Origin of the sequence: Burkholderia sp. Ax-1719, assembly GCF_011753055.1 — a bacterium.
Taxonomy (GTDB): Bacteria; Pseudomonadota; Gammaproteobacteria; order Burkholderiales; family Burkholderiaceae; genus Paraburkholderia.
Genome location: NZ_VWWJ01000006.1, coordinates 229,136 through 285,310 on the forward strand (window position 1 = coordinate 229,136; position 56,175 = coordinate 285,310).

At 65.2% G+C, this 56,175-nt stretch carries 53 protein-coding genes and 1 riboswitch (2 of these 54 only partly in view); of the genes, 38 read left to right on the forward strand and 15 right to left on the reverse strand.

Going from position 1 to position 56,175, the window contains the following annotated elements; translation table 11 throughout:
• The 5 genes from hpnI to F3J17_RS14445 form a co-directional block, all read left to right on the forward strand.
• A protein-coding gene (hpnI, locus tag F3J17_RS14425) for a bacteriohopanetetrol glucosamine biosynthesis glycosyltransferase HpnI (protein WP_167059398.1) crosses the window boundary here: on the forward strand, positions 1-798 show its 3' portion. It extends 519 nt beyond the left edge of the window; 798 of the gene's 1,317 nt are visible here — the last part of the coding sequence; the start codon falls outside the window, past its left edge; it ends in the stop codon at positions 796-798.
• Positions 799-932: 134 nt separating this feature from the next.
• Entirely contained in the window at positions 933-2,354 is a 1,422-nt protein-coding gene (gene hpnJ, locus F3J17_RS14430) for a hopanoid biosynthesis associated radical SAM protein HpnJ (RefSeq protein ID WP_167059401.1), read from the forward strand.
• On the forward strand, positions 2,354-3,235 hold the full coding sequence (gene hpnK, locus F3J17_RS14435; protein ID WP_167059404.1) for a hopanoid biosynthesis-associated protein HpnK: 882 nt from the start codon (positions 2,354-2,356) through the stop codon (positions 3,233-3,235). Before hpnJ ends, hpnK begins: the two co-directional genes overlap by 1 nt.
• A complete protein-coding gene (locus F3J17_RS14440) occupies positions 3,229-4,317 on the forward strand; it encodes a lysylphosphatidylglycerol synthase domain-containing protein (RefSeq protein WP_167059739.1) in 1,089 nt (362 codons plus the stop codon). The genes hpnK and F3J17_RS14440 overlap by 7 nt, the downstream gene beginning before the upstream one ends.
• Positions 4,318-4,606: 289 nt before the next feature.
• Positions 4,607-5,629 (forward strand): patatin-like phospholipase family protein, encoded by a 1,023-nt coding sequence (locus F3J17_RS14445; RefSeq protein ID WP_167059741.1) that lies wholly within the window; start codon positions 4,607-4,609, stop codon positions 5,627-5,629.
• A gap of 3 nt (positions 5,630-5,632) precedes the next feature.
• On the opposite strand, the gene F3J17_RS14450 is transcribed toward F3J17_RS14445, so the two are convergent.
• From F3J17_RS14450 to F3J17_RS14460, 3 genes are all read right to left on the reverse strand, one after another.
• On the reverse strand, positions 5,633-5,971 hold the full coding sequence (locus F3J17_RS14450) for a type II toxin-antitoxin system PemK/MazF family toxin (RefSeq protein ID WP_167059407.1): 339 nt from the start codon (positions 5,969-5,971) through the stop codon (positions 5,633-5,635).
• Between the two features lie 6 nt (positions 5,972-5,977).
• Positions 5,978-6,280, reverse strand: a complete 303-nt coding sequence (locus F3J17_RS14455) for an AbrB/MazE/SpoVT family DNA-binding domain-containing protein (RefSeq protein WP_240160977.1) — start codon at positions 6,278-6,280, stop codon at positions 5,978-5,980.
• Between the two features lie 129 nt (positions 6,281-6,409).
• Positions 6,410-7,030 (reverse strand): histidine phosphatase family protein, encoded by a 621-nt coding sequence (locus tag F3J17_RS14460; RefSeq protein WP_167059410.1) that lies wholly within the window; start codon positions 7,028-7,030, stop codon positions 6,410-6,412.
• A gap of 45 nt (positions 7,031-7,075) precedes the next feature.
• Positions 7,076-7,232, forward strand: a riboswitch (cobalamin riboswitch).
• A gap of 60 nt (positions 7,233-7,292) precedes the next feature.
• On the opposite strand from F3J17_RS14460, the gene F3J17_RS14465 reads away from it, so the two are divergent.
• The 14 genes from F3J17_RS14465 to F3J17_RS14530 all read left to right on the forward strand — a co-directional run bounded on the left by F3J17_RS14465 (position 7,293) and on the right by F3J17_RS14530 (position 22,197).
• Positions 7,293-7,514, forward strand: a complete 222-nt coding sequence (locus F3J17_RS14465; RefSeq protein ID WP_167059413.1) for a CbtB-domain containing protein — start codon at positions 7,293-7,295, stop codon at positions 7,512-7,514.
• A gap of 12 nt (positions 7,515-7,526) precedes the next feature.
• On the forward strand, positions 7,527-8,270 hold the full coding sequence (locus F3J17_RS14470) for a CbtA family protein (RefSeq protein ID WP_167059416.1): 744 nt from the start codon (positions 7,527-7,529) through the stop codon (positions 8,268-8,270).
• 354 nt (positions 8,271-8,624) lie between these two features.
• Positions 8,625-9,314, forward strand: a complete 690-nt coding sequence (gene hisQ / locus F3J17_RS14475) for a histidine ABC transporter permease HisQ (RefSeq protein ID WP_345891191.1) — start codon at positions 8,625-8,627, stop codon at positions 9,312-9,314.
• Positions 9,315-9,324: 10 nt separating this feature from the next.
• Positions 9,325-10,038 (forward strand): ABC transporter permease, encoded by a 714-nt coding sequence (locus F3J17_RS14480; RefSeq protein WP_167059419.1) that lies wholly within the window; start codon positions 9,325-9,327, stop codon positions 10,036-10,038.
• A 48-nt stretch (positions 10,039-10,086) separates the two neighbouring features.
• Complete coding sequence (locus F3J17_RS14485) at positions 10,087-10,887, forward strand: ABC transporter ATP-binding protein (protein WP_167059749.1); 801 nt, start codon at positions 10,087-10,089, stop codon at positions 10,885-10,887.
• Positions 10,888-11,071: 184 nt separating this feature from the next.
• Complete coding sequence (locus F3J17_RS14490; protein ID WP_233178495.1) at positions 11,072-12,052, forward strand: GlxA family transcriptional regulator; 981 nt, start codon at positions 11,072-11,074, stop codon at positions 12,050-12,052.
• A 147-nt stretch (positions 12,053-12,199) separates the two neighbouring features.
• Positions 12,200-13,417: an aspartate aminotransferase family protein gene (locus F3J17_RS14495; RefSeq protein ID WP_167059424.1), complete on the forward strand. Its 1,218-nt coding sequence runs from the start codon at positions 12,200-12,202 to the stop codon at positions 13,415-13,417.
• Between the two features lie 33 nt (positions 13,418-13,450).
• Positions 13,451-14,566, forward strand: coding sequence for an arginine/ornithine succinyltransferase subunit alpha (gene aruF, locus F3J17_RS14500; RefSeq protein WP_167059427.1), 1,116 nt, complete (start codon positions 13,451-13,453; stop codon positions 14,564-14,566).
• Positions 14,563-15,591, forward strand: coding sequence for an arginine N-succinyltransferase (astA, locus tag F3J17_RS14505; RefSeq protein WP_167059430.1), 1,029 nt, complete (start codon positions 14,563-14,565; stop codon positions 15,589-15,591). The genes aruF and astA overlap by 4 nt, the downstream gene beginning before the upstream one ends.
• Positions 15,592-15,607: 16 nt before the next feature.
• Entirely contained in the window at positions 15,608-17,071 is a 1,464-nt protein-coding gene (astD, locus tag F3J17_RS14510; protein ID WP_167059433.1) for a succinylglutamate-semialdehyde dehydrogenase, read from the forward strand.
• 9 nt (positions 17,072-17,080) lie between these two features.
• Positions 17,081-18,445: an N-succinylarginine dihydrolase gene (gene astB / locus F3J17_RS14515; RefSeq protein ID WP_167059435.1), complete on the forward strand. Its 1,365-nt coding sequence runs from the start codon at positions 17,081-17,083 to the stop codon at positions 18,443-18,445.
• Positions 18,429-19,466: a succinylglutamate desuccinylase gene (gene astE / locus F3J17_RS14520; protein ID WP_167059438.1), complete on the forward strand. Its 1,038-nt coding sequence runs from the start codon at positions 18,429-18,431 to the stop codon at positions 19,464-19,466. Before astB ends, astE begins: the two co-directional genes overlap by 17 nt.
• A gap of 230 nt (positions 19,467-19,696) precedes the next feature.
• Positions 19,697-20,497, forward strand: a complete 801-nt coding sequence (locus F3J17_RS14525) for an ABC transporter substrate-binding protein (RefSeq protein ID WP_167059441.1) — start codon at positions 19,697-19,699, stop codon at positions 20,495-20,497.
• A 362-nt stretch (positions 20,498-20,859) separates the two neighbouring features.
• Complete coding sequence (locus F3J17_RS14530; protein ID WP_167059443.1) at positions 20,860-22,197, forward strand: EAL domain-containing protein; 1,338 nt, start codon at positions 20,860-20,862, stop codon at positions 22,195-22,197.
• A gap of 55 nt (positions 22,198-22,252) precedes the next feature.
• Here F3J17_RS14530 and F3J17_RS14535 read toward each other — a convergent pair whose 3' ends face one another.
• Positions 22,253-23,695, reverse strand: coding sequence for an HDOD domain-containing protein (locus tag F3J17_RS14535; RefSeq protein WP_167059751.1), 1,443 nt, complete (start codon positions 23,693-23,695; stop codon positions 22,253-22,255).
• A 54-nt stretch (positions 23,696-23,749) separates the two neighbouring features.
• Entirely contained in the window at positions 23,750-25,759 is a 2,010-nt protein-coding gene (locus tag F3J17_RS14540) for a sensor domain-containing phosphodiesterase (protein WP_167059446.1), read from the reverse strand.
• Between the two features lie 422 nt (positions 25,760-26,181).
• Here F3J17_RS14540 and F3J17_RS14545 point away from each other — a divergent pair, with 422 nt between their 5' ends.
• The 7 genes from F3J17_RS14545 (at position 26,182) to F3J17_RS14575 (ending at position 31,117) form a co-directional block, all read left to right on the forward strand.
• A complete protein-coding gene (locus tag F3J17_RS14545) occupies positions 26,182-27,555 on the forward strand; it encodes an EAL domain-containing protein (RefSeq protein ID WP_167059449.1) in 1,374 nt (457 codons plus the stop codon).
• A 153-nt stretch (positions 27,556-27,708) separates the two neighbouring features.
• Complete coding sequence (locus F3J17_RS14550) at positions 27,709-28,272, forward strand: peroxiredoxin (protein ID WP_167059452.1); 564 nt, start codon at positions 27,709-27,711, stop codon at positions 28,270-28,272.
• A 212-nt stretch (positions 28,273-28,484) separates the two neighbouring features.
• Positions 28,485-28,952, forward strand: a complete 468-nt coding sequence (locus F3J17_RS14555; RefSeq protein WP_167059455.1) for a hypothetical protein — start codon at positions 28,485-28,487, stop codon at positions 28,950-28,952.
• 30 nt (positions 28,953-28,982) lie between these two features.
• Complete coding sequence (gene bamE / locus F3J17_RS14560) at positions 28,983-29,558, forward strand: outer membrane protein assembly factor BamE (RefSeq protein WP_345891192.1); 576 nt, start codon at positions 28,983-28,985, stop codon at positions 29,556-29,558.
• Between the two features lie 50 nt (positions 29,559-29,608).
• On the forward strand, positions 29,609-29,875 hold the full coding sequence (locus tag F3J17_RS14565; protein WP_167059458.1) for a hypothetical protein: 267 nt from the start codon (positions 29,609-29,611) through the stop codon (positions 29,873-29,875).
• A gap of 82 nt (positions 29,876-29,957) precedes the next feature.
• Positions 29,958-30,437 carry a helix-turn-helix domain-containing protein gene (locus F3J17_RS14570; RefSeq protein WP_167059461.1) on the forward strand — a complete coding sequence of 160 codons (480 nt, stop codon included), beginning with the start codon at positions 29,958-29,960 and terminating at the stop codon, positions 30,435-30,437.
• Positions 30,434-31,117, forward strand: a complete 684-nt coding sequence (locus F3J17_RS14575; protein WP_167059464.1) for a nucleotidyl transferase AbiEii/AbiGii toxin family protein — start codon at positions 30,434-30,436, stop codon at positions 31,115-31,117. Before F3J17_RS14570 ends, F3J17_RS14575 begins: the two co-directional genes overlap by 4 nt.
• Positions 31,118-31,129: 12 nt before the next feature.
• Here the strand turns inward: F3J17_RS14575 and F3J17_RS14580 are convergent, their stop codons facing one another.
• Complete coding sequence (locus tag F3J17_RS14580) at positions 31,130-31,765, reverse strand: LysE family translocator (protein WP_167059467.1); 636 nt, start codon at positions 31,763-31,765, stop codon at positions 31,130-31,132.
• 159 nt (positions 31,766-31,924) lie between these two features.
• Here F3J17_RS14580 and F3J17_RS14585 point away from each other — a divergent pair, with 159 nt between their 5' ends.
• On the forward strand, positions 31,925-32,377 hold the full coding sequence (locus tag F3J17_RS14585; protein WP_167059470.1) for an Lrp/AsnC family transcriptional regulator: 453 nt from the start codon (positions 31,925-31,927) through the stop codon (positions 32,375-32,377).
• 67 nt (positions 32,378-32,444) lie between these two features.
• Here F3J17_RS14585 and F3J17_RS14590 read toward each other — a convergent pair whose 3' ends face one another.
• From F3J17_RS14590 to F3J17_RS14605, 4 genes are all read right to left on the reverse strand, one after another.
• On the reverse strand, positions 32,445-35,759 hold the full coding sequence (locus F3J17_RS14590) for an efflux RND transporter permease subunit (RefSeq protein WP_167059473.1): 3,315 nt from the start codon (positions 35,757-35,759) through the stop codon (positions 32,445-32,447).
• A gap of 7 nt (positions 35,760-35,766) precedes the next feature.
• On the reverse strand, positions 35,767-38,895 hold the full coding sequence (locus F3J17_RS14595) for an MdtB/MuxB family multidrug efflux RND transporter permease subunit (RefSeq protein WP_167059476.1): 3,129 nt from the start codon (positions 38,893-38,895) through the stop codon (positions 35,767-35,769).
• A gap of 5 nt (positions 38,896-38,900) precedes the next feature.
• Complete coding sequence (locus F3J17_RS14600; protein WP_167059478.1) at positions 38,901-40,271, reverse strand: MdtA/MuxA family multidrug efflux RND transporter periplasmic adaptor subunit; 1,371 nt, start codon at positions 40,269-40,271, stop codon at positions 38,901-38,903.
• A gap of 530 nt (positions 40,272-40,801) precedes the next feature.
• On the reverse strand, positions 40,802-41,656 hold the full coding sequence (locus F3J17_RS14605) for an IclR family transcriptional regulator (RefSeq protein ID WP_167059481.1): 855 nt from the start codon (positions 41,654-41,656) through the stop codon (positions 40,802-40,804).
• Between the two features lie 744 nt (positions 41,657-42,400).
• Between F3J17_RS14605 and F3J17_RS14610 the strand changes: the two genes are divergently transcribed.
• Both F3J17_RS14610 and F3J17_RS14615 read left to right on the forward strand, forming a co-directional pair.
• Positions 42,401-43,318, forward strand: a complete 918-nt coding sequence (locus tag F3J17_RS14610) for a LysR substrate-binding domain-containing protein (protein ID WP_167059484.1) — start codon at positions 42,401-42,403, stop codon at positions 43,316-43,318.
• Positions 43,319-43,449: 131 nt separating this feature from the next.
• A complete protein-coding gene (locus F3J17_RS14615) occupies positions 43,450-44,187 on the forward strand; it encodes an SDR family oxidoreductase (protein ID WP_167059487.1) in 738 nt (245 codons plus the stop codon).
• 110 nt (positions 44,188-44,297) lie between these two features.
• Here F3J17_RS14615 and F3J17_RS14620 read toward each other — a convergent pair whose 3' ends face one another.
• On the reverse strand, positions 44,298-45,500 hold the full coding sequence (locus tag F3J17_RS14620) for an ammonium transporter (RefSeq protein ID WP_167059490.1): 1,203 nt from the start codon (positions 45,498-45,500) through the stop codon (positions 44,298-44,300).
• A 35-nt stretch (positions 45,501-45,535) separates the two neighbouring features.
• On the opposite strand from F3J17_RS14620, the gene F3J17_RS14625 reads away from it, so the two are divergent.
• Positions 45,536-45,811 carry a hypothetical protein gene (locus tag F3J17_RS14625; protein ID WP_167059493.1) on the forward strand — a complete coding sequence of 92 codons (276 nt, stop codon included), beginning with the start codon at positions 45,536-45,538 and terminating at the stop codon, positions 45,809-45,811.
• A 190-nt stretch (positions 45,812-46,001) separates the two neighbouring features.
• On the forward strand, positions 46,002-47,744 hold the full coding sequence (locus F3J17_RS14630) for an ATP-binding protein (protein ID WP_167059496.1): 1,743 nt from the start codon (positions 46,002-46,004) through the stop codon (positions 47,742-47,744).
• Between the two features lie 49 nt (positions 47,745-47,793).
• Here the strand turns inward: F3J17_RS14630 and F3J17_RS14635 are convergent, their stop codons facing one another.
• Both F3J17_RS14635 and F3J17_RS14640 read right to left on the reverse strand, forming a co-directional pair.
• Entirely contained in the window at positions 47,794-48,078 is a 285-nt protein-coding gene (locus tag F3J17_RS14635; RefSeq protein ID WP_240160978.1) for a hypothetical protein, read from the reverse strand.
• Between the two features lie 214 nt (positions 48,079-48,292).
• Entirely contained in the window at positions 48,293-48,874 is a 582-nt protein-coding gene (locus F3J17_RS14640) for a DJ-1/PfpI family protein (protein ID WP_167059502.1), read from the reverse strand.
• Positions 48,875-48,933: 59 nt separating this feature from the next.
• Between F3J17_RS14640 and F3J17_RS14645 the strand changes: the two genes are divergently transcribed.
• From F3J17_RS14645 to F3J17_RS14665, 5 genes are all read left to right on the forward strand, one after another.
• Positions 48,934-49,485: a GNAT family N-acetyltransferase gene (locus tag F3J17_RS14645; RefSeq protein WP_167059504.1), complete on the forward strand. Its 552-nt coding sequence runs from the start codon at positions 48,934-48,936 to the stop codon at positions 49,483-49,485.
• 2 nt (positions 49,486-49,487) lie between these two features.
• The gene (locus F3J17_RS14650) at positions 49,488-50,006 is read left to right on the forward strand and encodes a hypothetical protein (protein WP_167059507.1); all 519 of its coding nucleotides are present in this window, start codon (positions 49,488-49,490) and stop codon (positions 50,004-50,006) included.
• A 115-nt stretch (positions 50,007-50,121) separates the two neighbouring features.
• Positions 50,122-50,595: an Rrf2 family transcriptional regulator gene (locus F3J17_RS14655; protein WP_167059510.1), complete on the forward strand. Its 474-nt coding sequence runs from the start codon at positions 50,122-50,124 to the stop codon at positions 50,593-50,595.
• Between the two features lie 94 nt (positions 50,596-50,689).
• Positions 50,690-51,334 (forward strand): NAD(P)-dependent oxidoreductase, encoded by a 645-nt coding sequence (locus F3J17_RS14660; protein WP_167059513.1) that lies wholly within the window; start codon positions 50,690-50,692, stop codon positions 51,332-51,334.
• A gap of 345 nt (positions 51,335-51,679) precedes the next feature.
• Positions 51,680-54,085 (forward strand): mechanosensitive ion channel family protein, encoded by a 2,406-nt coding sequence (locus F3J17_RS14665; RefSeq protein ID WP_240160986.1) that lies wholly within the window; start codon positions 51,680-51,682, stop codon positions 54,083-54,085.
• Positions 54,086-54,126: 41 nt separating this feature from the next.
• On the opposite strand, the gene F3J17_RS14670 is transcribed toward F3J17_RS14665, so the two are convergent.
• A complete protein-coding gene (locus F3J17_RS14670; protein WP_167059518.1) occupies positions 54,127-54,750 on the reverse strand; it encodes a cysteine dioxygenase family protein in 624 nt (207 codons plus the stop codon).
• 125 nt (positions 54,751-54,875) lie between these two features.
• Here F3J17_RS14670 and F3J17_RS14675 point away from each other — a divergent pair, with 125 nt between their 5' ends.
• Both F3J17_RS14675 and F3J17_RS14680 read left to right on the forward strand, forming a co-directional pair.
• Positions 54,876-55,334 carry an Lrp/AsnC family transcriptional regulator gene (locus F3J17_RS14675; protein WP_027818230.1) on the forward strand — a complete coding sequence of 153 codons (459 nt, stop codon included), beginning with the start codon at positions 54,876-54,878 and terminating at the stop codon, positions 55,332-55,334.
• A 116-nt stretch (positions 55,335-55,450) separates the two neighbouring features.
• On the forward strand, positions 55,451-55,645 hold the full coding sequence (locus F3J17_RS14680; RefSeq protein ID WP_167059521.1) for a hypothetical protein: 195 nt from the start codon (positions 55,451-55,453) through the stop codon (positions 55,643-55,645).
• A gap of 10 nt (positions 55,646-55,655) precedes the next feature.
• On the opposite strand, the gene F3J17_RS14685 is transcribed toward F3J17_RS14680, so the two are convergent.
• On the reverse strand, positions 55,656-56,175 hold the 3' portion of the coding sequence (locus tag F3J17_RS14685; protein WP_167059523.1) for an FUSC family membrane protein. It continues 1,973 nt past the right edge of the window; 520 of the gene's 2,493 nt are visible here — the last part of the coding sequence; the start codon falls outside the window, past its right edge — the gene reads right to left on this strand; it ends in the stop codon at positions 55,656-55,658.

A 56,175-nucleotide genomic window follows, 5' to 3' on the forward strand; every position in this document is an offset into this window, starting at 1 on the left:
GTGACCTGTCTCTACAGCGCGCGCAGTATCGGCGGTTTCTGGCCGCGTGTGGGTGCGCTCTTCATCAACGAATGGTTCGCGCCCTCGGTGCGCGTCGCGCATTCGACGGGTTCGCGCGCGTTCGGTTTCGGCGCGACGCTGGCGCTGTCGCGCGCCACGCTGGAGCGCATCGGCGGCTTTGCTGCGCTCAAGGACGGTCTCGCCGACGACTACCTGCTCGCCCGCTTTGCGCGCGATCATGGCCTTGCCACGGTGCTCGCGCCGGTGCTGGTCGCCACCGACGTGATCGAGCCGACTTTCCGCACGTTGTGGCTGCGCGAAACGCGCTGGCTGCGCACTATCCGCTCGGTCAATCCGGCGGGCTTCGCCTCGCTCTTCATCACCTTCACCACGCCGTGGCTGCTGATTGGCGCGCTTGCGTACGCGCTGTTGCTTGCGGGCAGTGGCGGCGTGCCGGCGTGCGCCTCGACGCGCGCCGTGCTGGCCGCGCTGGGCACCAGCACGGCTGGCGGTATCATCGCCAGATTGGCGCTGCACGCGCGCAGCAGTGGGGGCCTCGGCGCTTTTCTGCGCGACCTGCCGCTGGTGCCGCTGCGCGATGTCCTGCTGCTGCTGCAATGGCTCGCTGCCGCGTTCGGCTCGCACGTGATCTGGCGCGGCGTGCGCGTGCCGGTGGCCAATCCCGACGGCCAGCCGGTCGTCGAGCAGCGCAGCGAGCGCCCGCTCAAGCCCACGCCCGGCGCCGCGCCACGGCGCGCCCGTGCCCGCGCCGCCGTCGAGATGACGGATGGCCGTTGAAGGACGGCCACAACGGTCGCGAAAACAGAACATTTTGTCGCGCGCCATGCCGGCATCTGCCGCAGCGCGCTATTACATTCGCATTGATTGGCAGTGATTGCCCCCTATTCAAGGTTAGCCGGAGCACCCATCTCATGAAAACGCTGTTTTTGCAGGCCCCGTCCTATGACGGTTTCGACGGTGGCGCGGGTTCGCGCTATCAGGCGAAGCGCGAGATCCGCTCGTTCTGGTATCCGACCTGGCTTGCACAGCCTGCCGCACTGGTGCCCGAAAGCCGCGTGCTCGATGCGCCCGCCGATGGCATTGGCGTCGAAGAAACGCTGAAGATCGCGCAGGACTATGACCTCGTCATCATTCACACCAGCACGCCGTCGTTCCCCACCGATGCGCTGTTCGCCGAAGACCTGAAAAAGCGCAAGCCGTCGCTGCTGGTCGGCATGGTGGGCGCGAAGGTGATGGTCGATCCGCACAATTCGCTGACCGCGACCGAAGCCATCGATTTCGTCTGCCGCGAGGAATTCGATTACACCTGCAAGGAAATTGCCGAAGGCAAGCCGTTCCCGGAAATCAAGGGTCTGTCGTGGCGCGCAAAGGATGGCTCGATCGAGCACAACGAAGCACGCCCGATCCTCGAAAACATGGACGAACTACCGTTCGTCGCGCCGATCTACAAGCGCGATCTGAAGATCGACAATTACTTTATCGGCTATCTGAACTACCCGTACGTGTCGATCTACACGGGGCGCGGCTGCAAGTCGCGCTGCACGTTCTGCTTGTGGCCGCAGACGGTGAGCGGCCATCGCTATCGCACGCGTTCGGTCGAAAACGTGATCGCCGAAGCGAAGTGGATTCGCGACAACATGCCCGAAGTGAAGGAGTTGATGTTCGACGACGACACCTTCACCGACGATCTGCCGCGCGCCGAAGCGATCGCGCTTGGACTCGGCAAGCTCGGCATGACGTGGTCGTGCAATGCCAAGGCGAACGTGCCGTACAAGACGCTCAAGGTGATGAAGGAAAACGGCCTGCGTCTGCTGCTGGTGGGCTTTGAATCCGGCGACGACCAGATTCTCGTGAACATCAAGAAGGGCGTGCGTACCGATTTTGCGCGTCGCTTCAGCGCGGACTGCAAGAAACTCGGTATCAAGATTCACGGCACCTTTATTCTGGGCCTGCCGGGCGAGACGCAGGAAACCATCGCGAAGACCATCGAGTACGCGAAGGAAATCAATCCGCACACGATCCAGGTGTCGCTGGCTGCGCCGTATCCGGGCACCACGCTCTACAAGCAGGCCGTGGAAAACGGCTGGATGGAAGAGAACAAGGTCATCAATCTGGTGAGCAAGGAGGGCGTGCAACTGGCCGCGATTGGTTATCCGCATCTGTCGCGCGAGGAGATTTATCACCACCTCGAACAGTTTTATCGCCAGTTCTATTTCCGCCCGTCGAAGATCTGGGAAATCGTGCGCGAAATGCTCACGAGCTGGGACATGATGAAACGCCGTCTGCGCGAAGGCGTGGAGTTCTTCCGCTTCCTGCGCGCGCACGAGGCATGATGGCGTCTGCGCTGCCCGGCGCTGATGTAGCCGCCGCACGCGCGCTCATCTTCACCGCCGACGATTTCGGTCTGCATGAGCGCGTGAACGCGGCCGTCGAGCATGCGCATCGCGACGGCGTGCTCAACGCCGCGAGTCTGATGGTGGCCGCACCCGCGGCCGCCGATGCCGTGGCGCGCGCGCGGCGTCTGCCAAAGCTGCGCGTGGGTCTGCATCTCGTGCTCGCCGACGGCCCGGCGATGCTGCCGCGCGAGCGCATTCCCGCGCTTGTCGATCAGCATGGCCGTTTCGGCGACAACATGGTGCGCGACGGCTTTCGCTTCTTTTTTCTGCCGCAGGTGCGCGCCCAGCTCGCGCTGGAAATTCGCGCGCAGTTCGAGGCGTTTGCGGCGACCGGTCTCGCGCTCGATCACGTTAATACGCACAAGCATTTTCATCTGCATCCCACGGTGCTCTCGCTGATCCTCACGATTGGCCGCGAGTACGGTTTGCGTGCCATGCGCCTGCCGCTGGAGGCGGGCGCGCCATTCGCCCTGCGGCCGTGGCTCGCGCTGGTGCGCGCGCGTCTCGCGCGGGCCGGGGTGGCGCATAACGACTACGTGGTCGGTATCGCCGATACCGGTGCGATGGACGAAGCGGTGCTGCTCGACGCGATCGCAAAGCTGCCTGAGCGGGGCGTTGGCGAGATCTACTGCCATCCCGCGATTGCACCGGCGGCGGGCGAAGGGCCGATCACCGCGTCGATGCAGACCTATCGTCACGCCGACGAACTCGACGCGCTGCTTTCGCCGCGTGTGGCCGAAGCGCTCCTGCGCAGCGGCGTGAGTCACGGCGGCTTTACCGATGTGTTCTTCGCATCGCAGGCGCAGAGCGCATCATGAAGTGGCTCAAATGGCTGGGTCTGCCGGTCGGGATCGCGATCCTGATCGGCCTGGTCGTGCATGACGGCGCGCACGATGTGATGCGCGTGATCGGCACGGCGGGGCCGGTGCTGCTCTGGCTCGTGCCGTTCCATGCGCTGCCGCTGCTGCTCGACGCTTACGCGTGGCATCTGCTGCTCGATAAGCGCGCGCCGCTGGGTTTCCTTTGGTGGATCGCCACCGTGCGCGAAGCGATCAACCGTCTGTTGCCCGCCGCGGGCGTGGGCGGCGAGATCGCGGGCGTGCGCCTCGCGCGCTGGAAGGTGCGCGGCCACGACCAGGACAGCGAGGCGCGAGCGGCGAGCGAGGTGACGGCTTCGGTGATTGTCGAGGTGTTCGTGACGATTGCCGTGCAATACGCGTTCTCGGCGCTGGGCGTGGTGCTGATCGTCGCGGCGACGGGCCAGTCGGGCTCGTTGCGCACCATCGTCACGATCGCGCTTGCGCTGCTGCTTACCGCGCCGCTGCCCTTGCTCGCTGTCATCCTGCTGCGCCGGGGCGGTGTGTTCCACGCGATCGAGCGCTGGGCGGGGCGTCTGCTTGGCGCGGATCACCCCGTCATGCAGGGCATCGACGGTCAGCGGCTCGACGCCGATCTCGACCGCCTGATGTCGCGCACGGGACTGATGTTCCGCGCGTTTTTCTGGCAGCTGGGCGGCTATATGCTCGGCGCGTTCGAGACCTGGTGGGCGCTGGCGCTGCTCGGCCATCCGGTCACGGTGGGCGACGCGCTCGCCATCGAGGCCATCACCCAGGCGGTGCGGCACGCGGCCTTCATGGTGCCCGCGGGCCTGGGCGTGCAGGAAGTGGCCGTGGTGCTGCTGGCGCAACTCTTCGGCGTGAGCCAGGAGGTGGCGTTCTCGCTGGCGCTCGTCAAGCGCATGCGCGAGGTCGTGTTCGGCGTGCTGGCGCTGCTGTCGTGGCAGGCCGCCGAGATCGTCCGTACGCGCCGCTCGGTGCGCGATGCACGTCACGCCGATGCCGCGCATGGGACGCCAGCCCACGCAACCGCGCGTGCGGTGCGCCACGACCGGACCCTTTGAAGGTACATTGTGGTAACCAGGCACGCGCCGAGGCTCGCAACGATCGCTCTCTGCGTGTGCTCCACACATCACCCGACGCGGTAGCCGAGCCTTCACGCCATGTCGTCCACGCATCGTTTCACGCGGTCACTGACCGCCGGAATCGTATTTCAACGTGCATTTCGGCCCGGACGGACGCGTCTCGACGACGTCGCGCTCGGACGTGATGAAAGGGCATTGAGCGATGGCTTTTGACGCCGGGAGGATGCTTGACTGAACAACCGGATACAGGACGCAGGAGGCGCACATGGTGATGCATCGGCGACGTCCCCCGCGCGTGGGGCTCGTGCTGGGCGGCGGGGCGGCGCGCGGCTGGGCGCATATTGGCGCGATCCGCGCGCTGGAAGAGGCCGGCATCAAGCCGGATGTGGTGTGCGGCACCTCGATCGGCGCGCTGGTGGGCGCGGTCTACGCAAACGGCGATCTCGACTGGCTCGAGGACTGGGTGGGCAAGCTCACATGGCAAACGGTGGTGCGCCTGCTCGACCTGCGTTTTTCGGGCGGCCTGCTGGGCGGGCGCAAGGTCATCGACCTGTTCGCGCGGCAGTTCAACGGCCGTGCGATCGACGACCTCCGGATGCCGTTCACGGCCGTGGCCACCGAACTCGATACGGGCCGCGAGGTCTGGCTGCGCGAGGGCGGCGTGGTGGACGCGGTGCGCGCCTCGATTGCGATTCCCGGCATCTTCACGCCGATCTGGCATGACGGCGTCTGGCTCGTCGACGGCGGCCTGAGCAATCCGGTGCCGGTCTCGGCGGCGCGTGCGATGCGCGCGGATACCGTGATCGCCATCGACCTCAATCACGACATTCTCAATGGCCGCGACCTGGGCGGCGCCATCGACACCGTGCCGCGCGAGACGCCGGTGGAAGCACCGCGTCCGGTTGTGCCAGGCGCGCCAGGCGACCCGGCCGCCGTCGCTCCCGTGCCCGCCGAACCCGCGCCGCTGCTACGCCGCAACGGCAAGCGCTTCCCAAGCTGGCTGCAACCTGCGGGACCGGCGACGCTCGGCAGCCCGGACGTGCGCGTGGCGCCGCCGCCCAGCACGCGCGTGCCGTCGCTGCTGAGTTCGATTGCGCAGAGCATCGACATCATGCAGGTGCGTATCACGCGCAGCCGTCTGGCGGGCGAACCGGCCGATGTTTTGATCCAGCCGCGTCTGGGCGGCATGGGCATCTTCGACTTTCATCGCGCGGGACCGGCCATCGCGGAAGGGCGAGCGGCAGTGCAGTACATGCTGCCGGCGATCCGCGCGCAACTGGGGTTGGAGTGAGGGCTAGAGGTTGAGGATCCCGGCCACGGCGAATTGCGCCGCGCTGAATTCGTCGGCGCTCGCGGCTTCACCCCGGTAGCGCCAGACTCTGGCCGCGAGCGACAAGGTGGTGATCTGGTCGGCCATTGCGACGCAGGGTTTCGACAGGCCGCTGATCGGAATTTCCGATTCCCAGCCGTGGATCGAACTGGTGATGGGTAGCCCAACGAAGCGGCTTGTCAGCCCGTTGAATTCCGCATCTGTCAGTACGAGCGTAGGCCGATAGCCATTCTGCTCAATTCCCGCGCCCGGTCCCACGTCGAGCCAGATGATGTCGCCTGCGTCCGGTATGCCGTTTTTCATGCGTTTTTACCATTGGTCGAAACGCGTCGGGTCGTCCGGGCCGCCGATTTCCGAGCCCTTCGGTTCGCCAAAATCCACCAGCGGATGCGGCTCGCGCTGCGGCTCCTGCTGCTCCTCGCGCAACTGCTGCAGATAGCGCTCGCGCGAGAAACGCCGGATGGCGGTGTGAGGGCGCACGGTGAGCGTGCCGTCCTCGACTTCCACCTCGACGTCCTGGCCTTCCGAAAGCGCCAGTTTGGCTGCCGCGCTCGCGGGAATGCGCACCGCAAGACTGTTTCCCCAACGCTTCAAGGTTTGAACAGGCATCATCGTCGACTCCTCTTGTTAGCAAACCTCATCCAAACGATGTATCAACACGTCGATACGTCAATCGATGCTAGGCGGGGTATCTGGACGTGTCAACATGTCGATACGTTGGGTTTGCGGTAGATCCGTGTTTCAGGCCGTCGCCGCCACCCACACCCAGCCTTGCGCCGAACGTCGCAATGTCGTGACCGAAAGCGGTGCGATTTCGAGCTGACGGAAAGTGGCCGATGGCGCGCCCAGCGCATGCAGCACCGCCGCGCGGATCACGCTCGCGTGCGTAAAGGCGATGACCGGTGCGTTATCTTTGTTTTCGGCTTCGGGCAGGGCGTCCAGCCACGCGCCCACACGCTTGCGCACGTCATCGAACGATTCGCCGCCGCCCGGCGGCTGGAACGACGGATCGCGCGTCCACGCTGCCAGCGCCTCGGGCGCGTGCTGCGCGATGTCGTTCAACCGGCAGCCGGCCCACGCGCCGAAAGCGGTATCCGCGAGCGCATGCTCGATCTGTGCGTCGAAGCCCGCCGCGCGCGCGCTGGCCCGCGCGACGGGAGCCGGGCTCGTCAGCACGCGCGCAGCATCGCCGCTGCCGGCGATCAGCGCCTGCCACCGCGTCCGCCACGCTTCGACGGCAGCGATTGCGCGCGCATCCAGCGCCGTCTCGACGCCTTCGTCCGATCCCGCCTCAGTCGCCAACACGCCCGCGCGTAAATCGGCATTCGCCGCATGGCTGATCAGCCAGACCTTCGTTGCCATCCTGTTTCCTTACGTGTCGATTCATCGTGCATTACATTCGGGCCGCGCCGCCCTGACGCAGCGCGTAGAATACAGGCTCCACGTCACGCGGAAGCCGGTGCAAACCCGGCACGGTCGCGCCACTGTGACCGATTGTTTTCGCGAACCAGCAGTCCCGCAACAAGCAACGGAAGTCAGACCCGCGTGCGTGCGCATACCCATAACGTTCTCATCGACGACCAATCAACGACTAACGGGGCGCGTAACCCCAGGAGAAGTCAACATGTCCGAAGCCGTCCTGAACACGGCCCACGTGCCGGCTGCCACGCCGGCGCCCATCCCGCTGCGTGAAATCCTGCCCTGGGCGATTTTCGTGGGCCTCATCCTGTTGCTGGCGCTGTATTTCGTCGGCGCGGAAGAGGGCGCGACCTCGATCATTCCGGGCATGTACGTCCACGAATTCGTTCACGACGGCCGGCATCTGCTCGGCTTCCCGTGCCACTGACCGGGAGCTGACATGGTAGGCAAGCTGTTGGTACGCGGCATGCTCGCAGGCATCGCCGCGGGGCTGCTCACGTTCTCGTTCGCGAAATTCGCGGGCGAGCCGCAGGTCGATCAGGCCATCTCCTTCGAGGAAAAAGCCGATGCCGCCAAGGGCGAAGCGCCCGAGCCGGAAATCGTCAGCCGCGAAGTGCAGGCGAGCTATGGGCTGTTCACGGGCGTGATGGTCTATAGCGCGTCGATCGGCGGGCTCTTTGCGTTGGTGTTCGCCTATGTGCGCGGCCGCACCGGCCCGATCTCGGCGCGTGCGCTCTCGGCGCGGCTCGCGCTGGCGGCCTTCGTCGCGATCTACATGGTGCCGAACATCAAATACCCGGCGAATCCGCCTTCGGTCGGCGACCCCGACACGATCGGCTATCGCACCGGCCTGTTCTTCCTGATGATCGCCATCTCGATCGCCGTCACGGTGTTCTCGCTCAAGGTGCGCGGCGCGCTGGCCGCGAAGTGGGGCCACTGGAATGCGTCGATTGCGGCACTGGTGCTGTTCGTGGTCGTGATCGCCGCGATCCAGGCCGCGCTGCCGACGATCAACGAAGTGCCGGGCGCGTTCCCCGCCGTGCTGCTGTGGAAGTTCCGCACCGTGGCGATCGGCATGCAGGCGATCCTGTGGAGCGTGGTTGGGCTGCTTTTCGGCGCGCTGGTCGAGCGTCTGGAGCGCGCCAGCGTGCGCGCTGGTTCGCTGGCTGCGCGCGGCGTTTAAGCGCCGCTGAGCCTTCGGCTCTAAGGGATTTCCCGCAAGCGCATCGGCCAACGCCGGATCCGCGCTTCTATCGAAAAAGCGCCCCCAAACTTGCTAAAACCCACCCAACGCCCCGCTAGCCGGGGCGTTGTCTTTTGGGCTTCCAGAGCGGCTTTCAATTTCATCGCGCCCCTGACAGCGCGGGCGCAATGCCCGTCGCGCGCTGCGTCAACGCCGGCAGCACAGCCATGTTGCGCCGCAACATGCCAGCCGCCGCGGTTTGAGCAATCTTTTTGACCTTGCGACGATCCGCGCCAATCCCCCAGGCGTTGTGCATGAGCGCCCGGGTCGAACAACGACTTTGCGGAGACGCGCGTGATCCTCTATGGCTTTGGCCCGGTGCTGCTGGCCGGCACGATCCAGACGATCGAACTTTCGCTGCTCTCGCTCGGTGTGGCCGTGCTGCTCGGTCTCGCGGGCGCGGCGGCGAAGCTCTCGTTCAACCGGCCGCTCGCGGCCATGGCGACGGCTTACACCACGCTGATCCGCTCGGTGCCCGATCTGGTGCTGATGCTGCTGCTGTTCTACAGCATCCAGATCGGCGTGAACGAGGCCACCGACGCCCTCGGCATGGCGCAGATCGACATCGATCCGTTCGTGGCGGGCGTGCTCACGCTCGGCTTCATCTACGGCGCGTATTTCACGGAGACCTTCCGCGGCGCGTTTCTGTCGGTGCCGCGCGGTCAACTGGAAGCGGGCCACGCCTACGGCATGAGCGGCGCGCGTGTGTTCGCGCGCATCCTGTTCCCGCAGATGATGCGTTTCGCGCTGCCCGGCATCGGCAATAACTGGCAGGTGCTGGTGAAGGCGACGGCGCTGGTGTCGATCATCGGTCTCGCCGATGTCGTGAAGGCCGCGCAGGACGCGGGCCGCAGCACCTTCAACCTGTTCTTCTTCCTCGTGATTGCCGCGGCGATTTATCTCGCGATCACCACCGTCTCGAACTTCGCGCTGATCTGGCTCGAACGCCGTTATTCGGCGGGCGTGCGCCACGCACAACTCTGAGGATCGCGCCATGAACGAAATTATTCAGCAATTCGGCCGCGCGTTCCTCTACTGGGACGGTGAGCATGTCTCCGGCCTCGCGATGACGCTCTGGCTGCTCGTGATCTCGGTGGCGTTCGGCTTCGTCTGCGCGGTGCCGCTGGCGGTGGCGCGCGTCTCGAAGCGCCGCTGGGTGTCGATGCCGGTGCGCTTCTACACCTACGTGTTTCGCGGCACGCCGCTCTATGTGCAACTGCTGCTGATCTACACCGGCGTGTACAGTCTCGCCTTCGTGCGCAGCGAGCCGCTGCTCGATGCGTTCTTTCGCAGCGGCCTGAACTGCGCGATCCTCGCGTTCGCGCTCAACACCTGCGCCTACACGACCGAGATCTTCGCGGGCGCGATCCGCGCGACCTCGCACGGCGAAGTCGAAGCGGCGCGCGCCTATGGCATGAGCCCGTTCACGATGTACTGGCGCATCATCCTGCCGTCGGCCTTGCGCCGCGCGCTGCCGCTGTACAGTAACGAAGTGATCCTGATGCTGCACGCCACCACGGTGGCCTTCACCGCGACGGTGCCCGACATCCTCAAGGTCGCGCGCGACGCCAATTCGGCCACGTATCGCTCGTTCGAATCGTTCGGCCTCGCGGCGCTGATCTACTGTGGCGTATCGTTCGTGCTGGTGGCCGCGTTCCGCCGCGCGGAAAAACGCTGGCTCGGCTATCTCGCCGTGCGTTCGCGCTAACGCGCACCGTGCTTGCAGCAAGCTCGATCAAGCTTAATTCTGGAGACCATCTTGCCTCAGACGACGACCCACGCCGCCACCGGTAGCAAACTCATCGCGCGCGACATCCACAAGCGCTACGGCGATAACGAAGTGCTCAAGGGCGTCTCGCTCGACGCGAAGAAGGGCGACGTGATCAGCATCATCGGCGCGAGCGGCTCGGGCAAGAGCACGTTCCTGCGCTGCATCAATTTCCTCGAAAAGCCCAACGCCGGCGAAATCGTGGTGGACGGCGAGACCGTGAGCACCAAGGCCGGCCGCAATGGCGACCTCGACGTGGCCGATCACAAGCAGTTGCAGCGCATCCGCACCAAGCTCGCGATGGTGTTCCAGCACTTCAATCTCTGGTCGCATATGAACGTGATCGAGAACGTCATGGAAGCGCCGCTGCACGTGCTGGGCGTGCCGCGCAAGGAAGCCGAGGAGCGCGCGCGCGAGTATCTGGAGAAAGTGGGCCTCGCGCCGCGCGTGGAAAAGCAGTATCCCTCGCATCTGTCGGGCGGCCAGCAGCAGCGCGTGGCGATTGCGCGCGCGCTCGCCATGCATCCGGACGTGATGCTGTTCGACGAGCCGACTTCCGCACTCGACCCGGAACTGGTGGGCGAAGTGCTCAAGGTGATGCAAAAGCTCGCCGAGGAAGGCCGCACGATGATCGTCGTCACGCACGAAATGGGTTTTGCGCGCAACGTCTCGAATCATGTGATGTTCCTGCATCAGGGCCGCACGGAAGAAGAGGGCGCGCCCGCCGACGTGCTGGGTGCGCCGAAAAGCGAGCGCCTGCGCCAGTTCCTGTCGGGCAGTCTCAAGTAAGCTTGCGGCTCACGAAGATTTGCTGTTCTTGCCGATGAATCGCCCCGCAGCTTCCGCTCCCGCTTCAGCTCCATCGCCTGGCGCCACGCCGCCCGCGCCCGCCGCTGCATCGTCCGCGTCGGGCGGTGCTGCGCGCGCGCAGCGCACCACCCAGGTGGCGATCGTCGCGTTGCCGCCCGTGTCGATGTCGGGCGTCGGGCCGATTGTCGATGCGCTCAATCTCGCCAACGAGATCGATGGCCGCGCGCTGTATCGCTGGCAGATGGTGTCGTGGAACGGGCGGCCCGTGCCGCTGGCGGGCGGCGCGCAATGGCCCGCCGACGCCGCGTTCGGCGACGGCCTTGCCTGCGACTGGCTGATTGTCGTCACCGAGCGCTATCAGCAGTTCGCCGACTATCGCCTGTTTCTCGCCAGCCTCGCGCGCGTGGGGCAGCGCACGCCGCTCGTCACCGGCATCCATCATGGCGTCTGGTGGCTGGCGATGGCCGGGCAGTTGCAGGGCTATCGCGTGGCGGTGAACTGGGAAACGTACCAGCAGTTCGCCGAGCAGTTCGAGCGCACCATCGTCACCCAGCACATCTACGAGATCGACCGCGATCGCGCGACCTGCGCGGGCGGCCAGGCGACGCTCGATTTCATGCTGGCGATGATCGGCCGCGAACACGGTCCGGAGCTGGTCGACCGTATCGCCGACGCGATGGGCGCGAGCACCTTGCGCAGCGGCGACGAGCGCCAGCGCATTCCGTTCGTGACCGCGCCCGGCGAGCGCCATCCGCGCCTGAACGACGCGCTCATGCTGATGGAAGCGAATATCGAAGACCCGCTCACCACCGACGAAATCGCCGGTCACGTGGGCGTGTCGCGCCGTCAGCTGGAGCGCCTGTTCCGGCAATATCTGAACGCGATGCCGTCGAAGTACTACCTGGGCCTGCGCCTGGCGAAAGCGCGCTCGCAGTTGCAGCGCACCAGCAAATCGGTGGTGCAGATCAGCCTGGCATGCGGGTTTTCGTCGGCGGCGCATTTTTCCAATGCGTACCGTGAGCGCTTTGGCGTGACGCCGCGCGAGGACCGGCGCAACTGGATCGAGCGCCAGCACGGCGGCGCGGCCGGGGCCGTTCAGGAGCCGCGCGCCGGGGCGCTGGTGGAGCCGCCGGAGCAGAACTAAAAAAACGCGTCGCCCATGCGCAAGACGTTTGACGCGGGGTTGCCTACACTGCAACCCATACGTACTCCAACCGTGTGCGCCGCGGCGCACCGTGTACCCCAAATCGAGTTGTCTTAAAGAGCCGACCCGAACCAAAGAGGATTCGCCATGAACGACCAGACTGTGAGCCGCCAGACTTTCGACGAAGTGATGGTGCCGTGCTTCTCGCCCGCGCCGTTCGTCCCTGAGCGCGGTGAAGGTTCGCGCGTGTGGGATACCGCAGGCCGCGATTACATCGACTTCGCCTGCGGCATCGCCGTGACGTCGCTTGGCCATGCGCATCCGGAACTGCTCAAGGTGCTGCACGAGCAGGGCAGCAAGCTCTGGCACATCGGCAACGGCTACACCAACGAGCCGGTGCTGCGCCTGGCGAAGAAGCTCGAATCGCTGAGTTTCGCCGATCGCGCCTTTTTCGCCAATTCGGGCGCGGAAGCCAACGAAGCTGCGCTCAAGCTCGCGCGCCGCGTCGCCTTCGACCGTCACGGCGAACAGAAAGCCGAAATCGTCTCGTTCACGCAATCGTTCCACGGCCGCACCTTCTTCACGGTGAGCGTGGGCGGCCAGCCGAAATACTCCGAAGGTTTCGGCCCGATTCCGCAAGGCATCATCCATCTTCCGTACAACGACATCGAAGCCGCGAAGCGCGCCATCGGCCCGCAAACCTGCGCCGTGATCGTCGAGCCGGTGCAGGGCGAGGGCGGCGTGATTCCCGCCGATCCCGCTTTCCTGAAAGCGCTGCGCGAAGCCTGCGACGCGCACAACGCGCTGCTGATTTTCGACGAAGTGCAAACCGGCGTGGGCCGCACCGGCACCTTCTACGCGTACGAAGACACGGGCGTGACGCCTGACATCCTCACGACGGCAAAGGCGCTCGGCAATGGTTTCCCGATCGGCGCGATGCTCACGACCGAAGCGCTGGCCGCGCATTTCAAGGTGGGCGTGCATGGCACGACTTACGGCGGCAATCCGCTGGGCGCGGCGATCGCGCACAAGGTCGTGGAACTGATCAGCGATCCGGCCGTGCTGGCGGGCGTGCGTACGCGCGCAGAAGCAATCCGCGCGAAACTCGCGGCGCTCAACGAACGCTTCGACGTCTTTAGCGAAGTGCGCGGCAAGGGCCTGTTGATCGGCGCGCAACTGAATGCGCGTTTTGCGGGCCGCGCCAAGGACTTCAACACGGCAGCGGCGAATCACGGTGTGATGATGCTGATCGCCGGTCCCGACGTGCTGCGCTTTGCGCCGTCGCTCATCATGCCCGAAGCCGACCTCAACGAGGGCTTCGCACGCCTCGAAAAGGCCTTCGAAGACGTGGTCGGCGCGCGCTAATCGCCGCGCCCTTTATCCGAATCAGGACCGACGATGCTATTCGTTCGCCCCGCAAGGCTCTCCGATCTCGATGCGATCGCCCATATGGCGCGCACCGCGCAACCCGTGCTGCACTCGCTGCCGCACGACCGCGCAGCGCTGGAGGCGCGCATCGCGCTGTCCGAAGACTCGTTTCGCGCCGATGTCGATTTTCCGGGCGAGGAGTTCTATCTCTTCGTGCTCGAAGATTCGGCCACGGGCAAGCTGGTCGGCACGTCCAGCATCGTCGCGGCAGCGGGTTACGCGGAGCCGTTCTACGCGTTTCGCAACGACGCGCTGATCCACGCCTCGCGCGAGCTGCACGTGAACCGCAAGATTCACGCGCTCACCATGTCGCACGAGCTGACGGGCAAGAGCCGCCTCGCGGGTTTCTATATCGATCCCGCGCTGCGCGGCGATGCGGCCGCGCATCTGATGTCGCGCGCCCGCATGATGTACGTGGCGATGAATCGCCGTCGCTTCACGCCTGAGGTGTTTTCGCTGCTGCTCGGCGTGACTGACGATGCAGGCGTGTCGCCGTTCTGGGAAGCGGTGGGGCGCAAGTTCTTCGGGCGCGATTTCAAGGACATCGAAATGGCCTCGGGCGGCCGCAGCCGCACCTTTATCGCCGAAGTGATGCCCGCGTATCCGATCTACGTGCCGCTGCTGCCGGAAGGCGCACAGCGCGTGCTGGGCGAGCCGGACCCGAGCACCTTGCTCACGTACGAGATCCATCTGGAAGAGGGCTTCGAAACCGACCGCTACGTCGATATTTTCGACGCCGGCCCGGTGCTCACGGCGCAGGTGGATCGCACGTCGTCGGTGGCGGGTAACCAGACGCGCACGGTGCGTGAAAGCGCAAGCGCGGTCGATGGATCGGCGTGGCTGGTCGCCAGCCAGCAGGGCGGCGAATTCCGCTGCGCACTGGCGACGCTGCCGCTCATGCCCGCCACGTCCGCAACCGCGCTGCATCGCGGCGCGCACGCCGTGCGAGGCGACGCGCCGCTCGACGCTGCCACGCGCGCCGCGCTCAACGTGCAGGATGGCGAAACGGTGCGCTGTGCGCCGCTTTATCGTCCTGACGAAGATGGACAGGACAACGAGGATGTATCGATGGGAGAGACGCAATGATCGTAGTACGCGTCGTGCAGACGGGCGATGTGGATGCGCTCGTCGCGCTGGCCCAGGAAACCGGCCCCGGCCTCACCACCTTCAAGCCCGACCGTGACGCGCTCGCCGCGCGTATCGAGCGCACGCGCCGCACGCTGGCGGGCGAGGCGAGCGCCGCCGAAGCGGGCTACTTCTTCGTGATGGAAGACACCGCGACCGGCGATGTGGCGGGCGTATGCGGCATCGAAACCGCCGTGGGTCTCACGCAGCCGTTCTACAACTACCGCGTGAGCACGGTGGTGCACGCGAGCCAGGATCTGGGCATCTGGACGCGCATGCGCGCGCTCAACATCTCGCACGATCTGACCGGTTACGCCGAAGTCTGCTCGCTGTTTCTGTCGCCGCGCTATCGCACGGGCGGCATGGGCGGGCTGCTGTCGCGCTCGCGCTTCATGTTTATCGCGCAGTTCCGCGAGCTGTTTCCGGAGCGTATCTGCGCGGAACTGCGCGGCCATTTCGACGCGGAAGGCTCCTCGCCGTTCTGGCGCGCGGTGGGTTCGCACTTCTATCAGATCGACTTCAATGCCGCCGATTATCTGAGCGCGCATGGCCGCAAGTCTTTCCTCGCGGAGCTGATGCCGCGCTATCCGGTCTACGTCGAACTATTGCCCGACGAAGCACAGGCGTGTGTCGGCCTCACGCACGCGGACACGGTGCCCGCGCGCCGCATGCTCGAAGGCGAAGGGCTGCGTTATGAGAATCACGTCGATATTTTCGATGCGGGTCCGGTGCTCGAATGCCATATCGCCGACTTGCGCACGGTGCGTGAAAGCGTGCTGGTGCCGGTGCAGATCGGTGAAGCGACGGCGGAAGGCAACACGCGTTCGCTGGTGTCGAATACGTCGCTGACCGATTTCCGCGTGGGCTTCGCGCCGGGCGTGGTGCAGGGCGGCGCATTCACGCTGAGCGCGCAGGAAGCGGCGGCGCTGAACGTGAAGGAAGGCGAACAGGTGCGCGTGCTGGGCGCGTCGCACGCAGCACGGTAAAGAAAAAAGGATGACCATGAACGAGCTTTTCATCGATGGCCAATGGTGCGCGGCAAGCGGTCCTGCATTCGCGTCGCGCAATCCCGGCACCAACGAAACCGTGTGGAGCGGCAACGCCGCCAGTGCCGAGGATGTTGATCGCGCGGTGAACGCCGCGCGTCGCGCGTTCCCCACGTGGGCGCAGACGCCGTTCGAGACGCGCTGCGAGATCGTCAAACGTTTTGCCGCGCTGGTGAACGAGCGCAAGGAAGACCTCGCGCGCGCAATTGGCCGCGAGACCGGCAAGCCGCTCTGGGAAGCGCGCACCGAAGCGGCGTCGATGGCCGCCAAGGTCGCCATCTCGATCACGGCCTATGGCGAGCGCACCGGCGAAAAGCGCAGCGACATGGCCGATGGCGTGGCCGTGCTGCGTCATCGTCCGCATGGCGTGGTGGCCGTGTTCGGTCCGTACAACTTCCCGGGTCATCTGCCCAACGGCCATATCGTGCCCGCGCTGATCGCCGGTAATGCGGTGGTGTTCAAGCCGTCCGAACTCGCGCCGGACGTTGCGCGCGCAACGGTCGAAATCTGGAAGGACGCGGGTCTGCCCGCGGGCGTGCTCAATCTCGTGCAAGGCGAACGCGACACGGGTATCGCGCTGGCGAATCATCGCCAGATCGACGGCCTGTTCTTCACCGGCAGCTCGGATACCGGCACGCTGCTGCATCGCCAGTTTGGCGGGCGTCCGGAGATCGTGCTGGCGCTGGAAATGGGCGGCAACAATCCGCTCGTGGTCGCGCCGGTCGAGGATATCGACGCCGCCGTGCATCACGCGATCCAGTCGGCGTTTCTGTCGGCGGGGCAGCGCTGCACCTGCGCGCGCCGCATTCTGGTGCCGTCGGGCGAATTCGGCGACCGCTTTATCGAGCGTTTTGTCGAGGTGTCCTCACGAATCGCCGTGGGCGAATACAACGCCGATCCGCAGCCCTTCATGGGCGCGGTGATTTCGGCGCGCGCGGCCGCGAAGCTGATCGAGGCGCAAACGCTGCTGCTCTCGCGCGGCGCGAAGGCCTTGCTGCCGATGCAGCAGCGCGATGCGGCGCTCGGCTTTGTCACGCCCGGCATTCTGGACGTGACGGGCGTGGCCGATCTGCCGGATGAGGAGCACTTTGGCCCGCTGGCGCAGATCATCCGCTACGCCGGTTTCGACGACGCCATCGCCCAGGCGAACAACACGGCCTACGGTTTGTCCGCCGGCCTGCTCGCCGACGATGCCGCGCTCTGGCAGCGCTTCTCGCGCGAAATCCGCGCGGGCATCGTCAACTGGAACCGTCCGACCAACGGCGCGTCGAGCGGCGCGCCCTTCGGCGGCCCGGGCCGCTCGGGCAATCATCGCCCCAGCGCCTTCTACGCCGCCGACTACTGCGCCTGGCCGATGGCCTCGGTGGAAAGCGCACAACTGCAGATGCCCGCGAGCGTTTCGCCGGGCCTTCAATTCTGAGGATCGACGATGAGCAATACCGCCAAGCTGGCCGCCACCGCGCTCGAAGCCAATTTCGACGGTCTGGTCGGCCCCACGCATAACTACGCCGGACTGTCGTTCGGCAACGTCGCCTCGCAGAACAACGAGAAGTCGGTGGCCAATCCGCGCGCCGCTGCGCAGCAGGGTTTGCGCAAGATGAAGCGCCTCGCCGATCTGGGCTTTGCGCAGGGCGTGCTGCCGCCGCAGGAGCGGCCGTCGATTCGCCTGCTGCGCGAACTCGGGTTTACGGGCAAGGACGGCGACGCCATCGCGCGTGCCGCGAAAGATGCGCCCGAACTGCTGGCCGCGGCCAGTTCCGCCTCGGCGATGTGGACCGCCAACGCGGCGACCGTCAGCCCGTCGGCGGATACGCCCGAGCGCCGCGTGCACTTCACGCCCGCGAACCTGTGCAGCAAACTGCATCGCGCGATCGAGCACGAGTACACGCGCCGCACGCTGGGCGCGATCTTCGCCGATCCGTCGCATTTCATGGTGCACGACGCGCTGCCGGGCACGCCCGCGCTCGGCGACGAAGGCGCGGCCAATCACACGCGTTTTTGCGCGGAATACGGCGTGCGCGGCGTGGAGTTCTTCGTGTATGGCCGCAGCGAATACCGCCGTGGGCCGGAACCGAAGCGCTTTCCGGCGCGCCAGACCTTCGAGGCGAGCCGCGCGGTTGCGCAGCGCCACGGCCTGAATGAAGCCGATACGGTGTTCGCGCAGCAAAGCCCGGACGTGATCGACGCGGGCGTGTTCCATAACGACGTGATCGCCGTCGGCAATCGCACCACGCTGTTTTGTCATGAGCGCGCGTTCGTCGATCAGCAGAAGGTCTATGAGGAACTGCGCAGCAAGCTGGGTGCGCACGGCACGCCGTTCAACGTGATCGAAGTGCCCGATGCGCAGGTGAGCGTCGCGAACGCCGTCTCGTCGTATCTGTTCAACAGCCAGTTGCTGAGCCGCGCGGATGGCAAGCAGGTGCTGGTGGTGCCGCAGGAATGCCGCGAAAACCCGCACGTGGCGATGTATCTGGACGATCTGACGTCGAAGAGCGGTCCGATCGACGAGGTGCTGGTGTTCGACCTGCGCGAGAGCATGAAGAATGGCGGCGGCCCGGCCTGCCTGCGTTTGCGCGTGGTGCTCGACGAAGCCGAACGCGCTGCCGTCGCGCCGGGCGTGTGGATGAACGACACGCTGTTTGCGCGCCTCGATGCGTGGATCGAAAAGCATTATCGCGACCGCCTCGCGCCGCAGGATCTCACCGATCCGGCGCTGCTGGTGGAGTCGCGCACGGCGCTCGACGAACTCACGCAGATTCTCGGCCTCGGGTCGCTTTATGACTTCCAGCGCTGAAGTCGTGCTGGCCGATTTTCTCGGCGCGACGCTGGGCGGCGTGCGTCCTGCCGATCAGGCGCTGGGTGTTTGCGCGAACGGCGCGGTGCGCTGGCGGTGGCAGGACGAAGGCGTGCTGCTGCTGGAGCCCGCCGAGGTCAAGGAAGCAACGCGCAGCGTGTTGCTCTCCGCAGGCGTGCATGGCGATGAGACCGCGCCGATCGAACTGCTCTCGAAGATCGTCGCCGATATCGCCGCTGGACGACTGGCGCTGGTTTGTCGCGTGCTCGTGGTGCTGGGCAACGTCAACGCCATGCGCGCGGCCACGCGTTACGAGGACGACGACCTGAACCGGCTGTTCGGCGGCCGCCACGCGCGGGTGCCGCAGAGCCGCGAAGCGCCGCGTGCGATTGCGCTGGAAACGGCGGCGCAGCGCTTTTTCGCCGAGGCCTCGAACGCGCCGGGCGCGCGCTGGCATCTGGACATGCACACCGCGATCCGCGCTTCGGCGTTCGAGCAGTTCGCGCTGTTGCCCTATACGGGCGGTGCGCCAACGCGGGCGATGTTCGACTGGCTCGCCGATGCGCGCATCGCCGCCGTGCTGATCCACACTGAAAAGGGCGCGACCTATTCGTCCTTTACCGCCGATCATTGCGGCGCGACGGCCTGCACGCTGGAACTCGGCAAGGTGCGGCCGTTCGGCGAAAACGATCTTTCGCGTTTCGCCAATGCCGATGCGGCCGTGCGCAGGCTGGTTGCGGGCGCAACGAACGATGCCGACGCCGCAATGCCGCGTGTGTTCACCGTGATCGGCCAGATCACGAAGCAGAGCGACGCGTTCAAGCTCCACGTTGCCGCCGATGTGCCGAACTTCACGCCATTCGCACGCGACACCATCCTGGCCGAAGATGGCGACTATCGCTATGTGGTGGCGCATGACGAGGAGCGCATCGTCTTTCCGAATCCCACTGTGAAACCGGGTCTTCGCGCGGGTCTACTGGTGATCGACACCACCGCCGAAACGCTCGCCACGCTCGTATAGGCCAATAGAAGCGCGCCGCGCACTTGCGCAGCCACGACACGCAATTGCAACTTCGCAGCAGGGCCGAATCCCAGGCCCGGCCCGCGGGCGCGGTACAATCGCGCCCCTGCGGTTGCTGCGGCGCATCAGAAAGGGTGCGATCGTTTGAGCCGCATTTTTGGCGCAGCGATCCTGTGCCGCGCCCCGCATATCGACGGAGCGCACCGTATTTCGACTGGATAGAGACACTGATGAACATGAACTGGAACAAGCTGGCCACCTTCGCGCTCTGCACGGCCGTTACTTTCGGCGCGGGCGCGTCGCTCGCACAAGCGGCCGATCTCAAGGAAATCCGCTTCGGCGTCGAGGCGTCGTATGCGCCGTTCGAATCGAAATCGCCCAGCGGCGAGCTGCAAGGCTTCGATATCGACGTGGGCAACGCCGTCTGCGCGAAGCTCAAGGTGAAGTGCGTGTGGGTGGAAAACTCGTTCGACGGCCTGATCCCGGCGCTGCAGGCGCGTAAGTTCAACGCCATCAACTCGGACATGACCATCACGGATCAGCGCCGCCAGGCCATCGACTTCACCGATCCGATCTACGCGATCCCCAACCAGATGATCGCGAAGAAGGGCAGCCCGCTGCTGCCGACGCCGGAATCGCTCAAGGGCAAGCACGTTGGCGTGCTCCAGGGCACGATCCAGGAAACCTACGCGAAGGCCAAGTGGGCGCCGGCTGGCGTCGACGTCGTGCCTTACCAGACTCAGGATCAGATCTACGCGGATCTCGTCTCGGGCCGTCTGGACGCCGCCTTCCAGGACGCCGAAGCCGCTTCGAAGGGCTTCCTGAACAAGCCGCAAGGCGCGGGCTTCGCGTTCGCCGGCCCGCAGGTTGTCGACGCCAAGCTGCTCGGCGAAGGCGTGGGCTACGGCGTGCGCAAGAACGACGCAGCGCTGAAGGCCGCGCTCAACGGCGCACTCAAGGACCTGAAGGCTGACGGCACGATCGACAAGATCGCCGCCAAGTACTTCGACGTGAAGGTCGTGCTGAAGTAAGCGTGCAACGCTGAAAAGCGCACCGCGTAGTACACGATACCGGCCAGTGAGAACTGGCCGGTATTTTTTACTGGATAAATAATTCGTGATCCTGATTAATGCCGTGAAAAGGCCTGTATCGACGCGGCTTTCCGTTTAAACAACAACCGAGAATTTCGTCGAATTGAGTGTCCGCTTCATATGCCGGACGTATCCGCCAGGATAGAATTGGTAAGGTAGAGAAGAGCGGCTGACGCAGCGTTTCACCTGAAATCAAGGCTGAAAATGCGCGCGGCGAGCAAGAACGAGTCGACAAGACCCGCCACACGAGACACCACACGACCTTGGCGCCGCCTCAGGCACGGCGCCTTGCGGGGGACCCCATGAACTTCAGTGCCGCAGACCGACCAGGCATGTCGGGCGTCGAAGGCGATCAGTCATCCAGCGGCCCGTTGGCCGATCCCTGGCAGGTTTATTTCGCGCGTCAGCCCATGCTCGACCGCGACGGCATGCTGTGCGCGTACGAAACGCTGCCGCGTGCCGTGCGTATCGCGGTGGAAGGGGAGGTGGACCCGCAGGCGAGCGCTGGCCGCGCGCTCATCAAAGCCTTCTGCGCACCGGCTTTGCGCGCTTCGCTGAGCGGCCATCCCGCGTGGCTCGACGTCACGCGCGAAGCGCTGTTCGACGACACCTTGCTGCGCCTCGCCCCTGATAGCGTGATGCTGGAGTTGCCGGTGGGCATCGGCGCTGATCCGGATCTGATCGCGCGGCTGATCGTCTTGCACAAGAAGCGCTATCGCTTCGCGCTCGACAACGTGACGAAGGCGGATGAATCGTTCGCGAAGCTGCTGCCCTATGTGGACGCGATCAAGATCGATACGCAGGACATCGCGCCCGCGCTGTTGCCGAAGTTCGCGAGCATCCTCAAGTCGGCGGGCAAGATTCTCGTTGCGCTCAATGTGGAGTCGCCGGACGCGCACGATCGCGCGCACGCGCTGGGCTTCGACCGCTTCCAGGGCTACTACTTCGCGAAACATCAGGGCGGCTCGCGTCGCGCGAGTGCGCCGCGTCAGGCGCTGCTGAACCTGCTGCAACTGCTTGCCGCGGAACCCACGGTGATGCAGCTCGAAGCGGAGCTCAAGCTCAATCCCGTGCTGGTGATGCACTTGATGCGCCTCGCCAATTCGAGCAGCTACGCGCTGGGCCGCAAGGTCACGACGCTGCGCGAGGCGATCAACGCCACCGGCACCAACCGCATCGCGCGCTGGACGCAACTGCTCCTTTACGCCGATGGCCGCAAGGTCAAGCTCGAAGACGATCCGCTGCTGCAACTGGCCGCCACGCGCGCGCGCTTCATGGAACTGGCCACGGCCATCCTGCCGGAAGCCGGGCCGAGCGAAGAGGACGCGGCGTTTCTGGTCGGGGTGTTTTCGTTTGTCGATGCGGTGTTTGGCGGCGCGCTCGATGACGCGCTTGAAGTGCTGCGCCTGCCCAAGCCGATTCGCGCCGCCATTACCCAGCGCGAAGGCGTGCTGGGACGTCTGCTCGACGTGATCGAGGCGCTGGAGCGCGGCGACTGGGCGGCCGTCGATATGGCCTGCGCGAACCTCGCGCCGCTCGATGCAAGCGCAGTGGCGGCGTTGGCGCTGACCTCGGCGGAGTGGGCCGGCATGGCCGACCGCAACGCCGAAGCGCAAGGTCTGGAACGGATCGAAGATTGAAGCGTGAGGTTTGCGCGCAAAGGCCTGAAGTTCTTTCAGGCCTTCACGGGCGCGCTCAAGCCTTGACGGGATGCGCCGCGAAGAAACGCGCGAGTTCGTGAGCGAGTTCGTTGAGCGCGCTCATTTCCTTCTGCGAGATGCGGCGCGGTTCCTGGCTCATCAGCCAGTCGCCGTAGACCAGCGCCACGGGCGCATCGCCCGGCACCGCCACCGGCAGCAGCACGAAGGCGCGCGTATCGTCGAAGCGCGCGCGATACCAGCCCGGCAGACGCGCGAGCATCTTCGGGTCGCGCGCATTCTCGATGAAGATGCCCACCGAGTTCGCGATCGCCAGATGGAACACATCGGGCTGAAACGCCGCGCTGAACGACAGCTTTTCCAGACCGTCTTCCATCTGCGGACCAAAGCCGCGCTGCGCCTCGAACATGTTCGCGCCGCGTCGCACGAATACGACCGTGCGCGCGAAGCCTAAACCGGCCAGCACGGTTTCGGTGGCCAGCGTGAGAGCGGTGTTCAGCGAGCTATCGGGCGGCAGCGAGCGCAAATCTTCCACGCCCGCGGAAATCCGCGCCTCGGGGTCGAGCGCCTCGCGCGCGATCGCGTCGGCGTTGGCGCGCAGCTCGACGATCTCGCGCATCACGCCGTCGTCGGCTTCCTCGCGCGCCAGCGCAAGGCTCATCTGCACCAGCGTTTCCGGATCGGTGGAGAGCGCGCGGCCGTAGAAGTGGGCGAGGTCGGTGATGTGCTCTTCGCGCGCCTCTTCGGTCAAGCCCGGCGTGGTCAGCACGCGCGCGACTTCGGTCGAATAGTTGGTGATGGCGCGCAGCCATTGCACATTACGCGGCTCGGTGCCAGCCGGGTCGAATTCGCCCATGCCTTCGCGGATCGCTTCGGGCAGACGCCAGCGCGAGGCGGCATCCTGGCCGATCTCGGCGAAAGTCACGCCCAGCACGTCGATGCAGGCTTCGTCTTCGCCCACGCCGTTATCGCATTCGCGGCGGATCTGATCCCATTCCGGTTCGAGGTAGAACACCACCAGCAGCTTGCCGACCTGACGCATCAGCGTGCAGACCACGGCTTCTTCGCCAGCGCGCAGATCGCCGCGTTCGGTGAGCTTGCGCGCAACGAAACCGGACAGCATCGTGCGGTTGAGTTCGAGCTTGGCGTCGATGCGGCGCGGCGCGCTGTGATGGAAGTGATCGACGATCTTCAGGCCGACCACGAGATGGCCGACCGCGTCCATGCCGAGCACCATCAAGGCGCGCGTCACGGTGGTGATATTGCCGCCGAAGGCCATGTACATCGCCGAATTGGCCAGACGCAGCACCTTCTGCGTCAGCGCGAAGTCCGACAGCACCACCTTCACGAGCGCGCTGAAATCGTAGTCGTCGTTCGTCATGGCGGCGACTGTGGTGCGCAGCGATTGCGACAGCATGGGGAAGTCCCCGCGCTCGTTCATGCGAGCCCAGAGCCGGTCGAGCAGGACAGCCTTTACCATCTGAACCATGTCAATTTCGCTAATGCCCTGCGTGTATCGATTGCGGTGTCGGCATCAGTGCACGGTATGAACGTGCAGGGTGCGCGACTCGAAACGCTGCGAGAGCTCCTCGGAAGGCAACGCCTTGCAGACGAGCCATCCCTGGATGTGGTCACAGCCCATCTTCGTGAGCAACTCGCGCTGCGCCTCGGTCTCGACGCCTTCAGCGACGAGTTCGAGTTCCAGCGTGCGCGCAAGGCCCACAACCGCGTTGACGATCGCCTGATCGTTACGCGACGTGAGCAGATTCTCGACGAAGCTGCGGTCGATCTTCAGTTTCGAAAGCGGAAAGCGCTGCAGGTAGGCAAGGCTCGAATATCCCGTGCCAAAGTCGTCCACAGCAAAGCGGATGCCCAGACCCGTGAGTTCTTCGAGCAGCTTCACCGCGTGCTGCGGATCCTGCATCAGCAGGCTTTCGGTAATTTCGAAGACAAGCCGACGCGGATCGAGCCCGGTGAGCTGGATCGCCTCCTGTACGCTGTCCTTGAAACGCGGATTACGGAACTGCTGCGGCGACACGTTGACGGCGATGTACTGCAAGGCGATGCCTTGCTCGTCCCATTGCGTCAATTGCATGCAGGCCGCTTTCAAAACCCAGTTGCCGAGATAATTAATCAGCCCGACGGATTCCGCAAGCGGAATAAACGTTGAAGGCGGCACGAGACCGTGCAATGGATGTTGCCAGCGGATCAGCGCTTCGACCCCCACCACACCGCGCGTCGCGCTGCTGGTGATGGGCTGGAAGTGCAGCGAGAACTCGCCATTGCGCACGCCATCGTAGAGATCCGACTCCAGCTTGAGCAGCAGTGCATCGGTCGGATCGTTGTCGGGGACATGCAACATCAGCGTGTTGCCGCCCGCTGCCTTGGCCGTCTGCAACGCCTGGTCGGCGCGGCGGATCAGCGGCGTGGTGTCGGGGTGGCCGTCCACGGGGGCGTCGGTGGTGGCGACTTCCGAGCCCGCATTCGTGCCGGCCGCTGCGCCCGCCTGAATGCGCTGATCGGGATGAAAGGCGATGCCGATGCTCGCCGACAGATGCACGGGCTGGTCGCGGAACGTGTAAGGCTGCAGCACCGAGGTGAGCAGACGGCGCGCGAGCGCTTCGGCGGCTACGCGGATGTCGCCCGGTTCGCCGCGCAGTTGCGGCGTGATCAGAATGGCGAATTCGTCGCTGCCGATGCGCGCGATCAGCTCGCCTTGCAACGCGAGGTGGCTCAGACGGCGCGCGGTCTCGCGCAGCAGTTCGTCGCCGGCGTCGTAGCCGAGTGCGCGGTTCACGCGCTGGTAGTCGTCGAGGTCGAGCAGCAGCAGGGCGACCGGTACGCCATGCGCGTCGGCTTCGGCCTGGGCGCGTTCGAGCGCGGGGCCGAGCGCCGCCTGGTTGGGCAGGCCCGTGAGCGGATCGTGATGCAGCGCGTGAGTAAGGCGCGCCTGCGCGCCTTGCCATGCCGACACATCGAAGCCCGCGATCGCGAAGCCGTCCATGCCCGCGTAGGACGCGCGCTGCACGCGCAGCTCCACGGCCATCGGATAGGTGAGGGCCTTGATCAGGTCGACCGTGGTTTTCTCGACGCCGCCGCTTTCCAGCGCGCGCACGAAGAGCGCGTCGAGACGCGCGAGATGTTCGGGCGCGACGAGGTCATGCAGCGTGGCGCCGAGCAGGAACTCGCGGTGATAGCCGGCAAAGCGCAGGCTGGCGTCGGAGACGTAGAGAAAGCGCAGATTGCGGTCGACGTGCACGAGGAAGTCGACCGCGGCGGCCGTCTGTTCGAACGAGCGCGAGACGGCGTCGGAATGCGGAACGGGCAGATTCGGCGCAGGCGCACCGCCGCCGTCGGCAGCGGTGGGCGCATGGACGGCTTTCGCAAACGCGGCCATTTCGGCGGCGGCGGGCACGAGCGGCGCGCCGCCCGTTGCGGCAAGCGGAGCGCCGGTTGCGCCACCATGGCCGGCGCGCGCCCGCAGGCGGTCCATGACCGTGCGTAGCCAGCCCGGGCGGGGCGCGGTGATCCTGTTCGCTTCCATGTGTATCGCTGGCAACCTGTGTGCTAGTCGGCGTGTATGCGTGGTTCGTGTCAGTCGCGCGGCGTGCGGCCACCGGCATGACACGCCCCATCAGACCAAGATATCGACCGTCCGGACAAAATCTTTAGTGGCTGCGCAGAAAAAACGGCCAGAGGGCCAACTCCTCGCCAGGCACGATGCCAGCGCGCGCAGATTCAGTTAAAGTTGCGCCGGTCGGACGTCCCCGGCGATGCAGAATGCATGCTCAGCGCCCCGCGCGCAAGAGTTTGGGTTAGTCTTTTGGTTCAGCCTGATGCGAACCGGGGCGCCAGACCGGCCATTTTCCAGTAAGTCAATTTTTGACCGGTTATTGTCCGATCAGGTCCGCGAGCCACGCGCACCGGGTCTTCGAGACCGAATTTATTCGCCCGAGTCTTTTCGCCATGTCCGATTCATCGTCAGCGTCCGCCCGACCGGAGCATCCGGCCGAGCCAGGCGATAGTGGCTCCGGCGCACCGCAGTCCAGCCTGCCCGCGCAGTCGTGCGCCCCGTCGTCTGCCCAGAGCGCCGCCGTGCAGCCGTTCGTCTATCTGGGCCGTCAGCCCATCCTTGACCGCAACGGCGCGCTCAACGCCTACGAGCTGCTGTTCCGCGGCGGCCCCCAGAACCGCGCTGACGTCTTCGATGACGCGCTCGCCACCGCCCAGGTGATGACCCGCACGATGGGTCAACTCGGGGTGCAGGCCGTGCTGGGACGCCACCACGGCTACGTCAACATGAGCCGCGAGCTGCTGTTCGACGACATCGTCCACCTGCTGCCGCCCGACCGCTTCGTGCTCGAAGTGCTGGAGCACGTCGGTTTCGACACGGCGGTGCTTGAGCGGCTCGCCCAGTTGCGCCGTTCGGGCTACCGCATCGCCTTCGACGACGTGAACGCCCTGACCGACGGCCTGCGCCGCGCGCTGCCTTACGCGGACATCGTCAAGGTCGATCTGATGCAGACCGAGCGCGCGGCGCTGCCGGCGCTCGCCGCGGCGATTTCCGCCGAGGGCAAGACGCTGATCGCCGAGAAGGTCGAAACGCGCGAGGATTTCGAATACACGCGCGATCTGGGCTTCGACCTGTTCCAGGGTTACTTCTTTGCGCGTCCGCAAGTGCTGCGCGCGCCGAAAGTGCGGGCTTCGCGCCTCGCGCTCGTACGCCTGCTTGCGCTGGTGGCGGGCGACGTCGGCATCGCCGAACTCGAAAACGAACTGCGCAGCCACCCGGGCGTGGTGGTGCAACTGCTGCGCCTCGTCAATTCCAGCGCCTACGCGCCGGGGCGGCCGATCTCGTCACTGCGCGAGGCCGTGCTGGCGGCGGGCACGCGCCAGATCGCACGCTGGGCGCAACTGCTGCTCTACGCAAGCGGGCGCGATCTGCCGTGGGCCTCGGACCCGCTCGTGCAACTGGCGGGCACGCGTTCGCACTTCATGGAACTGGCCGCGCGCAGCCTCGCGCCCAATGACGCCGATTTCGCCGACGCCGCGTTCATGACCGGCATCTTCTCGCTGGTGCATGTGCTGGTGGGATCGACGCCCGCGCATACGCTCGAACGCCTTGGACTGTCGCGCGAGATCAGCGAAGCCGTCGACGGTCAGCGCGGCGAACTGGGCATGCTGCTGCGCGTGGCCGAAGCCGCCGAACAGGGCGACGACCAGCTCGCGCAATCGCTCATCGTCCAGGCGGGCGGGCGCTTCGAGGCGCTCACGCCGCCGCTGCTCGGCGAGTTGAATCTGTGGGCGAGCGCGTGGTTCTCGGCTTATGCGGATGGTTGAAAGACACGCGTAAGACATCGTCTCCGGGCGCGCCGCATCCTGCGCGCGCGGGCCGAGTGTGGTCCAATAGGGACGCTCGCCGCGCGGTGCAGGTTGCGCACGCGAACGGCGATCCGTTCAAGGACCACGTCTAGGACCACGAGGACATCCGACATGAAACCGAGGTATTTCGCGGCCGCCGCCGCGGCGCTCGTGTGCGCCGGACTTTCGCTGTTCGCGCTGAGCGCGCAGGCCACGCTCAAGCCGGGCGACCCGGCGCCCGACTTCACGACCCAGGCATCGCTGGGCGGCAAGACCTACACCTATTCGCTCGCCTCCGAACTCAAGAAAGGCCCGGTGGTGGTGTACTTCTATCCGGCCGCTTTCACCAAGGGCTGCACGATCGAGGCGCATGAATTCGCCGAAGCCGTCGACGAGTACAAGAAGTACGGTGCAACCGTGATCGGCGTTTCGCACGACAACATCGACACGCTCACGAAGTTCTCGGTGAGCGAGTGCCGCAGCAAATTCCCGGTGGCCGCCGATGAGGACTCGAAGATCATCAAGTCGTATGACGCGTCCATGCCCCTGCATGAGTCGATGGCCAATCGCGTGTCCTACGTGATCGCGCCGGACGGCAAGGTCATCTACGAGTACACCAGCCTGTCGCCCGACCAGCACGTCGAAAACACCCTGCGCGCCGTGAAGGAATGGGCCGCGCAGCATCCGCAGCAGTAATCCTGACGCCAGCGCGGCGCGCGCCCGACGCCGACGGCCTTGCGGTGAGACAAGTTCTCACCACGGGGCCGGTACGGCGTGTGCTGCACGCTGGTATCGTGCAGACCGCCTGCGAAATCCCGCCTCGATCCCTTTGCGCGAACGCGCCTGAATGCGTTCGCGCGGTCCGCACAGTACGCACAGTACGCACAGTACGCACCGTCCGTTTTCGTATGCCCATATTCGTCCTGCTTTTTGCTCTCGCCGCGCTCGTGTATGGCGCGCTGCGGGCGTATCAGTCCATCGCCGCGCACTTTGGCACGGGCGTGGCGATTGGCGCCGCCGTGGTGGCGGCGCTGATCGTCATCGCGCTCATCGCGTACTGGCTGCAGCGCCGCCGCGACATCGCGCCGAATCTGCGCGGCGAGGGCAACTGGACCCATCGCGTGTCGGGTGCGTGGGGCGAAGCCAGGCTCGCGGCCGGCAAACGCCTGTGCGACATCACGCAAGGCGCGGAACACGGCGCATACATCTTCGCGGACCTGCAAAGCGCGCAGTGCGAACGCGATGCAAGCGGCTGGCACGTCGCGCTGCGCGTGAGCGACGCGCGCAAACCGCTCTGGCAATTGCCGATGCCCAGCGAGCGCGAGGCGAAACGCTGGGCGCGCATCTTCACGCTGGCTATTGCCCAGAAACTTTGATCGTCGCAATTTTGTAACTGCCTGATTTTTATGCTTGATTCCTCATCGTTCGTGCATAGATTGCCGATGTTGCGCGCGTGTTGTCTGGGCCTTGCGCTGGCTGCGGGTGCGACGCTTTTTAGCGGCTGCGACCAGCAGAAAGTCGCCGATGCCGTCAACGCGATCAAGCCCGATTCAATGGCGTTCGGCGGCCTGAAGATCGGCGTGTCGACCGTCGAGGACGTGCGCCGCCAGGCGGGCAAACCCGAAATCGTCTGGCAGAACGACGACGGCACCGAACGGCTCGAATACCCGCGTGGCCCGAACGGCCTGAACACGTGGATGCTCGACTTCGACGCCGATGGCAAGCTCGTCGCCATGACTCAGGCGCTGACGGCGCAGAACATCGCCCAGGTGGTGCCGGGCATGACCCAGGATGATGTGCGACGGCTGCTCGGCAAGCCGGCCGAGGTCGCGAAATACGCGCTCAGTCACGAGGAAGTGTGGAGCTGGCACTGGGCCGAAGGCGGTGTAACCGGCGACGGCATGTTCAATGCGCATTTTTCGCCGGATGGGCTGGTGGTGCGAACCTCGCGCTCAGATGCGCCGGGGCATGGAACGCACTGAGGTGGCAGCAAGGTAGTCACGAGCGCTTGATTGCGCGGGAGGGGCCGAAGATGAAGCGTCTGGCGTTGTTGTGGAGAATCGTGAAGGGTGACGCGCGCGTGCTGTGGTACGCGCTGCGCCAGCCTGGCCGCCCGGTCTGGCTGCTGCCGGCGACGGTGCTGCTCGGGCTTTATGCGCTCGATCCGTTCAATATCGCGCTGCCGGTGGCCGGCGTGATCGACGACGGGATCATCGTCCCGCTCGTGCTGCACCTGCTGGTGAAATGCCTGCCGATGGAGATGAGGCGGGCGGGGCGGTTCGAAAGCGCGCGGGGGTGAAATTGTGCGGCCCGATCTAGTTTGATGTAAAGTATATCTTACATCAACGGGCCACCTGACACGGCGGCTTGCGGAGGCCGTCATGCAACTCTACGAAATTGGCCACGCCGTGGCGACGCGGCGGGCGGAACTCGATCTCACCCAGGCGCAACTCGCCAAACTCGCGGGCCTCTCGCGCCTGACCGTCAATCAGCTCGAATCGGGCAAGCTCAACGACCTTGGAATCAACAAGCTGATTCCTTTGCTCAGCGTGCTCGGGCTCGAACTGGCGGCGTTCGCCCGGCCGCCGCAGCGTGGTCTCTACAAGGCCACGGTCAGCGCGAATGTCAGCTACGACGGTCATCTCACGGAGCGCCAGCTGTCTAAAGCGCTAGCTTCCGGTCAGATTCCCGAAGGTTGCGAATCGCAGATTTCGACGATTCTCGATGAAGTGCCGGTGCCGGTCGTCGTCAAGGCGGTCGAAGAGGCAGCGAAGAATTCCGGCACGCCCGCGCGCGATATCTGGAAGCACCTCGCGGCCTGGTCAAAGGCGCTGCATCTTTATCGGGGAGTGTGGGTATGAATATGCCCGCGACATTGCCGGATGGTCCCTGGCAGCCGCTCTTTCGGGAAGCGATGCGTCTGATCGACGAGATCCGCACGCATGGCACTTCGACACCGTTCTGGACGTTTGGCGGCGGCACGGCGCTGATGCTGCGCTACGGTCATCGGATGAGCCGCGACATCGATCTTTTCGTGCCGAATCCTCAATACCTGGGCTATGTGAATCCGCGCATCAACGACACCGCGGCGGAGATCACCCAGGACTACGAGGAACACGCCCAGTTCGTGAAGCTGATCCTGCCGACCGGAGAGATCGACTTCGTCGTGTCGCAGAATCTGACTTCGCCCGGCTTTGACGAATGGACCTTGATGGGAGAACCCGTCAAGGTTGAAACCGCTGCGGAAATCGTCGCCAAGAAGATGTGGTATCGCGGCGACCGGCCGGCCGCGCGCGATCTGTTCGACCTGAGCCTCGTGATCGAGCGCGAACCCGAGGATCTCATGGCAGCGGGCGCGTGGCTCGTGCGGCACCGCGAGACGTTTCTGCGCCTGCTGGTTGAACATCGCGCGTTCATCGCGGCGCGATTCAACGATATCCTCACGCTGGATTACACGCCTTCGTTCGATTACTGCGCGGCGTTGGCGACGGATTTTTTACAGTCGATTCCCGGACCGGTCGCTTCAAAGCCGCCGCGTTGATGTGCGAGCGCCTCAACCCTGCCGCACAAACGCAAACACCTGCTCCGCGAACAACAACAGCGCCACCACGATCATCGCCGCGCCCGAAAGCTGGCTGACGATACGCGCCGCTTTCGGCCGGGTGCCCAGCACCGCCTTCGACCCCAGCCCGACCACCGAATACACCGACGCGCAATTGAGCATATGCAGCGCGCCGAGCACCACGATCTGCACGGACACCGACCAGCCCGCGCCGGGCCGCGTGAACTGCGGCAGCAGGGCGACGAACAGCAGGATCGCCTTCGGGTTGAGACCGCTGATCGCGAAGCCGCGCAGCGCCCATCCTTGCTTGCTGCTTTGCGTCTGGCCGTCATCGGCCGAAAGCTGCGTCGCGGGTCGCATCACGGTCTTCACGCCCAGCCACAGCAGATACGCGCCGCCCACCACGGTCAGCACCGACAGGACCGCCGGCACGCTCGTCACCAGCGTGCCCACGCCCGCCGCGACCACCAGCGTGATCGCCAGATAGCCCAGCAACATGCCGCCCACGGCGGGCGCGACCACGCGTCCGCGCAGCCCCGCTGAAATCGCATAGGCCCAGTCCGCTCCCGGGACCATGACGAGGGAGAACGAGACGATCCAGAACGCGGTCAACAGACTTGCTTGCACTGCTGTACTTCCCTTTTATCGACGGTGTTGCGCGCGCGAGGTCCGCTCAGGAGGATCCGGATGGCATGCGCGCCAAGGTCGCAAATATTAGGGTTTTCGAGCAGAGAAGTGCTCCCTATTTCTTGTCATGAGGTGTCAAATGGCGCTAGTATTTCGCGTATGGATGCCATTGACCGCAAGATTCTTGCTGAGATCCAGCAAGATGGACGACTTTCAATCACGGAGCTGAGCGAACGCGTGGGCTTGAGCCTGTCGCCGTGCCAGCGACGGCTGCGCGCGCTCGAAAGCGCGCAGGTCATCAGCGGCTATCGGGCGACGATCGAGCCGTCGGCGGTGGGGCTGAATTTTTCGGCGATCGTGTTCGCGACCCTGCGCGAGGGCAGCAGCGAAAACGTGCAGGATTTCGAAGACGCGCTGGTCGACATCCCCGAAATCACACGCGCCGAACGTCTCTTCGGTGAGCCCGACTACATGCTGCACGTCGTCACGCGCGATCTGAAGGCGTTCCAGACGCTTTACGACCGCCGTCTGCTGCCGCTGCCGTCTGTTCTGCGGCTCACGTCCACGCTCGTGATGAAGAGCATCTTTCAGGACCGGCCGCTGCCGCTTTAAAGCACAAAGCGGTTGAAGCTTGCGCCTCAACCGCTTTTGCCATTGTCGTCACGACCGCGTCAAACGCTCATTCGACCGCCCGCGGCGGCGGTGCGATCTTGCCGCGTTTCGCGTCCCACCAGACGCGCAGGCGGTCCATATACAGGTACACCACCGGCGTCGTATAGAGCGTGAGCATCTGGCTCACGATCAGCCCGCCGACGATGGAAATCCCCAGCGGCGCGCGCAGTTCCGCGCCTTCGCCGCTGCCGAACGCCAGCGGCAGCGCGCCCAGCAGGGCCGCGAACGTCGTCATCATGATCGGCCGGAAGCGCAGCAGACACGCCTGGAAGATCGCATCGCGCGAATTCAGGCCTTGGCGCGACGCCTCGATGGCGAAGTCCACCATCATGATCGCGTTCTTCTTGACGATGCCGATCAGCAGGATCACGCCGATCAGCGCAATGATGCTGAATTCCGTCTTGAAGAGCAGCAGTGCGAGCAGGGCGCCCACGCCCGCCGAAGGCAGCGTCGAGAGAATCGTCAGCGGATGGATATAGCTCTCGTACAGGATCCCTAGCACGATATAGACGGCCAGCAGCGCGGCCAGGATCAGGATCGGCTGGTTGTCGAGCGATTGCTGGAACGCCTGCGCCGTACCCTGGAAGCTGCCGTGGATGGTCTGCGGCATGCCGATTTCGGCCATCGTGTCGTAGATCGCTTGCGTCGCGTCCGAGAGCGACTTGCCCGGCGGCAGGTTGAACGAGATCGTCGAGGCCACGAACTGGCTCTGGTGATTCACCGAAAGTGGCGTCGTGCCGGGCCCGAACGAGGCAATCGCCGAGAGCGGGATCATCGTTTCCTTCGCGGTGGACACCGCCGCGCCCGAGGACGCGCTCGACTTGCCGCTGGCGGCGAGCGAGTTGGTCGCCAGGTTGCGCGCGGAGTCGGCGGCCAGCGCCGCGGCGCTCGATGAGGTGGTGCCGCTCGTGCCGCCCGTCGATGCGCTCGACGTGGTGGCGGTGGGGCCGGTGACCGTGCCCGCCGTCGCGTTGGTGCTTTGCGCGCCGCTCGCCGTGCCGCCCGAGGTACTGACCCAGATCTGGTTGAGCATTTCCGGGCTCTGCCAGTATTGCGGCGCGACTTCCATCACGACGTGATACTGGTTGAGCGGGTTGTAGATCGTCGAGACCTGGCGCTGGCCGAACGCGTCATAGAGCGTGTTGTCGATCTGCGAAGGCGTGATGTTCAGGCGCGCGGCGCTCTTGCGGTCGATCGTCACCATCGACTCCAGTCCGCCTTGCTGCTGGTCCGAATTCACGTCCGCGAGTTCGGGGCGCGCCTGCAGCGCTTCCGTGAGCTTCGGCCCCCACTTGTAGAGGTCGGTGGTGTTGTCGGCGAGCAGCGTGAACTGATACTGCGCATTCGATTGCCGGCCGCCCACGCGGATGTCCTGCACGGCCTGCAGGAAGGTGCGCGCGCCCGCCACGTTCGACAGCGGCCCGCGCAATTGCGCGATCACTTCGTCGGCGGACAGCTTGCGCTCGCTCTTGGGCTTGAGCGAAATGAACATAAAGCCGGCGTTGGTTGCGTGGCCGCCCGTGAAGCCCGCGACCGAATCGACGGCGGGGTTCGCCTGCACGATGCGCTGCATCTCGGCGAACTTCCCTTTCATGGCCTGGAACGAGGTGGACTGGTCCGCCTGAATGCCGCCGACCAGCCGCCCGGTGTCCTGCTGCGGGAAGAAGCCTTTGGGCACGATCACGTAGAGCACGACGTTCAGCGCGATGGTGGCGATCAGGATCAGCAGGATCAGCAGCGGACGCGCCAGCGCCCAGCCGAGCGTGCGCTCGTAGCCGCCCTGCAGGCGCAGGAAGCCGTGTTCGAGCCACTGCGCGAAGCGGCCTTCTTCTTTCTTTTCGTGGTGCTCGTCGAGCAGGCGCGAGCACATCATCGGCGTGAGCGTGAGCGAAACGGCCAGCGACACCGCAATCGCGAGCGACAGCGTGAGCGCGAATTCGCGGAACAGGCGCCCGACGATGCCGCCCATCAGCAGGATCGGCAGGAACACGGCCACCAGCGAGACGCTGATCGATAGCACCGTGAAGCCCACTTCGCGTGCGCCGATCAAGGCCGCTTCCATGCGCGTTTTGCCGTTCTCGATGTGACGCGAGATGTTTTCCAGCACCACGATGGCGTCGTCGACCACGAAGCCCGTCGCGATGGTCAGCGCCATCAGCGAGAGGTTGTCGAGCGAGAAGCCCATCAGATACATGGCCGCGAAGGTGCCGATGATCGAGATCGGCACGGCAACGCTTGGGATCAGCGTCGCGCGCCAGTTGCGCAGGAACAGGAACACCACCATCACGACCAGCGCCACGGCGATGATGAGCGTGCGCTCGGTGTCCTTGAGCGAGGAGCGGATCGTGACCGAGCGGTCGGAAGTGGGGATCACTTCGACGTCGGCGGGCAGCGAGGCTTTCAACTGCGGCAGCATCGCGATCACGCGGTCGACGGTCTCGATGATGTTCGCGCCGGGCTGGCGGTAGAGGATCACCAGCACCGAACGTTTGCCGTTGGCGAGCCCCAGGTTGCGCAGGTCTTCCACCGAATCGACCACTTCGCCCACGTCCGAAAGCTTCACGCCCGCGTTGTTGCGGTAAGCGATCACGAGGTCCTTGTACTGGCTCGCCTTGCTGGCCTGGTCGTTGGTGTACAGCTGGAAGCGCTGCGGGCCGAATTCGATGTCGCCCTTCGGGCTGTTCGCGTTCGCGGAGGCGAGCGCCGCGCGCACGTCTTCCAGACCGATGCCGTAGTGGAACAGCGCGTGCGGCTCCAGCTCCACGCGCACGGCGGGATTGGCCGAGCCGCTCACGTCCACTTCGCCGATGCCGTCCACCTGCGAGAGCGACTGTTGCAGCACCGTGGCCGCGGAATCGTAGAGCTGGCCCGCGCTGAGCGTGGGCGAGGTGAGCGCGAGGATCAGGATCGGCGCGTCGGCGGGATTGACCTTGTGGTAGGTGGGATTCGAGCGCAGGGACGTCGGCAGGTCGGCGCGGGCGGCGTTGATGGCGGCCTGCACGTCGCGCGCCGCGCCGTCGATGTCGCGGTTCAGGCCGAACTGCAGCGTGATGCGCGTGCTGCCCACCGAGCTTTGCGAGGTCATCTCGCTCACATCGGCGATCGAACCGAGGTGGCGCTCCAGCGGGCTCGCCACGCTGGTCGCCACGGTTTCCGGGCTCGCGCCCGGCAGCGACGCCTGCACCGAGATGGTCGGGAAATCCACCTGGGGCAGCGGCGCGACCGGCAGCTTCGTGAAGGCGAACAGGCCGGCCAGCGCGATGCCCAGCGCCAGCAGCGTGGTGGCGACGGGGCGCGAAATGAAGGGGCGCGAGAGGTTCATCGCGTCATCACTCCGCGTCAGCCGAAGGCGCAGGCGGGGTTGAATTCGAGCCACCGCCAAAGCGCTTGCGCATGCGCGCTGCGAGCGAATCGAAGGCCAGGTAGATCACCGGCGTCGTGAACAGCGTGAGCGCCTGCGACACGATCAGACCGCCCGCAATCGCAATCCCCAGCGGCCGGCGCAATTCCGAACCCGCGCCGGTGCCGAGCATCAGCGGCAGCGCGCCGAGCAACGCCGCCATCGTCGTCATCATGATCGGGCGGAAACGCAGCAGACACGCCTGATAGATGGCTTCGCGCGGCGGCTTGCCTTCGTTGCGTTCGGCGTCGAGCGCGAAGTCGATCATCATGATCGCGTTCTTCTTGACGATGCCGATCAAAAGCACGATGCCGATGATGCCGATGATGTCCAGATCGTGCCCGGTGATCATCAGCGCAAGCAGCGCGCCGATGCCCGCCGACGGCAGCGTGGAGAGAATCGTGATCGGATGCACGAAGCTCTCGTACAGCACGCCTAGCACGATATACATCGTCACGATGGCCGCGAGGATCAGGAACAGTTCGTTCGACAGCGACGCCTGGAACGCAAGCGCCGCGCCCTGGAAGCGCGTCTGGAACGAACCCGGCAGCCCGATATCCTGCTCCGCCTGCTGGATCGCCTTGACCGCCGCGCCCAGCGAAGCGCCCGGCGCGAGGTTGAACGACACCGTGGTGGCCGGGAACTGCGACAGATGCGAGACCAGCAGCGGCGCGGGCCGCTCGTGGAACTTCGCAATGGCCGACAGCGGCACCTGGCCGGTCGTCGACGTGGAAGAGGGCAGGTAGATCGAGTTCAGCGAATCGGTGTAGTGCTGCATCACCGGGTCGGCTTCCAGGATCACGCGGTACTGGTTCGACTGCGTGAAGATGGTCGAGATGATGCGCTGGCCGTAGGCGTCGTAGAGCGCGTTGTCCACGGTCGCGGGCGTGATGCCGTAGCGCGCCGCGCTTGCGCGGTCGATCTCGATGAACACGGACGAGCCCTGATCCTGCAGATCGGTGGCCACATCGGCGAGTTCCGGCACCTGTTGCAGGCGGCGCACGAGCTTGGGCACCCAGGTCGTGAAGTCCTGGATGTTGGGCGTCGTCAGCATGAACTGGTATTGCGTGGGGCTGACGGTAGAGTCGATGGTCAGATCCTGCACCGGCTGCATGAAGAGCGTCGCGCCCGCCACGTGCGAGGTCGATTGCTGCAGATCGCGGATGATCTCGCTCGCGGTTTCGCTGCGGTCGTCGCGCGGTTTCAGGTTGATGAGCATTCGCCCGCTATTGAGCGTGATGTTCGAACCGTCGACGCCGATGAACGAGGTCAGGCTTTCTACGTTCTCGTTCTTGAGGATCTCGTTGGCGAGCGCCTGCTGGCGTTCGGCCATCGACGCATAGGAGACCGACTGCGGCGCCTGCGTGATCGCCTGGATCACGCCGGTGTCCTGCACCGGGAAGAAGCCCTTGGGCACCACCACGTAAAGAAAGCCCGTGAGCACCAGCGTGATGGCGAACACCAGCAGCGTGAGGCGCTGGCGCGCCAGCACCCAGTCGAGCGCCACGCCGTAACGGCCAATGATGTATTCGAAGAACGCGTGCACGCGCGTCTCGAAGCGGCGGCTCTCGGTGGGCGGCGTGTGGCGCAGCATCTTCGCGCACATCATCGGCACCAGCGTGAGCGACACCACCGCCGAAATCACGATCGTCACGGCCAGCGTAATGGCGAATTCGTGGAACAGACGCCCGACCACGTCGCCCATGAAGAGCAGCGGGATCAGCACGGCGATCAGCGATACCGTCAGCGAAATAATGGTGAAGCCGATCTGCTTTGAGCCCTTGAGCGCCGCTTCGAGCGGCGTTTCGCCGTCCTCCACGTAGCGCGCGATGTTCTCGATCATGACGATCGCGTCGTCCACCACGAAGCCGGTGGCGATGGTCAGCGCCATCAGCGAGAGGTTGTCGAGCGAGAAGCCGCACAGATACATCACCGCGAGCGTGCCGATCAGCGAGAGCGGCACGGAGAGACTCGGGATGATGGTCGCGTAGATGTTGGCGAGGAACAGGTACATGACCAGCACCACCAGCACGACCGACATCAGCAGTTCGAACTGCACGTCGCGCACCGAGGCGCGGATCGTGGTGGTGCGGTCAGTGACGATCTGCACGTCGAGCGATTGCGGCAGCGACTCCTGCAACTGCGGCAGCAGCGCCTTGATGTTGTCCACCACCGCGATCACGTTCGCGCCGGGCTGGCGCTGCACGTTCAGGATGATCGCGGGCGTGTCGTCCACCCATGCGCCGAGCTTGGTGTTCTCCGCGCCCTGGATGATGTTGGCGACGTCCGTGAGCATCACCGGCCGACCGTTGCGATAGGCGATGACGGCGTCCTTGTAGGCGTCGGCGTCGGTCAGCTGGTCGTTGGCGTTGATGGTGTAGGCGCGCGTCGGGCCGTCGAAGTTGCCCTTCGGCGTGTTGACGTTGAGGTTCGAAATGCTGGTGCGCAGGTCGTCCAGATTCAGGCCATAGGCCGCGAGCGCGCGCGGGTTCGCCTGAATCCGCACGGCCGGGCGCTGGCCGCCCGACAGGCTCACCAGACCCACGCCCGCTACCTGCGAAATCTTTTGCGCGAGGCGCGTATCGGCGAGATCCTGGATTTGCGTGAGCGGCAGCGTCTTCGAGGTGATGGCGAGCGTGATGATCGGCGCGTCGGCCGGGTTGACCTTGGCGTAAATCGGCGGCGCGGGCAGGTCGGACGGCAGCAGGTTGCCGGCCGCGTTGATGGCGGCCTGCACTTCCTGCTCGGCGATATCGAGCGGCAGATCGAGGCTGAACTGCAGCGTGATCACCGACGAGCCCGCCGAGCTTTGCGACGACATCTGGTTGAGCGACGGCATCTGCCCGAACTGGCGTTCGAGCGGCGCGGTCACGGAGGACGTCATCACGTCCGGGCTCGCGCCCGGATAGAAGGTCTGCACCTGGATGGTCGGGTAATCGACTTCAGGCAGCGCGGACAGCGGCAGGAAACGCAGCGCGACGAGACCGACCAGCATGATCGCCGCCATGAGCAGCGCCGTGCCGACCGGGCGCAGGATAAAGGCGCGGGACGGATTCATGCGGCTTACTGGCCCGAAGTCTCAGAGGCGTGGCGGCGGTGGCCGTGGTGGGCGCCGGAAGCCGCATTGGCTCCTGAAGCACCCGAGGCACCCGAAGCATGCTTCGGGTGCGCGGCGGGAATCGTGATCTTCGCGCCTTCGCGCAGACGGTCCGAACCGTCGATCACCACGCGCTCGCCCACGGCGAGACCCGAGGCGATGCTGGTGCGTTCGGCGTCGATCGGGCCGACCTTGACCACGCGCACCGTGACGGTGTTGTCGGGCTTCACCACATAGACGTACTGCCCTTGCGAGCCGTTGAGCACGGCCGAAGTCGGCACGATCACGGCGTTGTGGATCGTATCCACAAGCAGGCGCGCATTGACGAACTGGTTCGGGAACAGCGACTGGTCGTCATTGGCGAAGCTTGCGCGCAGCTTCACGGTGCCCGTCGTGGTGTCGATCTGGTTGTCGATGGTCTGTACGAAGCCGTTTTCCAGCAGCGTGGTATTGCTGCGGTCGTAGGCCGCCACGGACATCTTCGTGCCCGCGTGCAGTTGCTTCATGATCGACGGCAGATTGTCTTCCGAAGTCGTGAAGATCACGCTGATCGGCTGCAACTGCGTGAGCACGACGATGCCGTTGGTATCGCCCGAGGTCACATAGTTGCCCGGATCGACCTGACGCAGGCCGACGCGACCCGACACCGGCGCGGTGATGCGCGCATAGGTGAGGTCGAGCTTGTAGGTGTCGATATTGGCCTGATCGGATTTGACCGTGCCTTCGTACTGCTTGACGAGCGAGGCTTGCGTATCGACCTGCTGGCTTGCGATCGAGTCCTGCGAGAGCAGGGTCTGGTAGCGCTTGAGGTCCAGGCGCGCCGTGGCGAGCAGCGCCTGGTCGCGCGCGAGCTGGCCTTCGGCGTTGGCCAGCGAGATCTGGTAGGGGCGCGGGTCGATCTGGGCGAGCACGTCGCCCTGCTTGACCATCTGGCCTTCCTGGAAATTGACGCTCTGCAGCGTGCCCGATAGTTGCGTGCGCACCGTGACGTCGGCCAGCGGCGTGACCGTGCCGAGCGCGGTGATGACGATCGGCATATCGCCGGAGGCGGCCGTGGCCACGCTCACGGGCTGCGGCTGGTTGGCGAATGCGCCGCCGCCGCTGCGTCCGCCGTGACGCCCGCCACCGCCGCCGCTTGCCGCATTGGATGCGCCTGCGCCGCCGTTCGCACTGCGGCTCCACGGCTGCCAGCGCAGCAGCACGATGGCCGCGACGATCAACACGACCGCGATCGCAATCAGCTTGCCGCGGCTCTTGCGCGGCGCCGGGCCGCCCGTGGCGGGAGAGGACGGCGTGTCTCGACGAGGGGAATCCGGGCGCTTTTCTTGTTGATCCATCGGTCAGGTCGGTTGCGAGTAACGGTGACGTGCTTTGAGACGTGCTTGTCGGTTGAGCGGATTGGCGCGTGCTAGCGAAAGGCAAAGGCTGCGCACGCAGCCGCGGTTGCCGATGCTACGCGAGATGCGCGCAAGCTTGATGTCAGGTGACGGCTGGCAGGCCTGACGTGGCTGGCTGGCCTGGAGGGGCGGGCTGGCGGAGGGGGAACGACGGCAGGTCGGCGGCGCAAGGCGCGACGGACACCGTGGCGAGCATGCGCCAGACCGATGCGGTTACGGTCCTGCCGCTTGCGTGCTGTTCCCCGGGATGCGCCACGCACTCACAGACACCTGTCTGCGTTTGCGACGGCGTACTAATGACTGACCGACACCTTACCAGCGGCTCACGCCACCTGAAAAGCATGATGCTACGTTGCGCCCTTTGTTACCGTCCAGTGCCGTTTCTTTCGAGGCGTTACGGAGGTTACAGGTCGTATCTTCGTTGTGTAAGAAATTGGGCGTCAGGGTGTCGAGGATCGGTGACAGGATGATCAGCGGGAATGCGGCGCGGGTCGGATGGGCGCTGGCAGGAGCGCCGTGCCGCCGATCTCTTCCGCGATGCGCTCGACGCATTCGCGCAGCAGCGGCATCGCATGCGAGACGAGCCAGTCGCGCGGGCATTGCTGGGCCGCGCCGCCGCAATTGATGGCATAGAGCTCGCCATTGGGCCCGGCAAAGGCGCCGGCGATGGCGTTCAGGCCTTCGTACCATTCGCCGATGGCCATGGCGTAGCCCTGCGACGCGGTCTCCGCGAGCGCGGCGTCCATACGGCTGCTGACGAAGCCCCAGTCGTTGCCGGCTGCGGCCTGCAGGGCCGTGGTCAGTTCGGCGCGCGAATCGGCGTCGAGCGCGACCAGATAGGCTCGGCCCACGGCGGTGCGGCTCATGTCGATCCGCGAGCCTACTTCGAGGCGCGAAACCAGCACGGCCGAACGCGGCCGGATGGCGTCGATCACCACCATGTCCAGGCGGTCGCGCACGGCGAGGTGCACGGAGAGCGCGGTGCGCTCGGCCAGGCGCGTAAGGAAGGGGCGGGCGCGCTCGCGCAGATCGGCGTTGCGCAGGAAGCCGCTGGACAGCTCCAGCACCGACGAAGTCAGCACGAAGCGTTCGCTGTCGGGCAGGCGGGCCAGGAAACCGGTCGAGACGAGCGTGCCTGTCAGGCGCGAAAGCGTCGCTTTGGGAATACCGGTAAGCTCCGTCAGTTCGCGATTGCCGAGCGGCGTTTCAGCAGCGGCAATCGCGCGCAGGACCGTCAGGCCGCGCGCCAGCGCCGTGACTTCGTCGGCGCTGCCGTCTTTCGAGTCCCGCGCCGCTTCGCTGCGGGAGGGGGAGTTGGAGGTCATCGGCAAAGCTCTCAGGTGTGATTGTTGGTTTGTCGTCTTGTTGTGTGTGTTTTCTGGAACACTATTTCAACTTTTATTGCATCGTGTGCAAACTCGATACGCATAGCAGACGGGGCGAAATCCCGGCGCAAAGCCCAACTGTCGGACGAAAGCCGCACAGCACGGGGAAACGCGGGCCACATCGATATCTAAAAAACATAATCGGTTATGTTTGATAGTTCGCGTAATCTGGCGAGATTTTGCTTGACTTAGTCAGCATATGGGTAAAAAATGGAATCTAATTTCGACAGGATCTGAAATCCTGACAGCGAGCAACGATTTCAGCTTTTTTGCACCAATATTGCGCGTTGTTTCGGTTTCGGCGGTCATGGCGCAGTCGTATGGCAAGGGTTTGAATTGATTCGATGACGTTTGAAGCATCGGCCTGAACCCAAGACCTCGCGAACCTTGCGGGGTTTTTAAGTGCCTCGGGTTATGCATAACGCATAAGTTGCAATTCCCCCATTACGATTTGCTGCCGGCCCCATCCAGCGGTCGATTACCGGCTCTCAGGTTCTAGCACGGCCCTCGGAATGGCTAGAACTTTTCAAAGCGTCACGTTCACACGTGGCGCTTTTTTTTCGCGTGCGCCAGCGCACACGGTCCCGCAATTCTGCTTCTTATGGGTCCGGCAATACCTGTTATCCGAATCGTTCGGCGAGCTTTGCCGTACTATCGCCGCTCAACCGTTCGATGGAGCGGCACATGTTATCCGAAGATGAACTTGCCTTGCTCGAAGCAATACGCGAAAGCGGCAGTCTGTCGCGTGCCGCCGCGCGCCTGAACAAAGCGCCTTCGACGGTTTCGCATGCCGCCCGTCAACTGGAAGCCCGCTTTGACGCGCTGCTGTTCGATCGTCGCAATTACCGCCTGCAACTCACGCCCGCCGGACAACTGCTCGCCGATGAAGCAGGGCGGCTGATGCAGGACGTCGCGCGCATGACGCAGCGCGTGCGCCAGGTGGCGAACGGCTGGGAAGACCGCCTCTGGATCGTCACGGACGAAATCCTCGAATTTGAATTGCTGATGCCGGTGGTGCGCGATTTCGATGCGCTCGAATCGGGCGTCAGGCTGCGCTTCACGCACGAGGTGCTGGCGGGCACCTGGGAAGCGCTGCGCGATGGCCGCGCCGATCTGATCATCGGCGCGACCAACGAGCCGCCCGCCATCGCCGGGCTGCACTGGTTCGAACTGGGCGTGATGGAGTGGGTGTTCGCGGTGGGCGCGCGCCATCCGCTGGCCGGCGCTGCCGGGCCGCTCACGCGCGAGCGCATTCTTGCCGAGCGCGGCGTGGCGGTGGCCGATTCGTCGCGGCATACGCCGGGGCGTGCCTACGGGCTGCTCGGCGGTCAGGACGTGCTGGCGGTGCCGACCATGCGCGCCAAGATCCTCGCGCAGCGCGACGGCCTGGGCGTAGGCTGGGTGCCGCGCGAGCGCGCCGCCAGGCTGCTGGCGAGCGGCGAACTCATCGAGAAGGAAACCGCGAGCCCGCGCGAGCCGAACGTGCTCTACGTGGCGTGGCGCGCCGAACGGCCGGGCCGCGCGCTGCAATGGTGGATCGAGCAGTTGCGCCAGCCGCGCCTGGCCGGGCGGCTCGTCAAGGGGATCGAGGTGAGCGCCTGAGGAGGCAGAACCAGAAACGTTCGAAAATTTCGAATGTGTTCATCGGCAAGCTCGTACGGCAACGCACGTCGTTCCCGGCACCATGACGTTACGGTCCAGCACGGACCACGCTTCCAAACCGGAGAAACGTCATGAATCGCTTTGCCAACAAAACTGTCCTCGTCACCGGCGGCACCAGCGGCATCGGTCTTGCCACCGCCCAGGCCTATGCGGCCGAAGGCGCACGCGTCGTCGTCACGGGTCGCGATGAAGCGGCGCTGGCCGCCGCGCGCCAGACGCTGGGCGCAAACGCGCTCGCGTATCGCAACGACGCCGCATCGCCAGCCGCGTCGCGCGAACTGGCCGCCGCGCTAGCCGAGGCGGGTGTGCGTCTGGACGCCGTGTTCATCAACGCCGGCGTGGCGAAGTTCGCGCCGTTCGATCAGGTCGACGAAGCGCTCTGGGACGAAAGCTTCGACATCAACGTGAAGGGCGCGTACTTCCAGATTCAGGCGCTGTTGCCGCTGCTGAACGCGGGCGCCTCGATTGTGCTGAACGGCTCGATCAACGCGCATATCGGCATGCCTTCGTCCTCGGTGTATGCGGCCAGCAAGGCGGCGTTGGTGTCGTTCGCGAAGACGCTGTCGGCGGAACTGCTGCCGCGCGGCGTGCGCGTGAATGTCGTGAGCCCCGGCCCGGTCACCACGCCGCTGCACGGCAAGATCGGCATGGACGACGCCACCAAGGTCGAACTCGCGAAGCAGATCCCGCTCGGCCGTTTCGGCACGGCCGCCGAACTCGCTTCGACGGTGCTGCATCTGAGCGCGGCGGAGTCGGCGTTTATCGTGGGCACCGAAATCATCGTCGACGGCGGCATGAGCCAGCTTTGAGCGCGATGTAGTCGCAGCGGCGCGCGTGGACACGCGCAAATGAAAAGGCGCGGGCGGTTTCCACCGCTCGCGCCTTTGACATTGGCATCAAGCCTTGAAGATTGAATCGATCACGACACCGATTCGCGCTCCGGCGTCGCCGTGATCTTGTGAATCGACAGATCCGCGCCGTTGTATTCGTCTTCCTGATCGATGCGCAGGCCCACGGTCGCACGCAGCACGCCATAGACGACGAAGCCGCCCACCGACGCCATCACGATGCCGGCCAGCGTGCCGGCAATCTGCGCGCCCAGCGACACGCCGCCGATCCCGCCCAGCGCGCGCGTGCCGAAAATCCCCGCCGCGATGCCGCCCCACGCACCGCACAGACCGTGCAGCGGCCACACGCCGAGCACGTCGTCGATGCGCCAGCGGTTCTGCACGCAGGTGAACATATAGACGAACAGCACGCCCGCCACTGCGCCCGTGGCCAGCGCGCCGAGCGGATGCATGATGTCCGAGCCCGCGCACACGGCGACCAGCCCCGCGAGCGGCCCGTTATAGGTAAAGCCCGGATCGTTGCGGCCTGCGAGCCACGCCGAGAGGGTGCCGCCCACCATCGCCATCAGCGAATTCACGGCGACGAGGCCGCTGATCTTGTCGATGGTCTGCGCGCTCATCACGTTGAAGCCGAACCAGCCCACCGCCAGCACCCAGGCGCCCAGCGCGAGAAACGGAATGCTCGACGGCGGATGCGCCGAGATGCGTCCGTCGCGCGAATAACGGCCATGTCGCGCGCCCAGCAGCATCACGGCCGGCAACGCGACCCAGCCGCCGAACGCATGCACGACCACCGAGCCGGCGAAATCGTGGAACGGCGCACCGAAGACATGCGTGATCGCGTCCTCGAAACCCAGCCGGTTGTTCCAGACCATGCCTTCGAAGAACGGATAGATAAAGCCCGTGATCACGAAAGTGGCGAACAGTTGCGGATTGAATTTCGAGCGCTCGGCGATGCCGCCCGAAACAATGGCCGGAATCGCCGCCGCGAACGTCAGCAGGAAGAAGAAGCGCACCAGCTGATAGCCGTTGTGTTCGGCGAGCAGGGAGGCGGGCGAGAAGAACTGCACGCCATACGCGATCGTGTAGCCGATGAAGAAATAGGCAATCGTCGAGACCGAGAAGTCGACGAGGATTTTCACGAGCGCATTGACCTGATTCTTCTTGCGCACGGTGCCGAGTTCGAGGAACGCGAAGCCCGCGTGCATCGCGAGCACCATGGCGGCGCCGAGCAGCAGAAAAAGCGTGTCCGTGCCGGTTTTGAGATTGTCCATCCTTGCGTCCTGCGTTTGCCCTAAAGGAGCGCGTTATGAGCAAGATGTGGGCCAGGTATGTGCCGACTATGCGCCAGCTTGGTGAACGCGATCGTCTGGCGGGGCATTCTGACAGTGCGCGCGTGCACCGGAGCGGAACGGATGGCCGCTCGCGATGCGCTGTCATTGCGCGTGCGTGTCATGCTGGTGCAAAGCGATTCCAGTGCGCTTCGGCACAATTGCAGTGCTTGCGCGCAAAGGTGGTGAAGCGGCGCGCCATATTGGGGCTGTTTATTCGTTTTTCCTTTCTGTATCAATTGCTTGTCGGCTAATCGAAATAATTGGGAGGTCGAAATGCCGCCCGCGCTGCGACCCGTTTGATTTCACGCAGGCAGCGGCCGGAGCCGCTTAATTCCGATCTCGCGCCATTCGTCTGTCATCCAGGCCGCACGCGGGGCGCAAACGCCGACATAATGGCGAATCGACACTTTCCGCCGTCCGGACGCTCCGAACCGCCACTCAATGCGCCTCACCACCAAAGGGCTGTTGCTGATCGCGATTCCCGCTGTTTTCGAGTTGACCTTGCTGTCGGCCATCGTCAAGGCCGAGGCCGACGCGGAAGCCGCCGAGCGCATGGGACAGCACAGCCAGGAAGTGCTCGCGCAGGCGGGCCGCGTGCTGGAGCCGGTGCTGGTCGAGTCGGTCAGGTTGCGCGGGGCCGTGGCGGCCAGCGACACGCATTTTTCGACGCCGGTTGGCACCTGGATGGACGTGGACCGGCGCATCGACCGGCTCGTCGATCTCGTTTCCGACAATCCTTCGCAGGTCGCGCGCGCCGTACAGATCCGCCAGGCGGTGCAAAGCTACCGGCAGTGGTCGGACCGCATCCAGGATCTGCTGCATTCGGGCCGCCGCGCCGATCTCGTCGAGCGCTTTCGCACTTTCTCCGATTTCGATGTGCTCGATCGTGTGCGTACGCAGGTCAGCGCCTTCCAGACCGAGGAGCGCCGCCTGGACGTGACGCGCGTGAGCGCCGCCGAACAGGCGCGCGCGCAGCAGCAAACCCTCGTGATGGCGGCGGTGATCGGCTCGATCCTGCTGGTGGCGCTTTCGGTTTCGCTGTTCACGCGCGGCTTGCGTGGGCGGCTCGATGCGCTGTCGGACAACGCCGGGCGGCTGGCGGGCAACGAACCGCTTGCGCCGCTCACGAGCGGCAACGATGAAATCGCCCAGCTCGACCTCACGCTGCATCAGATCAGCCAGCGCCTCGTCGAGGCGGAACGCCTGCGGCTGGGCTTCCAGGCCGACCTCGCACGCCGCGCCGAGCAACTGGCGGCCATCAACGAAAACCTGCGCCAGCAGACCCAGGAAAACGAGATGTTCATTCACAGCGTGTCGCATGACTTGCGCGCGCCGCTGGTGAACCTGCAGGGTTTCTCGCGCGAACTCACGCACGCTTGCGACGATCTGCGCGAACGCGTGGCGCGCTCTTCGCTGTCGCCCGAGGCGCGCGAGCGGGTTGAGCGCGTCATCAATGAAGATATCGCCGAAGCCTTGCGGTATCTGCAGACCGCCGTGCTGCGCGCGTCGCACATCATCGACGCGCTGCTGCGGCTCGCGCGCGTTGGGCGCGTGGAGTACCGGCGTCAGCGCGTCAATGTTCAGGAACTGGTGCAGCGCGTGGTGGATGCGATGCATGCCTCCGTGCGCGCGCGTCAGGCGCAGGTGAGCGTGCGCACGCTGCCGCCCGTATGGGGTGACCCGACTGCGCTGGAACAGATCTTCGCGAATCTGATCGGCAACGCGCTCAATTATCTCGATCCGTCACGCGAGGGGCGCGTCGAGATCGGCACGGCCAATGCACCGCCGGGCGTGGAATCGCTGCAGATCTTCTACGTGCGCGACAACGGCCTGGGGATTCCGGAAGTCGCGTTGCCGCGACTTTTTCAGGCGTTTCAGCGCATGCACGGCAATGTTGCGCCAGGCGAAGGCATCGGTCTCGCGCTCGTGCGGCGGATGGTCGAGCGGCACGGTGGGCGTGTGTGGGTGGAATCCGTTGAGGGCGAAGGCACGACCTTCTATCTCTCATTGCCCGACGCGCTGGCGGTCGTGCCGCCCGCGCCGGGTGAGGCTGCTGCGTTGATGGCCGCGCACGAGCGCGAATTGCGCGGCGGTGAGGCGGACGAGGCCAGGGAGCTGGCCGTGGCAGGGGGCGCGGGTGGCGTAATGGGGGGCGTTATCGGAGGCGCGCTGCCTGCGCCTTGACGTTTGTTGCGCAGGCTGGATCTGGCCGGCGCGATTCAACAGGCGCGATTTAACAGGCGAATAGCCGACGTTGCTTGAGCAACTGATGCCCGCGCACCGACCACAGACAGCCCACAACCGCAAGCACGAACACGACAGCCAGCGCGCCGCGCGGGCTCAAATAGGGCGCAACAGGAATCTCGCCCGGCGCCGCGAAAGTACGCTGCAGCATCACCAGCGCAGCCCACAGGGCCACGGCGGCCTGGATCAGCATGCGTCGGCCACGAACGTGGCGCGCCCGTTCGGCCGAGGTGCCGCGCCGGTTCGAATGACGGCAGAAGAAGGCGATTGCCATTAATGCAATCGCGAGAAGAACCACCCAGTCTGTGAGCGCCATCGCTACACACTCCGATACTTTGACAATACGTGAACAAACTATTGTCGGGAGTGCAGAGCGATGGAGGCATCAGAAGGATCCTAATTTTCGCTCGCTTACGTTAAATATTGTCAGAGGCGCACGCTCGGCGGATGGCGAAGCGCACGCGTCAGTCGGCCGTTATCGGCCGGTCTTACGGTTCGATGCGCGTGCCGAGCAGCACGAGGAACTGGCGCAGCCATTCAGGGTGTGCGGGCCAGGCGGGCGCGGTAACGAAGGGGGCGTCGGTCACGGCGCTGTCGATGGCGATGTCGGCATATTCGCCGCCCGCGAGACGCACTTCGGGCGCGCAGGCCGGATAGGCCGAAATGCGCTTGCCGCGAATCACCTCGGCGGCGGCGAGCAACTGCGCGGCGTGGCAGATCGCCGCGATCGGCTTGTTGGCGCCGGCGAAATATTGAACGATTTCGATGACTTTCGGATTCAGGCGCAGATACTCGGGCGCGCGGCCGCCCGCGATGGCCAGTGCGTCGTAGCTCTTCGGATCGATCTCGTCGAAACTCGCGTTCAGCGCGAACTGGTGGCCAGGCTTTTCGGTATAGGTCTGATCGCCTTCGAAATCGTGGATCGCGGTCTTGATGCGCTCGCCGGACTTTTTGCCCGGACACACGGCATCCACCTTGTGGCCCACCGCCTGGAGTGCCTGAAACGGCACCATCGTTTCATAGTCTTCGGCAAAGTCGCCCGTGAGGAAGAGGATCTTCTTGACTGCCATCGCTTGACTCCTGGTTGAGATGGTGGAACGGTTATTGCGCTTCCGGAGTCTACTCCAGCATGATTGACGATTTCACGAACCCGCCCGCAGCGCCTCGCCATGCTGTTGATCGCGCGCCCGAAACCCTTGTCTGGCGCGCTTACGAGCCGGGTCGCGATGCACAGCCGCTCGCCGGCCTGTTTCGCGCGGCGATTCTGACGCTTGCTGCATCGCACTACGATGCGGCGCAGCGCGAAGCGTGGGCTTCGGGCGCGGACGATCTCGATGAATTCGATGCACGGCTGGCGCGTGGCGTGACGATCGTGGCGTGTAGTGGGACCGAATACGCCGCGTTTGGCCAGCTTTTTCCCGGCGACCACGTGGAAATGCTGTATGTCGCGCCTGCGTGGACGCGGCGCGGTCTGGCTTCGGCGCTCATCGCGCGTCTCGAAGCCATCGCACGCGAGGCGCAGGCCGTCACGCTCGACACCGACGCCAGTGCGCTGGCGCGCCCGGTGTTCGAACGCGCGGGTTTTTCGCTGGTGGCGCAGGAATCGGTGCGGCGCGGCAGCGTATCATTGCCGCGTTTTCATCTTTGCAAACCGCTCAATGCGGTGTCTTTTTCAGGATGACCATGTCTTTGAAGTTATCTCAACGTTGGGCAGGCGTACCGGTTCTGGTGTGCGCGGCGCTCGCGCTCGCGGGCTGCGACAAGCAGAGCGCCTCGGCGCCCGATCTCAGCAAGCAGTCAGCCGACGCGATGCAGCAGGCGGCCCAGAGTGCGGCGAGCCAGGCCGCTGCGCAGGCGGCGCAGACGCTCGACAAGGCGGCCAGCTTCGTGAACCAGCAAATCGGCGCAGCGCAGCAGAAGCTCGACGAAACGGCGTCGCAAACGCAGGCGCAGATCCAGTCGAAAAGCGATAGCGCAAGCGCGTCGATTGCCGATAGCGCGAACAGCGCCAATGCATCCAGCGACGAACTCGCCTCGCAGGCGCGCGGTCAGTGGCGCGACGCGGCGAGCGCCGCGCACGCGCTGCTGGGCAATGCCGCCGCGGCCACCGGCACGGGGCTGTCGCTGGCCGGGCGCTCCTTGCAGCGCTGGGCCGCGAGCAGTTCAGCGGCAGCCAGCGGCGCGTCGGGTTCGAGCCAGTGAGGAGCGTGGACGCGCTCTAGCCGTGTCCGCTTGACGCGCGAAATTAATGTATCTATGATGGTTACACTTCGATGTTGATCACTTTTGCAGCCGTGCATCGCGCGGCCGATGTGTCGTGAATACGAGCAGCCGTTTCGCCTTTGCCGTCCATGTGCTCGCGCTGCTGGCGCTGCAGGAGGGCGCGCCGCTGTCGTCGGAGATGATCGCGGGCAGCGTGAACACGAATCCCGCGCTGATCCGGCGTCTGTTGACGATGCTGGCCAACGCCGGTCTCACCACCTCGCAACTGGGTGCGGGCGGCGGGGCGCTGCTGGCGCGCGAGCCGCAGGCGATCAGCCTGTTAGACATCTATCGTGCCGTGGACGATGCGCAGCTTTTCGCCATGCATCGTGAGGAGCCGAATCCGGCCTGCATGGTGGGGCGGCACATTCAGGTCTCGCTGCGCGGCATCATCGACGATGCGCAGCGTGCGATGGAAGCGTCGCTGGCTGCGCGCACGCTCGATCAGGTGGTCGACGAAATGCGGCACAGCGAACGCAAGCTCGAACGCAGCAAAAGTACACGCAGCGCGTCTTCCAACGCGCGCTGAACGCAGTCAAGCCATACGCGGGGCAATGCCCCGTTTTTTGAACCCTTAAATGTAACTATTATGGTTACATAAAATTGTGATCAGGAGTCTAGCTATGAGCAAGTCGTTGAAAATCGCCCTGTTTGGTGCAACCGGCATGGTGGGTTCGCGCATCGCCGCCGAAGCGGCGCGTCGTGGCCATCAGGTCAGCGCACTCGTTCGTCAGCCCGAGCGCGTCGCGGCAGGGCCGAACGTCGAGGCCGTCAAGGTCGATCTGCTCGATGCCGCGCAAGTAGCCGCGGCCGCGCGTGGTCATGACGTGGTTGCAAGCGCCTACGCGCCGCCGATGAGCCAGCTCGACGATCTGCAAACGGCGAGCCGCGCGCTGGTCGATGGCACGCGCGCAGCCGGTCTCAAGCGCCTCGTGGTGGTGGGCGGCGCGGGCTCGCTGGAAGTCGCGCCGGGCCAGCAACTCGTCGATACGGAAGGCTTTCCGGCGGCGTACAAGCCGATCGCGCTCGCGCACCGCGATGCCTACGCTTACTACCGCACGGTGTCGGATCTCGACTGGACGTTCTTCGCGCCCGCCGCACTGATCGCTCCGGGCGAGCGCACCGGCACGTTCCGCACCGGCGCGACCACGCTGATCGCCGATGCAAAGGGCGAAAGCCGCATTTCCGCCGAAGACTACGCCGTGGCCTTCGTGGATGAACTGGAGCAGGGCCGCTTCGTTCGCCAGATCGCCACCGTCGCTTACTGACGAGCGCGAGCGCGCACAATCGCGAATGCCTGACGCGCCTCTGGCGCGCGTGCGTTCGCTTGAGTGCGCTTGAGTTCGTTTGCATTCGCTTGCAATTTCTTCAGACCAGCGCGCGACGTGACGTGTGCCAGTGCGGCTACACTGGAACGTCCTGATTTTGCCGCTACGTCCATGAATTCATGTTCCGGACGGGACGAGGCGGGCGCGCAGGCGTCCGCTTTGCGTTCCGGCCCGCTTGCGCGCGTCCTGCGTGCGGCGCGTCCTTCGAGCCGCACGCCGGTCCGCGCTTTGCCCCGCACTTTGCCTCTGACCCAGTGCCTGTTGCGCCGGCTGACCGTGCTGGCCATGTGGCTGGCGCTGGGCTGGGGCGCGATCGTTTCCGCCTCGGCGCTGGCGGCGGGGCCCAGCGCTGCCGCCGTGCCGGTGTTGCCCGCGCTGCAAAGCCTCATCACAGGCGCGCCCGCTAGCGCATCGGGCGCTTCCGCCGCAGACGCCGCTTCCGCGCCATCGGCTGCCAGTCAGGCCGAATTCAACCGCTCGCTCGACAGCGTGATTTCCACGCTCGATAACGAACGCCAGCGCAACGCGCTGGTTTCCCAGCTCAAGAAGTTACGCAACGTCTCGCAGAACGCCGCGCCCGCACCGGCTTCGGGCGTGGCGGCGGTCACGTCGGGTCTGCTCGGCGCGATTGCGTCGGGGCTGGCTTCGGTTGAAAGCGACGCACGTCACGGCAGCAGCCCGCTGCATTACTGGGGCAGCCGTTTCAGCGCGGCGGGCGTCGAAATTTACGCGCTTGCTTCGGGCGGCGAAGGCGAGAGCCCTGGCCGCATCATCTTCGACATGGCCGCGATGCTGCTGGGCTGGGGCGCCTGCGCGGCGATCCTGCGCTGGCTCGAACGCCGCCTGCTCCGGCGTTTTTCGGTCGACACGGGGCTGCGTCCCAATCCCACCACCATCGAACTGCTTGTGTTCGTGTTGCATCGCGTGGCGCCGTGGATCGTCGCCTTCGTCGGCGCGCTGGTGGTCGAGCGTGCGCTGCCTCAGGCGCTCGGACGCACGCTCGGCGTGGTGATCGCGTATGCGATTGTCGCGGGCGCGGTGTTTTCGTCGATCTGTCTGATCATGTTTTCGCTGTTCGGCTCGGGCCATCGGCGGGTGGCGGTGCGCGTCGTGATTCGCGATGCGCGTCGCCTGCTATGGGCCATCGGCATTTGCGCCGCGCTGGGCGATGCGGCCACCAACTACGAAGTCGCGCATCAGCTTGGCGTGAACCTCTCGGCGCTGGTGTCGACTTTTGCGAATATGACGGCGGCAGTGCTCACGGCGGCGTTTGCGATCGGCTTCCGGCGTCCGGTTGCGCATCTGATCCGCAACCGCAGCTATCAGCTGCGCCACGATCACAAGGCGCTCACCGAAGTCTTCGACGTGCTCGCCTCGCTCTGGCAATTGCCGATGCTGCTGCTCGCCGCGGCCTCGATCACGGCGACGGTGGGCGGCCTGAGCAGCAACGAGAACGTGCTGCAGATTTCGGTGGTCACGGCGCTGCTGCTGGTGCTGGCATTCTTTCTCTCGGCGGTGGTGCTGCGTATCACGCGCCCTGATCTCACCCGCGTGCGCCGGCGCTCGCCGTATCTGCGACGGATGTTGCGTTTCGCGGGCACGCTGCTCGTGCTGTTCGTGTGGCTCGCGTATTTCGAATCGTGCGCACGGCTCTGGGACATCTCGCTTGCGCGCATCATCGAAGCCAGCGTCGCCGCGCGCGGTATCGCTCACGCAATCTTCGCGATTCTGGCTACGGTGTTCCTTGCGTGGCTCGTGTGGATCGTGATCGATACGGCGATCCTTGAAGCGCTCAACCCGAGCGGCCCGCGCACCAAGGGCCGCGCGCCCAGCACGCGCGCGCGCACCATGCTGCCGCTGGTGCGCAATGCGCTGCTCGTGTCGATCCTCACGATCGCGGGCATCATCACCGCGGCGAATCTGGGCATCAACGTGACGCCGCTGCTGGCGGGCGCGGGCGTGATCGGCCTGGCAATCGGTTTTGGCGCGCAGTCGCTCGTCACCGACCTGATCACGGGCCTGTTCATCATCATCGAGGAAACCATTTCGGTGGGCGACTGGATCGATCTCGACAACGGCCATGCGGGCACCGTCGAGCATCTGTCGATCCGCACGGTCCGGTTGCGCGACGGGCAGGGCGCGATTCACTCGATCCCGTTCTCGCAGATCAAGATCGTGAAGAATCTCTCGCGCGATTTCGCTTTTGCGGTGTTCGAAGTGCGCGTGCCGTTCGCCGTCGATCTGGATACGGTCACGCGCATGATTCGCGAGACCGGTGCGGAACTGGTCGCCGATTTCCGTTATCGCCGCGAAATTCTCGGGCCGGTGGAGGTCTGGGGCCTTGATCGCTTCGATCCGAACTGGATGGTCGTGAAAGGGCAGATCAAGACGCGACCGCTGCAACAGTGGAGTGTGGCGCGCGCCTTCAATGCGCGTCTGAAACGGCATATGGACGAGGCGGGCATTGAGATGCCGGTGCCGCAGATGCAGGTGCATATGTCATCGCGCAGCAGCGATGAAGCGCAGCGCGAAGCGCCGGGCGAAGGAGAGGCCGTCGCGCAGGCGCATCCGGAAGACGCCGCCACGCGCGCCGTGGCGCGTGATGCCTCCCATGAACCGCGACCCGCGCCGCCGCCGACCGGCAGCCCGGAGGGCGCACCGCCGCAAATCCCGACAGCGGGGCGCAACTAGGCGTGTAGTGAAGCGATGAGGATAGCGAAGCGGTTACCGCATCAAGCCGCGTGCAAATGCACAAGCGGCACAAGCGGCACGAGCGGCACGATGTCGTTCACGCCGGTTGCGATTTCCTCGGCCTGTACGCCATAGACATGCAGCGAGACGCACGGTCCGGCGGCATCGCCCACGGCGCGCGAGAGCCGATGGATGCCCGCGCGGCCACGTCCGCCAAAGGCCACCGCACCCGCCGCGCGTGCATGCGAGCGCAGCACCGTGGCGCCGTCGCGCGCCGTATCCCATCGATAAAGCGTTTCAGTCAGCGTGCCTTCCAGTACGGCGTAGCCGCACCAGGTGTGGTGCGCGTGGATCGGGCTTGCCTGTCCCGGCAGCCAGACGAGCGCCGCGACTGTATACCGCCCCTGCGGACAGGCCGCGATCAGATGGCGGCGATAGCGCGTGGCGCAGCCTTCGCGCTGCGTGGGCGTGACCAGCGCGGCATCGTGCAACGCAAGGGTCAGAGCGGCACGCATGGCCCGCGCGAAATGCGGGCAGCGCGACGGATCGTCGGGCGTGCTGCAGGCGTCGAAAGCGGCGTCGAGCGCGGCGCAAAGCCTTGCCACCGCGGCTTCGTGGTCTGAGGCTGCGGCCAGCAGCAGGGCGGGTTCGGTGGGGGCGTTCATGGCATCTCTCGTCGCGTTCGTCTATACAGAGAGTTATAGCGCCCGACGCACAGAAAGAGTTTCCATTCTTTTTTACGATTGCGGCGTAAGATAGAAGAAATTTCTATCTTACGGGGTGGCAACGAATGGATATCATCGACAGAAAGCTCGTGGAGTTGTTGCAGCAGGATGCGACCATGCCCGTCGCCGAGCTGGCGCAGCGCGTCAATCTCTCGCAGACACCGTGCTGGAAACGCGTGCAGCGGCTCAAGGAAACCGGCGTGATCCGCGCCCAGGTGGCGCTGTGCGATCCGAAGAAACTGGGCGTGGGTACGACGGTGTTCGTCAACGTGCGCACCAATCAGCACACCGAAGCCTGGGCGCAGACCTTCACGCGCGCGGTGCAGGACATTCCCGAGATCGTCGAGTGCTACCGCATGAGCGGCGAGACCGACTATCTGCTGCGCGTGGTGGTGTCGGATATCGACGATTTCGACCGCGTCTACAAGCAGCTGATCCGCTCGGTGCCGCTGTTCGACGTGAGTTCGAGTTTCGCGATGGAGCAGATCAAGTATTCGACGGCGATGCCGGTGCGAGGCACGTGATCGGCCCCTGCGCCGTCAGGTTGTGATGTCCGCTATTCCTCGGACCGCAAGCCGTCTGCAAGGCGTCGCGGCGTAGAATGCCCGTTCTTTCCCCATTGCCGGACAGGCCACGATCCATGAACGATACGCGCAAGAAAAACCCCACCTTTGGCGTTGGCGTGATGATCGTGGTGGTGGTGCTGATCGTGATCGGCACGGTGCTGTTCAATGCGCTGCGCAGCAAGCGCGAGTACGACGCCACGGTTGGCGCTCAAACGTCGAGCGCTGCGTCGGGCGCAGCGAGCGCACCTGCGGCGAGCGGTGCGCAATAGGGCAACGCGCTCATTCTTCCGGCAGGCGGATCAGGCTGGCGTCCTTGCGGATCAGCCACGACGCGGCCAGCATCTGTTTGCACTGGTGCGCCAGCATCTTCAGATCCTGGGCGAGATCGTTGGTCGCGCCCAGTGTGCGTTCGGTCTCCACCACCAGCGTGTCGAGATCGCGTGTCATGCGCCGGGTGATGTCGATCTGATCCTCGGGCACCGGCGTGCCCGCTTCGGCAGCGACGAGATTGTCGCGCACGCAGTTCAGCGCCTGATCGAGCGCGCCGAGCTTCACGGCGGGCGCGAGTTGATCGGCATTCGCCGCGCTGCGCAGCAGCGGCGCGCTAGCCGTGATCTGCGAGGCCAGTACGTGGCTGCGCACCAGCAGATCATTGAGTTCGGGTACGAACTTCTGCGCCGATTTCGGTTCGAGCATCATGCGCTGGAACGCCTGGCCGAGGTTCGCGAAGGCGACATGCACGTTCTTGCGCGCCAGGCGATAACGGAAGTCGCGGGCGAGAGAGGGCACGGCGGCGCCA

What these genes read in the sequence shown, in the direction of transcription:
- hpnJ (WP_167059401.1), top strand. Translation starts at nt 933, where the DNA reads ATGAAAACGCTGTTTTTGCAGGCCCCGTCCTATGACGGTTTCGACGGT.
- hpnK (WP_167059404.1), top strand. Translation starts at nt 2,354, where the DNA reads ATGGCGTCTGCGCTGCCCGGCGCTGATGTAGCCGCCGCACGCGCGCTC.
- F3J17_RS14450 (WP_167059407.1), bottom strand. Translation starts at nt 5,971, where the DNA reads ATGAAAAACGGCATACCGGACGCAGGCGACATCATCTGGCTCGACGTG.
- F3J17_RS14455 (WP_240160977.1), bottom strand. Translation starts at nt 6,280, where the DNA reads ATGATGCCTGTTCAAACCTTGAAGCGTTGGGGAAACAGTCTTGCGGTG.
- F3J17_RS14460 (WP_167059410.1), bottom strand. Translation starts at nt 7,030, where the DNA reads ATGGCAACGAAGGTCTGGCTGATCAGCCATGCGGCGAATGCCGATTTA.
- F3J17_RS14465 (WP_167059413.1), top strand. Translation starts at nt 7,293, where the DNA reads ATGTCCGAAGCCGTCCTGAACACGGCCCACGTGCCGGCTGCCACGCCG.
- F3J17_RS14470 (WP_167059416.1), top strand. Translation starts at nt 7,527, where the DNA reads ATGGTAGGCAAGCTGTTGGTACGCGGCATGCTCGCAGGCATCGCCGCG.
- F3J17_RS14480 (WP_167059419.1), top strand. Translation starts at nt 9,325, where the DNA reads ATGAACGAAATTATTCAGCAATTCGGCCGCGCGTTCCTCTACTGGGAC.
- F3J17_RS14490 (WP_233178495.1), top strand. Translation starts at nt 11,072, where the DNA reads ATGTCGGGCGTCGGGCCGATTGTCGATGCGCTCAATCTCGCCAACGAG.
- F3J17_RS14495 (WP_167059424.1), top strand. Translation starts at nt 12,200, where the DNA reads ATGAACGACCAGACTGTGAGCCGCCAGACTTTCGACGAAGTGATGGTG.
- aruF (WP_167059427.1), top strand. Translation starts at nt 13,451, where the DNA reads ATGCTATTCGTTCGCCCCGCAAGGCTCTCCGATCTCGATGCGATCGCC.
- astA (WP_167059430.1), top strand. Translation starts at nt 14,563, where the DNA reads ATGATCGTAGTACGCGTCGTGCAGACGGGCGATGTGGATGCGCTCGTC.
- astD (WP_167059433.1), top strand. Translation starts at nt 15,608, where the DNA reads ATGAACGAGCTTTTCATCGATGGCCAATGGTGCGCGGCAAGCGGTCCT.
- astB (WP_167059435.1), top strand. Translation starts at nt 17,081, where the DNA reads ATGAGCAATACCGCCAAGCTGGCCGCCACCGCGCTCGAAGCCAATTTC.
- astE (WP_167059438.1), top strand. Translation starts at nt 18,429, where the DNA reads ATGACTTCCAGCGCTGAAGTCGTGCTGGCCGATTTTCTCGGCGCGACG.
- F3J17_RS14525 (WP_167059441.1), top strand. Translation starts at nt 19,697, where the DNA reads ATGAACATGAACTGGAACAAGCTGGCCACCTTCGCGCTCTGCACGGCC.
- F3J17_RS14530 (WP_167059443.1), top strand. Translation starts at nt 20,860, where the DNA reads ATGAACTTCAGTGCCGCAGACCGACCAGGCATGTCGGGCGTCGAAGGC.
- F3J17_RS14535 (WP_167059751.1), bottom strand. Translation starts at nt 23,695, where the DNA reads ATGGTAAAGGCTGTCCTGCTCGACCGGCTCTGGGCTCGCATGAACGAG.
- F3J17_RS14540 (WP_167059446.1), bottom strand. Translation starts at nt 25,759, where the DNA reads ATGGAAGCGAACAGGATCACCGCGCCCCGCCCGGGCTGGCTACGCACG.
- F3J17_RS14545 (WP_167059449.1), top strand. Translation starts at nt 26,182, where the DNA reads ATGTCCGATTCATCGTCAGCGTCCGCCCGACCGGAGCATCCGGCCGAG.
- F3J17_RS14550 (WP_167059452.1), top strand. Translation starts at nt 27,709, where the DNA reads ATGAAACCGAGGTATTTCGCGGCCGCCGCCGCGGCGCTCGTGTGCGCC.
- F3J17_RS14555 (WP_167059455.1), top strand. Translation starts at nt 28,485, where the DNA reads ATGCCCATATTCGTCCTGCTTTTTGCTCTCGCCGCGCTCGTGTATGGC.
- bamE (WP_345891192.1), top strand. Translation starts at nt 28,983, where the DNA reads ATGCTTGATTCCTCATCGTTCGTGCATAGATTGCCGATGTTGCGCGCG.
- F3J17_RS14565 (WP_167059458.1), top strand. Translation starts at nt 29,609, where the DNA reads ATGAAGCGTCTGGCGTTGTTGTGGAGAATCGTGAAGGGTGACGCGCGC.
- F3J17_RS14570 (WP_167059461.1), top strand. Translation starts at nt 29,958, where the DNA reads ATGCAACTCTACGAAATTGGCCACGCCGTGGCGACGCGGCGGGCGGAA.
- F3J17_RS14575 (WP_167059464.1), top strand. Translation starts at nt 30,434, where the DNA reads ATGAATATGCCCGCGACATTGCCGGATGGTCCCTGGCAGCCGCTCTTT.
- F3J17_RS14585 (WP_167059470.1), top strand. Translation starts at nt 31,925, where the DNA reads ATGGATGCCATTGACCGCAAGATTCTTGCTGAGATCCAGCAAGATGGA.
- F3J17_RS14590 (WP_167059473.1), bottom strand. Translation starts at nt 35,759, where the DNA reads ATGAACCTCTCGCGCCCCTTCATTTCGCGCCCCGTCGCCACCACGCTG.
- F3J17_RS14595 (WP_167059476.1), bottom strand. Translation starts at nt 38,895, where the DNA reads ATGAATCCGTCCCGCGCCTTTATCCTGCGCCCGGTCGGCACGGCGCTG.
- F3J17_RS14600 (WP_167059478.1), bottom strand. Translation starts at nt 40,271, where the DNA reads ATGGATCAACAAGAAAAGCGCCCGGATTCCCCTCGTCGAGACACGCCG.
- F3J17_RS14605 (WP_167059481.1), bottom strand. Translation starts at nt 41,656, where the DNA reads ATGACCTCCAACTCCCCCTCCCGCAGCGAAGCGGCGCGGGACTCGAAA.
- F3J17_RS14610 (WP_167059484.1), top strand. Translation starts at nt 42,401, where the DNA reads ATGTTATCCGAAGATGAACTTGCCTTGCTCGAAGCAATACGCGAAAGC.
- F3J17_RS14615 (WP_167059487.1), top strand. Translation starts at nt 43,450, where the DNA reads ATGAATCGCTTTGCCAACAAAACTGTCCTCGTCACCGGCGGCACCAGC.
- F3J17_RS14620 (WP_167059490.1), bottom strand. Translation starts at nt 45,500, where the DNA reads ATGGACAATCTCAAAACCGGCACGGACACGCTTTTTCTGCTGCTCGGC.
- F3J17_RS14625 (WP_167059493.1), top strand. Translation starts at nt 45,536, where the DNA reads ATGAGCAAGATGTGGGCCAGGTATGTGCCGACTATGCGCCAGCTTGGT.
- F3J17_RS14630 (WP_167059496.1), top strand. Translation starts at nt 46,002, where the DNA reads ATGCGCCTCACCACCAAAGGGCTGTTGCTGATCGCGATTCCCGCTGTT.
- F3J17_RS14635 (WP_240160978.1), bottom strand. Translation starts at nt 48,078, where the DNA reads ATGGCAATCGCCTTCTTCTGCCGTCATTCGAACCGGCGCGGCACCTCG.
- F3J17_RS14640 (WP_167059502.1), bottom strand. Translation starts at nt 48,874, where the DNA reads ATGGCAGTCAAGAAGATCCTCTTCCTCACGGGCGACTTTGCCGAAGAC.
- F3J17_RS14645 (WP_167059504.1), top strand. Translation starts at nt 48,934, where the DNA reads ATGATTGACGATTTCACGAACCCGCCCGCAGCGCCTCGCCATGCTGTT.
- F3J17_RS14650 (WP_167059507.1), top strand. Translation starts at nt 49,488, where the DNA reads ATGTCTTTGAAGTTATCTCAACGTTGGGCAGGCGTACCGGTTCTGGTG.
- F3J17_RS14660 (WP_167059513.1), top strand. Translation starts at nt 50,690, where the DNA reads ATGAGCAAGTCGTTGAAAATCGCCCTGTTTGGTGCAACCGGCATGGTG.
- F3J17_RS14665 (WP_240160986.1), top strand. Translation starts at nt 51,680, where the DNA reads ATGTGGCTGGCGCTGGGCTGGGGCGCGATCGTTTCCGCCTCGGCGCTG.
- F3J17_RS14670 (WP_167059518.1), bottom strand. Translation starts at nt 54,750, where the DNA reads ATGAACGCCCCCACCGAACCCGCCCTGCTGCTGGCCGCAGCCTCAGAC.
- F3J17_RS14675 (WP_027818230.1), top strand. Translation starts at nt 54,876, where the DNA reads ATGGATATCATCGACAGAAAGCTCGTGGAGTTGTTGCAGCAGGATGCG.
- F3J17_RS14680 (WP_167059521.1), top strand. Translation starts at nt 55,451, where the DNA reads ATGAACGATACGCGCAAGAAAAACCCCACCTTTGGCGTTGGCGTGATG.